The organism is Isoptericola nanjingensis (assembly GCF_050311635.1).
Taxonomy (GTDB): Bacteria; Actinomycetota; Actinomycetes; order Actinomycetales; family Cellulomonadaceae; genus Isoptericola; species Isoptericola nanjingensis.
This window is the reverse complement of sequence record NZ_JBNOZL010000010.1, coordinates 125,876-181,819: the sequence shown is the minus strand read 5'-3', so window position 1 is coordinate 181,819 and position 55,944 is coordinate 125,876. Positions and strand designations below refer to the sequence as shown.

Below are 55,944 nucleotides of genomic sequence, written 5' to 3'. Positions count from 1 at the left end.
CGGCGGCGACCGTGAGGACGGCGAGCCGCCCGAGCCCACCCGGCCGTGCGAACCGGTCGCGCTGCGTGCTGCCGGACATCGAGGTCTCCTTCGTCCCTCCGCCGTCATCCCGGATCGTTCACTATGATGCAGGTTGATAGCGGTTGATGTGTTCTGATGGTGCATATTGAAGCGGACTGGTGCCGGATCTGTCCACCCGGGCATCCTGTGGGCACCGACCCCGACGAGAGGAGCCTCATGACATCCGCGGGTCCGGCCAGGTGGGAGCTGCTCTTCGCGGACCTCGAGGCGCGGTTCGACGCCGAGCAGGCGGCCGAACGGGAGGGGGCGGTCGCCGAGCTGACCCGCGCCGAGCAGGCGTCGATCCCGTTGACCGACCGGCTGCGGGCCGCGACGGGCACCGTGCTGCGGCTCGAGCTGCTCGACGGCGAGGGGATCGAGGGCCGGCTCGCCCGCGTGGCGCACGCGTGGGTGCTCCTCGACGGGCGCGGCGCGCGCGGCAGCGTCCAGCACCTCGTCCCGGCGGCCGCGCTCGCCGCCGTCGTCGGTCTCGGCCGGCTCGCGACGCCGTCGCGGGCGCGCACCGACGGTCTCGGGCTGGGCCACGTGCTCCGGGGGCTGCAGCGCGACCGTGCCCGGGTGCTGATCCGTACGGCGGGCGGGTCGGTGACCGGACGGATCGGGCGCGTGGGCGCCGACCATCTCGACGTGGAGGAGGCGGAGCGCGCGCGGCCGGTCGTCCGGACGGTGCCGTTCGCTGCCCTGCTGCGGGTCAGCGAGGCCTGAGTCTGCCGGGGGAGCCCGGCGGAGACGTCAGAGGTCGCCCGACGCGATCCGCTCGCGGGTGCGGGCGTACTGGTGCTCGATGTACTCCTCGAGCTTGCTCGCCTCGACCCGCCACACCTTCTTGGGGCCCACCTGGATGGCGGGCAGCTCGCCCGAGCGCACGAGCGAGTAGGCCTGGGTGCTGGAGATGTTGAGCATCTCCTGCACGTCCGCGAGAGAGAGGAACCGGCTGGCCATACGGGCAATTCTGGCACAGCGGTCATCGACGATGGCGACGGTTGTCCACAGTGGTTGCCGAAAGCACGCGTGGGGTGCCTGATGATAGGTTCCGGCGCGACGCTGCGCCGAGGCCGCGTCCAGACAACCCCGGAGGACGTCCGTGAGCACCGACCCCTTGCCGGCACCCGTGGCTGCGCGCCTGCGCCGCCCCACCTGGCGCGACCCCCGGCTGGTCGTCGGCGTCGTCATCGTCGCCGCGTCCGTGGCCCTCGGCTCGTGGGCGGTCTCGTCCGCGGGGCGCACCGTGCCGGTCTACGCGGCCGACGGGACGCTCACCCCCGGCGAGACCGTGGACGTGGACCGGCTGCGCACGGTCGACGTCAGGATCGACGCGGGCGCGGAGCTGTACCTGCGGGCGGACCAGGAGCTGCCCGACGAGGTCGTCGCGCTGCGGGTGGTCGACGACGGTGAGCTCGTCGCCCGGTCGGCGCTCGGCGACGCGGCGGAGGTCGACGTGCGCTCGGTCTCCGTGCCCGTCGACCAGGCCATGTCGTCCCGCGTGCAGGCCGGGTCCGCCGTCGACCTCTGGTCGACGCCCGAGGCGCCCGCCGGAGCCGACGCGCCGGCCGCGGAGCCGGCGCCGCTCGTCGAGGGCGTCGTCGTCGAGCAGGTCGACGAGGCGGGCACCGGGCTCGTCGTCGCGGACGGCGCCACGCTGCACGTGCTCGTGCCCTCCGAGGACCTGCCCGTCGTCCTCCGGGCGCTGACGGTCCCCGGCAGCGTGACCGTCGTGCCGCAGGCCGGGGCCGGCGTCTGATGGGGAGCGTCACCGTCCTGTGCGCGGTGCGCGGCGCGGCGGAGACCGACGTCGTCCTCGCCCTGGGCGGCCCGGGCTCGGGCGCCACCGTCACGCGTCGCTGCGGCGACGTGGCGGAGCTGCTCGCGGCAGCCGCCGCCGGCGCGGGCGCCGTCGCGCTGGTCTCCGGCGACCTGCCCGGCCTCGACCGGGAGGCCGTCGGCCGGCTGCGCGCCGCGGGCGTCCGCGTGGTCGCGCTCGGTGACGACGTCGCGCCGGCGGCCAGGCTGCACGCGCTGGGCGTCGACGCCGTCGTCGAGCGGTACGACGAGGCCCTCCTGCTCGCCGCGGTCCGCGACGCGGCACCGGGCGCCGCCGCACCCGACCGCCTGGTGCTGGGCCAGGGTGGGCAGGACGTCGACGAGGCGCTCGCCGGCCAGGACGGGATCGGGCTGGAGGACGTCGTCGCGGACGACGCGACGCCCCGCCGCGGGCGCGTCGTCGCGGTCTGGGGCCCCGTGGGCGCGCCGGGGCGCACGACGACGGCGCTCGAGCTCGCGGCCGCGCTCGGCGGCCTGTCGCGCGGGCGCCGCCGCCACGGTCGCGCGCGTCGCGAGGCGGCGGCGACGGCTGCCGAGCACGCGCTGGTCGTGGACGCCGACACCTACGGCGCGTCGGTGGCTGCCCGCCTGGGCCTGCTCGACGACGCCCCGGGGCTGGCGGCCGCCGCCCGCGCCGCCGCGCACGGGTCGCTCGACCTGCCGACGCTCGCCCGGCACAGCCCGGTCGTCGGCGGCAGGCTCCGGGTGCTGACGGGGATCACGCGCGCCGCCCGGTGGCCCGAGCTGCCGGCCAGCGCCGTCGAGGTGGTCCTCGAGCGGGCGCGCGACCTCGCCGACTGGACCGTCGTCGACTGCGGCCCGCTCCTGGAGGCGGACGAGCTGCTGATGTACGACACCCACGCGCCGCAGCGCAACGGTGCGACGCTCGCGGCGCTGCAGGCGGCGGACGTCGTCGTGGTGGTCGGTGCGGCGGACCCGGTGGGCATCCAGCGCCTCGTGCGCGGGCTCGAGGACCTGCGCGAGGTGCCGGTGCCCGTCGCGGGCGAGCGGGTCGTCGTCGCGAACCGGGTGCGCGCGTCGGCGGTGGGCTCGCGCCCGGAGGCGGCGGTGCGGGACGCGCTGGCGCGCTACGCCGGGGTCGAGGACGTCCACCTTGTCCCCGACGACGCCGCCGGCCTGGACGCCGCGCTGCTGGCGGGCCGCACGCTCGCGGAGGAGGCTCCCGGGTCGCCGGTGACCGCGGCGTTCGAGGCGCTGGCCGAGCGGGTGCGGGCGACCGTCGCCGCGGCGGTGCCGGCGGAGGTGTGAGCGCGGGGCGGCAGCTCGCGGCAGACTGTGCGCATGCGCATCTACGTTCCCGCCACGCTGGACGAGCTCGAGGGCGCCGTGGTCGCCGCCGCCGGGGCGCGGTGGGACGTCCCCGCCCGCCGCGCGCACGCGGTGACGCCCGCCCTCGCCCGCGAGCTGCCCGACGAGGACGACGAGAGCCGGGAGTACGAGGCCTTCCTCGCCGCCGCGGACGACTCGCTGGCCCTCGTGGCCTCGCGTCGCGCCGTCGTGCCGCTCCGCGTCGTCGTCTCGCTCGACGTGCCGGACGCCGAGGTCATCGGGGCTGACGGCGCCGACGAGCCCAGCGCGGTCGACGTCGCCGCCCTGACCGGCATGGCCGTCGTCGCCGTCCACGTCGACGAGCCGGAGGCGGCGGACGACGTGCGCGCGGTGCTCGCCGCCGCCGACGAGGAGAACGACGCCGAGCGCACCGGCGACGTCGGCGCGACGTCCGAGGCGGCGCTGGACGCGGCGCTGCAGCGCGTCACCGACCGCGACCTGCTCTGGTACGACCCGACCGAGATCTCCCAGATCCCGCGCCCCTGATCGTCGTGAGCGGGTTCAGCCCAGGTAGACGAGCGTCTCGTCGTGGAGCCTGCCGTTGGTGGCCAGGGCGTTCCCGTGCCACGGTCCGGGGGCGCCGTCGAGCGCGGTGAAGCGGCCGCCGGCCTCGGTGACGATGGGCACGAGGGCGGCCATGTCGTAGACCTCGAGCTCGGGCTCGGCGGCGATGTCGGCGGCGCCCTCGGCGACGAGCATGTACGACCAGAAGTCGCCGTAGCCGCGGGTGCGCCACACCTGGCGGGTGAGGTCGAGGAAGCCGTTGAGCTTCCCGTGCTCCTCCCACCCGGACAGGGACGAGTACGAGAACGAGGCGTCGGCGAGCGTGCTCACGCCGGAGACGGACATCCGCGACGCGGACGCGAGGGACTTGCCGGTCCAGGCGCCCGAGCCCTTCGCCGCCCACCAGCGGCGGCCGATCGCCGGCGCCGAGACGAGGCCCATGACGACCTCCTCGCCGTCGGCCAGCGCGATGAGCGTGGCCCACACGGGGACGCCGCGCACGAAGTTCTTCGTGCCGTCGATCGGGTCGATGATCCAGCGCCGCGCGCCGCTGCCCGCCGAGCCGTACTCCTCGCCGACGATCGCGTCGCGGGTGCGCGCGCGGTGCAGCTGGGCGCGGATGAACTCCTCGGCGGAACGGTCGGCGTCCGAGACGGGCGTGTCGTCGGGCTTCTGCTCGACGTGCAGGTCCACGGCCTTGAAGCGGGACATCGTGATCGCGTCCACCTGGTCGGCGATCACGTGGGCCAGGCGCAGGTCGTCCTCGTACGTGCGCGCGGGCCCGCTGGTCGGGCTGGGAGACGGCTGGGTGTACGACACGCCTCACACCGTAGCGGTCCGCCGCTCCGGCCAGGGCCCCGGCGCGCGGGGGTGGGACAGAGAGGTCAGGCGCCCAGCAGGGCGACCAGCTCGGCGGTCGTGCCGCACTCGCCCAGCCGGGGGAAGAGCCGCCCGACGCTGTGCTCGTGGTCCTCGGCGGAGCGGTCGGCCATCGCGTCGGTGACGAGGGAGACGTGGTAGCCGTGCTCGTGGGCGGCGCGGGCCGTGGACTCGACGCCGATGCTGGTGGCGATGCCGGCCAGGACGACCTGCGTCACGCCGCGGCGGCGCAGCTGGAGGTCGAGGTCGGTGCCGTAGAAGGCGCCCCAGTTCCGCTTGGTCACGACGACGTCCGACGCCGCGGTGTGCAGCTCCGGCGCGAGGACGTCCCAGCCGTCGGGCCGGGCTGCACCGCGCGGTGCGTCGGTGCGACCGGGCACGGCGTCGGCGCCGTCGGGCGCCGCGGTGACGCGCACGAGGACGACGGGCAGGTCGCGGGCGCGGAAGGCCTCGGCGAGCTCGACGCTGCGGGCGAGGACGGCGTCCGCGGCGTGCGGCGCGGTCGGCATGGCGAGGATGCCCGCCTGCAGGTCGACGACGACGAGGGCGGTGCGGGGGTCGAGGGTGGTGAGGGTCATCAGCGGTGCTCTCCGGGTGCGGGGTCGGGTGCTCGGTCGGGTGCGGGGACAGGGGCGGGAACGGGGTGGACGCTCGTGGGACGGCGCCGCAGGGAGCGGTCGACGAGCGTGAGGACGCCGACGACGACGGCGCAGGCCGCCATCGCGAGGGCGAGGTCGTGCAGGCCCGCCGTCGTGGGGCCGTCGGCGTAGAGGGCCGCGATGGCCGCGGTGGACACCAGCGCGCCGAGGTACATGAACGTGCGCAGCAGCCCGGACGCGGCGCCGACGGTCGCGGCGTCGGCCTGGCGGGCGAGCGCCTTCTGGTGCGCGAGCCCGGCCAGCCCCTGCATGCCCCCGATGCCCACGCCGGCGAGGACGAGCAGCCACGTCGGGCTGGCGGGCTGCACGACGGCGAGGATCGCGCCGCCGACCAGCAACGAGCCCGACCCGACGAGCAGGGCCGTCCGCACGGGGGCGCGCCGCCCGGTCGCCGAGGCGACCGCGACCGCGACGACCGACGTCGGCAGCATCAGCAGCCCCGCGGTGGCCTCGCTCAGGCCACGGCCCTGCTCGAGCCACTGCACGTAGCCGAACATGAACGCGTACGTGGCGGTGGCGGTGAGGAGGGCGCGCGCGTACGTGAGCAGCAGCGGGCGGTTCCCGGCGAGCAGCCGCAGGTCGACGAACGGGCGGCGGGCGCTCAGCTCGTGCCGCGCGAACCAGGCGCCGGTCACGGCGGTCGCGGCGAGCACCCACCAGGGCGCGGCGCCGACGAGGACGAGCATCAGGCTGGTGAGCGCGACCGCGAAGAGCAGCACGCCGAGCAGGTCCAGGCGTGTCGCGAGGCTCGTGCCGTCTTCCCGGACGTCGTCCACGGCGTCCTGCACGACGAGGTCGGCGGCGGTCGTGCGCGGCAGCCGAAGGCCGCCCAGCACGAGGCACGCCGCCGCGAGCGGCACGTTGACCAGGAAGATCGCCCGCCAGCCGCCGGCGCCGACGAGCAGCCCGCCGAGCGTCGGGCCGACGATCATCGTCACCTGGTTCGTGACGGCGAGGATCGTGAGCACCGTCGCGATCCCGCGGTCCTCGCCGTAGCGGTCGGTCGCGCGCCGCACGAGCCACATCGCCGCCGGGTAGGCGGCGCAGGTGCCGATGCCGAGCAGCGCGCGGGCCAGCACGAGCACCCCGAGCGACGGGGCCAGCGCTCCGAGCATGCCGGCGATGCCGACGAGCGCGGCCCCGACCAGGTAGGGGCGCCGCGGCCCGACGAGGTCGACCACGCGACCGACCACCGGCTGGCCCACCGCCGTCACGAGGTAGAGCGCGGTGACGAGCCAGACCGTCTGCGCGGCCGGGGCGCCGAACGCGATCCCGATGGGCACGAGGGCCACCGCGATCATCGACGAGTTGATCGGGTTGAGCAGCGACCCCAGCGCGAGCGGCAGCGTGAGGCGGGTGTCGTAGCCGTCCGGCCCGCGGGGTGCGGCCGCCGGGCGGGCGGCGGGGCGGCGGTGGAGCAGGGTCACGGGCGGTCGGCCTCGCGGGCGGGTGCCGGGGCGGTGGGCGCGGCGTCGAGGAGCGTCCGGTCCAGGATCGCGAGGGCCGCCGTCACGGTGGCCAGCTCCTCGGAGGTGAGGCGGTCGCGCAGCGCGTGCGTCAGCCACTCCTGCCCGGCCTCGCGCCGGCCCTCGACGAACGCCCGCCCGTCGTCGCTGAGGGAGATCACCTGGCGGCGGCCGTCGTCGGGGTCGGGGTCCCGGCGCACGAGGCCCCGGTCGGCGACGACGCCGAGGGTGGCCCCGAGCGACTGCGGCCGGACCCGCTCGGCCGCGGCGAGGGCGCCGGGCGACGCGGGGCCGTGCTTGGCGAGCCGGGAGAGCAGCGACGTCTGTGACGGCGTGAGCTCCTGGTTGTCGCTCAGCTCGAGGAAGCGGCGGCGGAGCCGCCCGACCAGCGAGCGCAGCTCGCGCGCCGCGGCGGCGGCCGTGTCGACGGGCATGTCGGCGGGCATGTCGGCGGGCGCGGCGGGATCGGGCGCGGTAGACATCTCTTCACCGTAGAACTCGTCAGCCCAAACTGACAAGTTGTACCTGACGAACAGGGCCCGGACTCTGTGCGCGCGACCTCCGGGGGAACGGGGACGTGGATGGTCCCCGAAATCACCATCCGGCGCGAGGTCAGTCGGCGGCGTGGCGCGCGGTCAGCAGGCGCCGGAACGACGCGACGCGGGCCTCGCGCGCCGGGCGCTCGTCGTCGGACGACGCGGCGAGCCAGTCGTCGAGCGCGCAGTCGGGGGCGTCCGCGAGGTGGGTGCAGCCGCGCGGGCAGTCCTCGGCGACCTCGGCGAGGTCCTCGAACGCCTGCAGCAGGTGGTCCGTCTCGACGTGCGCCAGCCCGAACGACCGGACGCCCGGGGTGTCGACCACCCAGCCGTCGTGGTCGTCGTGCCCGACCGGCAGCCGCAGCGCGACGGCCGACGTGGACGTGTGACGGCCACGGCCGGTGACGTCGTTGACGACGCCGGTGGCGCGGTCGGCGTCGGGCACCAGGGCGTTGATGAGCGTCGACTTGCCGACGCCCGAGTGCCCCACCAGCACGGACGTCCGCCCGGCCAGCCGGGAGCGGACGTCCTCGACGCTCGCGGCGTCGTCCTGCCGCGTGACGACGACCTCGACGCCGATGGGGGTGTAGAGGTCGCGCAGGGGAGCGGGGTCCGCGAGGTCGGCCTTGGTGAGGCACAGCAGCACGTCCATGCCCGCGTCGTAGGCGGCGACGACGCAGCGGTCGATCATGCCGGTGCGCGGCTCGGGCTGGGCGAGCGCGGTGACCACGACGAGCTGGTCGGCATTCGCCACCACGATGCGCTCGTAGGGGTCGGTGTCGTCCGCGGTGCGGCGCAGCACGGACGACCGGTCCTGGATCCGCACGATGCGGGCGAGCGTGCCCTCGTCGCCCGACGTGTCGCCGACGACGTCGACGCGGTCGCCCACGACGACGCGGGTACGTGTGAGCTCGCGCGCCTTCATCGCGAGGACGGTGCGCTCGCGGTCGGTGCCGTCGTCGACCACGAGGGTGTACCGGCCGCGGTCGACGCCGGTCACCATGCCGACCTCGGCGTCCGCGTGCTCGGGGCGCTGCTTGGTGCGGGGCCGTGAGCCGCGCTTCGAGGGCCGCGCGTACTGCGCGTGCTCGTCGACGGCGCGGCGGGCCATCAGGCCTCGCCCTCGGTGACGGGGCCGGCGTCGACCCCCAGCATCCGCTCCCACATCACGTCGAAGCCGGGCAGGGTCTTGGCCGTGGTGCCGACGTTCTCCACCCGCACCCCCGGCACCCGCAGGCCGAGCACGGCGGCCGACGTCGCCATGCGGTGGTCGGCGTAGGTGCGGAACAGGCCGCCGTGCAGCGGCCGCGGCGTGATGACGAGCCCGTCGCGCGTCTCCTCGGCCTGCCCGCCGAGCCGCGTGATCTCGGTGGCCAGCGCGGCCAGCCGGTCGGTCTCGTGGCCCCGCAGGTGCGCGATGCCGCGCAGGCGGCTGGGGGAGTCGGCGAGCGCGGCGAGGACGGCGAAGGTGGGGGCGAGCTCGCCCGCGGCGTGCAGGTCCAGGTCCGCCCCGCGGACCTCGCCCGTGCCGGTGACGGTGAGGACGCCGCCGTCCAGGCGGGCCTGCGCCCCGAGGGCCGCGAACAGGTCCGGGAGCAGCGCGCCCGGCTGGGTGGTCTCCGCCGGCCAGCCCGGCACGCGCACGGTGCCGCCGCCCACCAGCGCCGCGGCCAGGAACGGCGCCGCGTTGGACAGGTCCGGCTCGACCCGCACGTCGCGCGCGGTGACCGGGCCGGGGGCGACCTGCCAGATGCCGTCGCGCGAGTCGTCCACCTCGACGCCGACGTCGCGCAGGGTGGCCACGGTCATGGCGATGTGGGGGACGCTCGGCAGCGTGGTGCCGATGTGCCGCAGCGTGAGGCCGCGCTCGAAGCGGGCGCCCGCGAGCAGCAGGGCCGAGACGAACTGCGACGATGCCGACGCGTCGACGTCCACCGCGCCGCCCGCCACCCGGCCCGTGCCGTGCACGGTGAAGGGCAGGTGCGTCGGGGTGCCGCCGTCGGGGGACGTGACGCGCACGCCCAGGCTGCCCAGGGCCGCGAGCACCGGCAGCATCGGCCGGACCCGCGCCTCGGGGTCGCCGTCGAAGCGGACCGGGCCGTCGGCCAGGGCCGCGACCGGCGGGAGGAACCGCATCACCGTGCCCGCCAGCCCGGTGTCGACGTCCACGTCGCCGCGCAGCGGCCCGGGGGTCACGTGCAGGGTGCTCGGGTCGTCGCCCTCGTCGATGCCGGCGCCCAGGGCCCGCAGCGCGCCGATCATGAGGTCGGCGTCGCGCGAGCGCAGCGCCCCGCGCAGGGTGCCGGGGCCGTCGGCGAGCGCGGCCAGCACCAGCAGGCGGTTCGTCAGCGACTTGCTGCCCGGCACCTCGACCGTCGCGTCCAGCGGAGCCGTCGCGACCGGTGCCGCCCACTCGTCGACGACGTCGGGGGCGGGCGGGGCGGCGTGCGGCGGGACGGCTGAGGTCATGGCTCCGAGGCTAGTTCACGGACCGCACGCACCGCGGGCCGTCTCGCCGGTGCCGACCAGGTCCGGGGCCGTCAGACGGCCTCGGCGACCTTCGCCCGCAGCCTCGCGGCCTCGGCCTTGGTGGCCGCCTTCGCCTTGTCGGCCTTGGCCGCGACCTTGGCCGCCTCGCCCTTCGTCGCGGCCTTGACCGTCTCGGCCTTCGCCTCCGCGAGGCGGGCGGCGTGCGTGCGCGCCTGCTGCACGCGGTAGGTGACGCCGGGCCGGCCCTCGAGGTCGACGCCCGCGATGACGGCGGCGCCGACCTTGCCGAGGTCCTTGACGAAGGCCGCGGTGCGCAGGCTGCGCTCGGCCCCCCTGCTGGTGAACGGCTGGTGGGCGACGGCGAGCGGCGCGGTGAGCGCGGCCAGCGCGAGCGCGGCGGTGCGGGGCGTGCGGCCGACGGCGAGCAGGACGCCGGCCACGGCGGTCACCGCGCCGTGCGCGCGCACCAGGAGGCCGAGCTGGCGGTCGCTGAGCGGCTCGGCGCCGACCGCGTCCGTGACGATCGTGGAGCCCTCGCGGGCGGCGTCCACGTGCTCGGCCGGGTGCAGCACGGCCTGGATCCCGTCGTAGACGAAGGGGGCGGCCAGGAGGGGTCGGGCGATACGGCGCAGCAGCATGGGCCCACTGTGGCAGAGCCGACCCGCGCTTGCGCGGCGACCGGCGGGCGCGGCGCCGGCGGGCGTCAGGCGGGCGCGCCGTCCCACCAGTCGGGGTGGGAGCGCGGCGGCCGGCGGGTGCCGAGGCCGTCGCGGCGGACCGTCCGCACGAGGCGGGCGGCGTAGGCGGTGAGGAGCAGGGCGGCGAGGACGAGGATCAGTGCGGTCATGGCAGTAATCCTTCGCGCATCGCACTTCTGCCACGAGTGGCAGAAGTGCCAGTATGCATCGACATTCCGCCATCGCCGTGGCAGCATGGTCGGCATGATCCACAAGGTCGCCGCCGTCGTCGTCCCGGGCGTCGCCCCGTTCGAGCTCGGCGTCGCGTACGAGGTGTTCGGGATCGACCGGCGCGACACGGGCGGCCCGTCGTTCGACTTCACCCTCTGCGCCCCCGAGCCCGGCCCCGTGATGACCAAGGGCGGCTTCCCCGTCGTCGTCGAGCACGGCCTCGAGGCGCTCGACGACGCCGACCTCGTCGTCGCCGTCGCGTACGGCATCGACGACGACGGCGCGGAGACGCTGCCGCAGGCCTACCTCGACGCGCTCCGGGCGGCCCACGACCGCGGCGCCTGGCTGTTCGCCATCTGCTCGGGCGCGTTCACGCTCGCGCGGGCAGGCCTGCTCGACGGCCGGCGGTGCACCACGCACTGGATGTACACGGAGCGGCTCGCGGCCGAGGTCCCCACCGCCGACGTCGACCCCGACGCGCTCTTCGTCGAGGACGGGCACGTGCTCACCAGCGCCGGGACCGCGGCGGGCATCGACGCCGCGCTGCACCTCGTGCGGACGCAGGTCGGCGCCGACGCCGCGCGCGCCGTCGCGCGGCGCATGGTGGTGCCGCCGCAGCGCGAGGGGGGTCAGGCCCAGTTCGTCGTCGACCCGCTGCCGCGCGAGGGCGTGTCGCTCGCCGGCCTGCTCGCCTGGATGCGAGAGCACCTGGCCGAGGAGCACACCGTGTCCAGGCTGGCGCGCCGGGCCGCGCTGTCCGAGCGCACCTTCGCGCGCCGCTTCCGTCAGGAGACCGGCACGACGCCGGCCGCCTGGCTCGCGCGCCAGCGGGTCGCACGGGCGCAGGAGCTGCTCGAGTCGACCGAGGCGCCCGTGGACGAGATCGCGCGCGTGGTCGGCTTCGGCAGCGCGCCCGTGCTGCGGCACCACTTCGCCCGCCAGCTCGGCACCAGCCCGGTCTCCTACCGCCGGCGGTTCGCCGCGCCGGTGGCCTCCTGAGGCCGGCGGCCGGAGCCGCTCCCACGGGAATGTCGAGGCCCCTTCAGCGGTTGCACACCGCGTGAGCACCCGCACCCCGACGACGGCGACCGCCGTCCCCGCACCCGGACGCGAGTCCGTGCGGTTGTTCGCCGTCCCGGCAGACGCCCTGACGGCGGGCGCGGACGACGCGGTGGTCGGCCGCACGACAGACCTGCACACCCCGTGGATCGGAGGACCCCGCCCAGTGGCTGGACTAGGCTCGACGGTGATGACCCAGGACCTTGGCCCGGCGAGCGGCGACGCGCCGCGCGGGAGCACCCCGGACGGCGAGGAGATCCCCGAGGACACGGAGCGTGCCCCCGAGGGAGAGACCACCGCGGCCCGGGCCGAGCGCTTCGAGCGTGACGCCCTGCAGTACCTGGACCAGCTCTACTCCGCCGCGCTGCGCATGACGCGCAACCCCGCGGACGCCGAGGACCTGGTGCAGGAGACGTTCGCGAAGGCGTTCGCCGCCTTCCACCAGTACAAGCCGGGCACCAACCTCAAGGCCTGGCTGTACCGCATCCTCACGAACACGTTCATCAACAGCTACCGCAAGAAGCAGCGCGAGCCGCAGCAGTCCCAGGCGGAGGACGTCGAGGACTGGCAGATCGCCCGCGCCGCGTCGCACACGTCGCAGGGGCTGCGGTCGGCCGAGGCCGAGGCGCTCGACCGGCTCCCCGACTCCGACGTCAAGCGCGCGCTGCAGGAGCTGCCCGAGGACCGGCGCATGGTCGTCTACTACGCCGACGTCGAGGGCTTCCCCTACAAGGAGATCGCCGAGATCATGGGTACGCCGATCGGGACGGTGATGTCCCGGCTGCACCGCGGACGCCGGCAGCTGCGCGAGCTGCTCGCCGACTACGCCGCTCAGCGTGGCCTGGTCCCGGCTCGTGGAGGAGCGTCATGACCGACCCCGTCACCCCCATCCCGCACGACCGGGCCGAGGGGGAGAACGAGTGCGAGCACGCCCTCGTGCACCTGAACGAGTTCCTCGACTCGGAGATGACGCCCGAGGACGAGCAGCGGATGCGCGCGCACGTCGCGCACTGCTCGCCGTGCCTCGCCGAGCTGAGCGTCGAGGAGCTCGTCAAGCAGCTGGTCCGCCGCTCCTGCTCGGAGCGCGCGCCGGAGACCCTCCGGGTGCGCATCCACGCGCAGCTGACCGTGATGTCCACGGCCGAGTAGCCCTCACGCCGAGGTAGTACGAAATTCGCCGAGGTAGTTCCGGTAGGAGTCGTGGCCACAGGCCACGCGCCCACCGGAACTACCTCGGCGAATTTCGTACTACCTCGGCGCGTCAGGCGTTGGGACGCTTGCCGTGGTTGGCGGCGTTGCCCTTGCGGCTACGGCGCTTGCGACCGCGCTTGCTCATGGTGGTCTCCTCACGAAGGATGGACGAGGGGTCGGTTCCCATGGTCCCACACCGGAGGCCCCGGGTCGGAATCCGGGGCATCCCCGATCCGGACGTCCCCGGGCTCTGCCAGGGTGGTACCCGTCCTCAGCACAGCCCGAGCAGCACAGGGAGCCTCATGAGCACGGAGTCGTGGGCGGTCGCCGCCCCGCAGACCATCGACGTCGAGCAGGCCACGGGGGTGACGCTCCGCCTGCAGGACGGGCGCGCCGACGTCGTCGCCGACCCGGCCGCGACGGGCGTGCGGATCGAGCTGCTCGAGGTGAGCGCCAAGCCGCTCCAGGTCGTGCGCGACGGGGACCGGCTGCGCGTGGGCTACGAGAGCTCCGTGCTCGACTCCGTCATGGCGAAGCTGCGCAACCCGCGCCAGAGCGAGCGTGCCGTGGTGCGCGTCGTCGTCCCGGCCGACGGGGCGGTCGACGTCGGCACCCTCGGCGCGGACGTCGAGGTCGCCGGAGGTCGCAAGGTCGCGGTGAAGACCGTGACCGGCGCCGTGCGCGCGACCGGCACGACCGGGCCGATGTCGCTCAAGACCGTCTCGGGCGCGCTGTCGGCCGAGGGGCACACCGGCGACGTGACGGCGAACAGCGCGGCCGGGTCGATCGCCTTGACGGGCGCGCTCGCGCGGGTCTCCCTGACCACCGTGTCGGGGGCCGCGACGGTCACCGCGACCCAGGCGAGCCCGCTGATCACGGCCAAGACGGTCTCGGGCGCGATCGACCTGCGCCTCCCGGCGGGCAGCCCGGTGAACCTCAAGGTGCGCGGCGCGTCCGGCCAGGTCGTCCTCGACGGCTCGGTGCTGCCGAGCGCCGGCGCGACGCTCGTCGTCGACCACGGCGAGCAGCCCGCCGACGGCCGCAGCGCCGCGTACCTGTCCGCGACGGTGACGTCCGCGCACGTCACCGTCGACCGTCGCTGACCGGCGCCCGCCCGGGGCGCCGGGGAGGAGGAGCACCATGACGGACGCGTCCGTACCCCACGTCGCCCTGCTGACCGACGCCTTCGGGCGGATCGCCGAGACCGCGCACCGCGTACTGCGCGGCGCCACGGCCGACCGCCTGACGTACCGCCCCGACGCGGAGGCGAACACCGTCGCGTGGCTCGTGTGGCACCTGGCGCGGGTGCAGGACGACCACGTCGCGGACGTCGCCGGCACCGAGCAGCGGTGGGCGGCGGGCGGCTGGGCCGAGAGGTTCGGGCTGCCGTTCGACGTCGCGGACACCGGCCACGGCCACACGCCGGAGCAGGTCGCGACCGTCCGGGCCGACGCGGCCCTGCTGCGGGGCTACCTCGACGACGTGCACGCCGCGACGACCGCCTACCTGGCGACGGTGACCGCCTCGGACCTGGACCGCGTGGTGGACACGAGGTGGGACCCGCCCGTCACGCTCGGGGTGCGGCTCGTGAGCGTCGTCGGCGACGACCTGCAGCACGTCGGCCAGGCCGCGTACGTGCGCGGCCTGGCCGAACGGGCGGGCGTCTGAGCGGTCGTCACTCGTCGGCGGGCAGCCCCAGCCACGCGTGCCAGCCGGTGTGCAGCACGAGCCACGCCATGAGGCCGTAGCCCGCCTGCCCGGGGTAGGTGGAGCCGTTCGTCGCGAGGTCGGCCAGCCACTGCTCGTGCTGCGCCAGGGGCGTGTACGTGTCGACGTACGGCACGCGGCGCCGGTTGGCGACGTCCGAGAACGCGGCCGAGAGGTCCGCGATGCGGCCGCCGTCCTCCGGCCGCCCCGGCGGGGGCCCGACGACGAACGCCGGGATCCGGCTCGTCTCCGCCACGTCGAGGATGTTCGCCAGGTTGAGCCGTGACCGCGCCACCGAGAGCGACGAGTCGACGTCGTGCCGGCCGAGGGCGACGACGAGGCGGTTCTCGCACGTGTCCTCCGGGCCGAAGCGCGACTCCGTCTCCGCCTGCCAGCGGGCGCCGAGCGCCGAGCTGGTCTCCCCGGGCACGGCGAGCGTGAACGCCATCGCCGGCTGCCCGAACCTGGTCCGGGCCATGACGCGCCCCGTCCACCCCAGGGCGCGGGCGTCCCCGACGCCCACGCTGAGCTCGTCGCCCACGACGCAGATGCGCACCTCGGTCTGGGTCACTGAGCCTTCACCGTCCAAGTCCTGTCTCGCAGTTGCGCGGCCATTGTCGCCGCACGCCCGTCCGCGACGCAGGATCCCACGCCGCACGGCTCCCCGAGTTGTCAGGGCCACAGCGGGGGTATGCGGCGCGCCGGGTCTGACAGGTCAGAGCAGGGTGGCGCCCCAGCGCACGACGTGCTCGTCGCCAGGGGCGAGGCGGACGAGGCGCTCGCCGGTGTTGAACGCGTCGGCCACGCAGCTCATCGGCTCGGCGGCGAGGCCGAACCGCTCGTAGCCGTCGATGTGGTCGGCCGAGCAGACCTGCCAGCAGTCCATGGAGCCGTCCATCCAGATCGCGGCGGTGCTGCCGTCGGGGCGGCCGAGCCGGGCCCAGGACAGCCCGGCGTCGTCGCGGGTAGCACCCGTCCACGCGTCGTCGAGGTCCAGGCCGGCGAGCGGCCGCGTGGTGCGCAGGTCGTACGGGCCGGCGACGGGCTCGACGCCGGTCGGCAGCAGGCGGTCGTCGACGGTGACGTGCGTCGTGGCGTCCAGGCTGACGGTGCACTCGTCGAGCGCGACGCCGCCGGTGGACAGCCACGGGTGGAAGCCGACGCCGTACGGCGCGGTCCCGGTGCCGACGTTGCGCGCGCCGACCACGACCTCCAGGCCGGCGTCGGACACCGTGTACCGGGTGCGGAGCACGAGCTGGAACGGCCAGCCCTTCTGCGCGGGGAGGGCGAGCTCGAGCGTCACCGCGTCGTCCGCCACCTCGACGGGCGTCCAGCGGTACCAGCACACGAGGCCGTGCAGCGCCGTCCCGCGGTCGGGCTCGCTCACGGCCACCTGGTGCCGGACGCCGTCGGTCGTGTAGGCGCCGTCGCGCAGACGGTTCGGCCACGGGGCGAGGACGGCGGCGTTGAAGACGGGGGCCGCCTCGTCCTCGGCGAACGGCACGAACACGTCGCGGCCGGCGACGGTGTACTCGCGCACCATCGCCCCGACCTCGGTGACGGTGGCCCGGTGCTCGCCGGAGGAGATGCGGAACTGCCGGCCCGACGGGGCGGGGACGGCGGGGGAGTCAGCGGTGTTCACGCTCACACCGTAGTCGGCACGCCGGATCGGTGCGGGCGACGTAGCGTAGGAGAGCCAGATATCTGACGAGACGTCCCCTCGCGCGCGAGGGGTCCGCGCCACGGGTCCGGGGTGCCCGGGGTGCCACCGAACGGGGGAACGATGGAGAAGCAGGTGCTCGGCCGCACCGGTCGGCTGGTGTCGGTCGTCGGCCTGGGAACCTGGCAGCTGGGTGCGGACTGGGGGACGGTCGACGACGACCAGGCCCGGTCCGTGCTGGATGCCGCGTTCGAGTCCGGCGTGACGTTCTTCGACACCGCGGACGTCTACGGGGACGGCCGCAGCGAGCAGGCCCTGGGAGCGTTCCTCGCCGACCACCGTGACGACGCCATCACCGTGGCCACCAAGATGGGCCGGCGGATGGACCAGGTGCCGGAGAACTACGTCCTGTCGAACTTCCGCGAGTGGACCGACCGGTCGCGCCGGAACCTCGGCGTCGAGACCCTCGACCTCGTGCAGCTGCACTGCCCGCCGACCTCCGTCTACTCCGACGACGAGGTGTACGACGCGCTGGACACGCTCGTGGCCGACGGCGTCACCGCCGCCTACGGCGTCTCCGTGGAGACCGTCGAGGAGGCCCTCACCGCCATCGCGCGCCCCGGTGTCGCCACCGTGCAGATCATCCTCAACGCGTTCCGGCTCAAGCCCCTGGAGCGGGTGCTGCCCGCGGCCTCCGCGGCCGGCGTCGGCATCATCGCGCGCGTGCCGCTGGCGTCGGGGCTCCTGTCGGGCCGGTACACCCACGAGACCACGTTCTCGGAGGACGACCACCGCACGTTCAACCGCGAGGGCAAGGCCTTCGACGTCGGCGAGACCTTCTCCGGCGTGCCGTTCGACGTCGGCGTCGACGCGGCCGCCCGCTTCACGGAGCTCGCCGGCTCGGCCCTGAACCAGGACCTCACGCCCGCGCAGGCGGCCATCGCCTGGGTCTGGCAGCAGCCCGGCGTCTCCACGGTCATCCCGGGGGCACGCAGCCCCGAGCAGGCGCGGCTCAACGCCGCCGCCGGTGACACGGGCGTCCTCGGGCCCCTCTTCACGTCCGGCGTGCGGGAGATCTACGACGAGGCGATCAAGGAGCACGTGCACGACCGCTGGTGACCGCGAGATAGAGAGGCTCCTCGCCGAGATAGAGAGGGGGCGGACCGCACGTGGTGCGGTCCGCCCCCTCTCTATCTCGGCGAGGAGCCTCTCTATCTCGCGGGGAGGTCAGCGGTCGAAGGCCTGGGCGACCAGGATCTCCTGCTGCTCCTTGTGCCGCTTGGCCGTGCCGGCGGCGGTCGACGCGGACGCGGGGCGGGACGCGACGCGCACGCGCGGCATGTCATCCGGGAGCGCCAGGTGCAGGAAGGACCAGGCGCCCTGGTTCTCCGGCTCGTCCTGGACCCACACGACGTCGGCGTCCGGGTACTGCGCCAGCTGCGCGCGGACCTGCTCCTCCGGGAACGGGTAGAGCTGCTCCAGGCGGACGATGGCGGTCCGGGTGTCCTGGCGCTTGGTGCGCTCGGCGAGCAGGTCGTAGTACACGCGGCCGGTGCACAGCAGCACGCGGTCGACCTGCGCTGCGTCCACGGTCGTGTCCGGCAGCACCGGCTCGAACGTGCCGGTGGTGAAGTCCTCGACGCTGGAGGCCGCCGCCTTGAGGCGCAGCAGCTGCTTCGGCGTGAAGACGACCAACGGCCGGCGCGGCCGGGCGTACGCCTGCTGGCGCAGCAGGTGGAAGTACGACGCCGGGGTGGACGGCTGCGCCACCGTCATGTTGTTCTCGGCCGCGAGCTGCAGGAAGCGCTCGATGCGGGCGGACGAGTGGTCCGGCCCCTGGCCCTCGTAGCCGTGCGGCAGCAGCATGACCAGCGACGAGTGCTGGCCCCACTTCTGCTCGGCCGACGAGATGAACTCGTCGATGATCGTCTGGGCGCCGTTGACGAAGTCGCCGAACTGCGCCTCCCAGAGCACGAGGGCGTCCGGGCGCTCGACCGAGTAGCCGTACTCGAAGCCGAGTGCGGCGTACTCGCTGAGCGAGGAGTCGTACACCCAGAACTTCGCCTGGTCGCCCGACAGGTACAGCAGCGGGGTCCACTCGGCACCGGTGTTGCGGTCGTGCAGCACGGCGTGGCGCTGGACGAAGGTGCCGCGGCGCGAGTCCTGCCCGGCGAGGCGCACGGGGGTGCCCTCCATGAGCAGCGACCCGAAGGCGACGAGCTCGCCGAAGCCCCAGTCGATGCCGCCCTCCTTCGCCATGAGCTGCCGCTTCTGCAGCATCTGGGCGAGCTTCGGGTGCACCGTGAAGCCCTCGGGGGCGGACACCTGGACGGCGCCCACGCGCTCGAGCACGGCGTGCGGGACGGCCGTCTGCCAGCCCACCATGTCGCCGGCGCCCTCGCGCTGGGCCTCCGGGCGCTCGAGTCCGAGGATCTCGTCCTCGCCGTCGGGCGTGCTGGCCTTGCCGGCCGACTTGGTCTCGGTGAAGACCCGCTCGAGCTGCGCCTGGTAGTCCTGCAGCGCCTGCTCGGCCTCCTCGACCGTGATGTCGCCGCGGGCCACGAGGTTCTTCGTGTACAGCTTGCGCACCGACTGCTTGGCCTCGATGAGGTTGTACATCAGCGGCTGCGTCATCGACGGGTCGTCGCCCTCGTTGTGGCCGCGGCGGCGGTAGCAGACCATGTCGATGATGACGTCGCGGTCGAACTGCTCGCGGTACGCGAAGGCCAGCTCGGCCACGCGGACGCAGGCCTCGGGGTCGTCGCCGTTCACGTGGAAGACGGGGATCTGGTAGCCCTTGGCGACGTCGGTCGCGTACGTCGTGGAGCGCGACGACGACGGCCCGGTGGTGAAGCCCACCTGGTTGTTGATGATCACGTGGATCGTGCCGCCGGTGCGGTACCCGCGCAGCTGCGCGAGGTTGAGCACCTCGGGCACCACGCCCTGGCCCGCGAAGGCCGCGTCGCCGTGCAGCAGGATCGGCAGCACGGAGAAGCCGTCGCCGCCCAGGTCGATGCGGTCCTGCTTGGCCCGCACGATGCCCTCGAGCACCGGGTCGACCGCCTCGAGGTGGGACGGGTTCGCCGCCAGGTACACCTTGGTCGTGGCGCCCGACTCGGCGGTGAAGACGCCCTCGGTGCCGAGGTGGTACTTCACGTCGCCGGAGCCCTGCACGCTCTTCGGGTCGAGCTGGCCCTCGAACTCCTTGAAGATCTGGCCGTAGCTCTTGCCCGCGATGTTCGCCAGCACGTTGAGGCGGCCGCGGTGCGCCATGCCGATGCCGACCTCGTCGAGCCCGCCCTCGGCGGCCCGCGACAGGATCGCGTCGAGCAGCGGGATGACCGACTCGCCGCCCTCGAGCGAGAACCGCTTCTGCCCGACGAACTTGGTCTGCAGGAAGGTCTCGAACGCCTCGGCGGAGTTCAGGCGGCGCAGGATGCGCAGCTGGTCCTCGCGGGGGGTGCGGGCGTAGCCCGACTCGAGCCGCTCCTGGAGCCACTTGCGCTGGGCCGGGTCGGCGATGTGCATGTACTCGACGCCGATGGTGCGGCAGTACGAGTCGCGCAGCAGGCCGAGGATGTCCCGCAGCGTGTCCTTGGCCTTGCCGCCGAAGCCGCCCGTCGGGAACTGGCGGTCCAGGTCCCACAGCGTCATGCCGTGGCTCTGGATGTCCAGGTCCGGGTGCTTGCGCTGGCGGTAGGCGAGCGGGTCGGTCTCGGCCATGAGGTGGCCGCGCGAGCGGTAGGAGTGGACGAGCTCCGCGATCCGGGCCGGCTTCGCGGCCTCGACGTCGGCGTCCACGGTGTTGTCGCGCACCCAGCGCACGGGCTCGTACGGCACGCGCAGGGCCGCGAACACGCGGTCGTAGAAGCCGTCCAGGCCGAGCAGCTTGTTCGCGAGCACCTTGAGGAACTCGCCGGACTGCGCGCCCTGGATGATGCGGTGGTCGTAGGTCGACGTGATCGTCATGACCTTCGAGATGCCCATGCGGGCGAGCTGCTCCACGGACGCGCCCGCGAACTCCGCGGGGTAGTCCATGGCGCCGACGCCGATGATCGTGCCCTGCCCGGCCATGAGGCGCGGCACGGAGTGCACGGTGCCGATGCCGCCCGGGTTGGTCAGCGAGATCGTGGTGCCGGCGAAGTCGTCCATGCCGAGCTTGCCGCCGCGCGCCTTGCGCACGAGGTCCTCGTACGCGGCCCAGAAGCCGGCGAAGTCGAGCTCCTCGGCCTTCTTGACGCTGGGCACGAGCAGCTGGCGCGAGCCGTCCGGCTTGGCGAGGTCGATCGCGAGGCCGAAGCCGACGTGGGCCGGCTGCACGACGTGCGGCTTGCCGTCGATGCTCTCGTAGTGCGCGTTCATCACCGGCATGTCGGACAGCGCCTCGACGAGCGCGAACCCGATGAGGTGCGTGAACGAGATCTTGCCGCCGCGGCCGCGCGCGAGGTGGTTGTTGATGACGATGCGGTTGTCCACCATGAGCTTGGCGGGCACGGCGCGCACCGACGTCGCGGTCGGGACCTCGATCGAGGCCTCCATGTTGGTGACGACGCGCGCGGCGGGGCCGCGCAGCTTCTGCACGTCGTCGGTGGCCTCGTCCTCGGTGGCCTTCGGCGAGGACTTCGCGACCTCGGCGTAGGGCGCGGTCGAGGGCAGGGCCTCGGCGACCGGGCGGACGGCGCTCACCTCGGGGTCGGCCGGGACGGGGGCCGGCTTCGAGGCCTTCCGCTCGGCCTTCGCGGTCTCGGCGGCGGCGGTGCCCGACCGGCCGGCCGGGGCCGCGGGTGCCGGGGCTGCCTGCGCCGGTGCCTGGGGCTCAGCCGGCGCCGCGGGCTGCGCGGGTGCAGCCGGCGCGGCGTCCGCCGTGGCGCCGTTGGTCTCACCCGGCTCGTAGTCGGCGAAGAAGTCCCACCACGCGGGGTCCACCGCGTTCTTGTCCTTCAGGTACTGCTCGTAGAGCTCGTCGACAAGCCATTCGTTGGCTCCGAACGCGCTCGCCACGCTGATCGACTCTGACCCGTCCTTCGGGGACACCACGCGCGGATCGCCCACTTTCACACAGTTGCAACTCGTTCGACCGGAAATGCGCCCGACAGCGCCGGTGCGCAGGTCCAGCCTACGTCCTTCGCGGCGTCCGACCGGGGAGGTCGAGCGGCGTCAGACGGCCGTTCCCGGGCTCACGGCGCGCATCGTGACCGTCCGGTAATGGGGTGGGCAACGACTCCTCGGGTCGACACGATGACTCCGTGTTCCGGCGTCATGTCCGGACCACGCGGGCCGTCCTGTGACGGACGAGTGTGACCAACCTCACGCCGGCGCCGCGGGGCGGGCCGGGGCGCGGGATCACTCGGAGGGCTCGGTCGTGACGCCGGCGGCGGGCCGGGCCTGCGCGGGAAGCGTCACGCGCATCGTCGCGCCGCGGTCGGTGTCGGCGACCTCGACGTGCCCTCCGTGCAGGTCGACCGCCCAGCGGACGATGGCGAGGCCGATGCCCGTGCCGCCGCTCGCCATGCCGGACGGCGGCGCGGCGTGCGGGCGACCGGCGGCCGCGCCGCTCGCGAACCGCTCGAAGATCCGGCCACGGTCCTCGGGCGCGATGCCGGGGCCCTCGTCGCTCACCTCGAGCACGACGTCGTCGTCCACGGGGTAGGCGTCGAGCCGCACCGTCCCGGCGTGCGGCGAGTGCCGGATCGCGTTCTGCAGCAGGTTGGTGACCACCTGGCGCAGCCGCTCGACGTCGGCCTCCAGCGCGAGGTCCGGCGGGGTGACGTCGACGACGTAGCTGAGGCCCTTCGCCGCGTCGACCATCGACATCGCCTGCGCGGACTCCTCGAGGAAGTCGCCCACGGAGAACTCGCTGAGCACCAGCGCGGAGGCGCCTGCCTCCACCCGCGACAGGTCGAGCAGGTACGTGACCAGCCGGGTGAGCCGCTCCGTCTGCTCCAGGGACAGCTCGAGGGCCGACGGCGTCGGCTCGGTGACGCCGTCGACCATGTTCTCGAGCTGGGCCTGCAGCGCCGCCACCGGGGTGCGCAGCTCGTGCGACACGTTGGCGATGAGCTCGCGCCGCACCCGGTCGGAGGCGTCGAGGTCGGCGGCCATGACGTTGAAGGCCTCGGCGAGCTGGCCCACCTCGTCGCGGCTCGTGGCGCGCACGCGGATGGAGTAGTCGCCCGCCGCCATCGCCTGCACGGCCGCCGTCATGTCCCGCAGCGGCGACGTCATGCCGCGCGCCAGGAGCTGCACGATCACCAGGGACAGGAAGATCGCCAGGGGCAGCGTGCGGGTGGGGCCGAGCTCGTTCTGCAGGCCGATCCACGTGATGAGGACGGCGAACGTCACCGTCGCCACGACGAGCACGCCGAGCTTGGTCTTGAGCGACCGCAGCGGGTCCAGCGGGCGGACGTCGGGCAGCCGGTGGTGCTCCTTGCGCCGCGGCGCGGCCGGCCCGGTGTCGTCGCCGGCGGCGGGGTCCATCAGGCCTCCGGCGGCTCGAACGCGTACCCGACGCCGTGCACGGTGCGGATGAGGTCCGGCCCGAGCTTGCGGCGCAGCGCCTTGATGTGGGAGTCGACGGTGCGGGTGCCGCTGGCGTCCGCCCAGTCCCACACCTCCGCGAGCAGGCGCTCGCGCGTCTGGACCGTCTTGGGCGAGCTCGCGAGCATGACCAGCAGCTCGAACTCGGTCGGCGTGAGGTGCACCTCGTCGCCCGCGCGGTGGACGCGGCGCTGGGCGCGGTCGATCGTGACGTCGCCCATGACCATCGGCGGGTCGGCGGGGGTCGTCACCGCGGCCTGCTGCGCGCGCTCCACGCGCCGCAGCAGCGCCTTGACGCGCGCCACCAGCTCGCGCATCGAGAACGGCTTGGTCATGTAGTCGTCGGCGCCGACGCCGAGGCCGACGAGCATGTCGGTCTCGTCGTCGCGCGCCGTGAGCATGAGGATGGGGATCGGGTTCTCCGCCTGGATGCGGCGGGTGACCTCGAGCCCGTCGATGCCGGGCAGCATGACGTCCAGCACGATGGCGTCCGGGCTCAGGCGGGAGGCGGCGTCGACGCCGGCGAGGCCGTCGCGCGCGACCTCGACCCGCCAGCCCTCGGCGGACAGGCGCTGGGCGATGGCGGCCGCGATCGCGGGCTCGTCCTCGACGACGAGCACGGTGGCGTTCTGCTGGCCCGAGGCGCCCGGGCTGCTCGGAGGGGTCGCGGTGGTCATGGTGCCATCTTGCACCGGCTCCCTGGGGGAGCGCTGAGTACACGCTGTCCAGGGCCCTCCCGCGCGGACGCCGACTCGCCCGCGGGCTCCGTCCCGATACCATCGGAGCACGATGGACGAGAGCCGATATCGCGCGGGGTCGCCCGCGCCGTCCCGCCTGGCCACCCCGCCGCCCCGCCGCCCGGCCGCGCCGCGCCGCACGACCGGGAGCCGCCCGTGCTAGGCGACGTCCTCATGATCGTGCTGGGCGTGGTGCTCACCGCGGGCACCGCGGTGTTCGTCGCCAGCGAGTTCTCCCTCGTCACCCTCGACCCGGCCGTCCTCGGGGCCGACGACGAGGAGGGCGACAGTCCCTCGCCCGGCCACGACACCGCGCGCCCGTCGGACCGACGGGACCGTGCCGTCCGCGCCGGGCTCAAGCACCTGTCCACGGAGCTCAGCTCCGCCCAGGTCGGCATCACCATCACCACGATCCTGCTGGGCTACACCGCCCAGCCGGCGCTGCTGTCCCTGTTCTCCGAGGCGTTCGCCGCCACGGCGATGGGGCAGGGCGTCGCCGGGGTGCTCGCGGTCGTGCTGGCCCTCGTGGTCGTCAACGCGTTCTCGATGCTGTTCGGCGAGCTGATCCCGAAGAACTTCGCGCTGTCCGCCCCGCACGCGACGGCGCGGCTGGTCGTCCCCGTGCAGCGCGTGTTCACCATGCTGTTCCGGCCGCTCATCGCCGTGCTCAACGGCTCGGCCAACGCGCTGCTGCGCAGGGTCGGGGTCGAGCCTCGCGAGGAGCTGTCCGGCGCGCGGTCGTCCTCGGAGCTGCTGTCGCTCGTCCGACGTTCGGCGCAGGAGGGCACGCTCGACCAGTCGGTCGCGACCCTGCTCACCAACTCCCTCGAGCTCGACGAGCTGTCGGCGCGCGACGTCATGACCGACCGCATGCGGATGGCCGTCGTCGAGCGCGACACGACGGCCGCCGAGGTCGTGGCCCTCGCCCGGCGCACCGGCCACTCCCGGTTCCCGGTGATCGGCGTGGACCGCGACGACGTCGTCGGCCTCGTGCACCTGCGCCGCGCCGTCGGCGTGCCGCACGACCGCCGCGCCGAGGTGCCGGCCGCCGCGCTCATGGTCGACGCGCCACGCGTCCCGGAGACGGTCCGGCTCGGGCCGCTCCTCGTCGAGCTCCGGGGTCTCGGGCTGCAGATGGCCGTGGTCGTCGACGAGTACGGCGGCACCTCGGGCATCGTCACGCTCGAGGACGTCGTCGAGGAGCTCGTCGGCGACGTCGCCGACGAGCACGACCCGCGCCGCGCCGGGGTGGTGCGCGGCGCCGACGGGTCGTGGGTCGTGCCCGGGGTGCTGCGCCCCGACGAGCTGGAGGAGCGCACCGGCCTGGTGGTGCCCGAGGGGCCGGCCTACGAGACGCTCGGCGGCCTGGTCATGGCGGTGCTGGGGAGGGTGCCCGAGGTGGGCGACGAGGTCGAGACCGACGGCGTGCTGCTGCGCGTCGAGGCGATGGACGCGCGGCGCGTCGAGCGGCTGCGCGTGCTCGCCGTCGACCCGGCCGGGACCCGGCACGGGGAGATGGGCCGATGAGCACCGGGACCGCCCTGCTGATCGGCGTGCTGCTGCTCGCCGGCAACGCGTTCTTCGTCGGCGCCGAGTTCGCCGTCATCTCCGCGCGCCGCAGCGCCATCGAGCCGCGGGCCGAGGCCGGCGACCGACGCGCCCGCACCGCCCTGTGGGCGATGGAGCACGTCTCCCTCATGCTCGCGTGCGCGCAGCTCGGGGTCACCGTGTGCTCCACCGGCCTGGGCATCGTCGCGGAGCCCGCCCTCGCCCACCTGCTCGAGGTGCCCTTCGAGGCCCTGGGGGTCCCCGAGGCGCTGCTGCACCCCGTCTCGCTCGTCCTGGCGCTCGCGATCGTCGTGTACCTGCACGTGGTGCTCGGCGAGATGGTGCCCAAGAACCTCGCCGTCGCCGGCCCGGAGACGGCCGCCCTCTGGTTCGCGCCGCCGCTGGTGCTGCTCGGCCGGGCCGTGCGCCCCGTGATCGCGGCGCTCAACTGGGTCGCGAACCATGCCGTGCGGCTCGCGGGGGTCGAGCCGAAGGACGAGGTCGCCTCCGCGTTCACGGCGCAGGAGGTGCAGTCGATCGTCGAGCACTCGCAGGCCGAGGGCGTGCTCCGCGACGAGCAGGGCCTCCTGGCCGGGGCCATCGAGTTCTCCTCGCGCACCGCGGGCGACGTCATGGTGGCCGTGGACGAGCTGGTCACCGTCGACCCGCGCACCACGCCCGACGACGTCGAGCACCTCGTCGCGCGCACCGGCTTCAGCCGGTTCCCCGTGCGGGGCGACGACGACGCCCTGCGCGGCTACCTGCACCTCAAGGACGTCCTGTACGCGTCGAACGGCGACCGGTTCGACCCGGTGCCGGCGTGGCGCGTGCGCGCGCTCGCGTCCGTGCGGCCGGCCGACGAGGTGGAGGACGCGCTGCGCGCCATGCAGCGCTCCGGGGCGCACCTGGCCCGCGTCGAGGGACCCGACGGCGTCCTCGGCGTCGTGTTCCTCGAGGACATCCTCGAGGAGCTCGTGGGCGAGGTGCGCGACGCGATGCAGCGCCGACCGTGAGCAGGGTGGACACCCTCCCACGCCGCCTGGCCCTGGCCGCGGCCTGACCGCCTGTGGACGGGGACTTGGCGGGGGCGCCCGACCCCGTTATGGTTCCGTGACGGATCGCCTCGTCGGTCGCGTGCAGGGCACGCGACGCCGGGCGGTCCGTGTTCTGGTCCGAGGAGCACGGGCGACCATGGCGGCCGCCCGGAGCACGAGCGCGGAGGTGCCGTGGAGGCGACGTCGCAGGGTGACGCAGCCGCGCCGCGCTCCCGTCGCGAGATGCGGGAGGCCGAGCTCGCCCGGGCCGGCAAGAAGCCCCGCAAGCGCCCCGCTGCCGCCCGCGGCGACCGCTCCGGCGGCCGGCATGCCGCCCCCGCGGGGCACGCCTGGGTCACCCGACTGACGGTGCTCGGCTCGCTCGCCGCCGCCACCATCGCCGCACCCCTCGTCACCGACGGCCAGGCGCACGGCGGTACCCCGTTCGACCTCGACACCCAGCCCACCGGCCCCTCCACGCTGGCGCTCCTCGAGCATGGCGTCGAGACCCCCCGCACCTCCCAGGGCATCGCCGCCGCACCCCGTGACGTGCGCGTCGAGGCGTCCGCCGCCAGTCGTACCGCCGAGCGCAGCCCTCTGCCGGGCTGCGACTCCGGGGCCTCCATCGACGGCGGCAACGGCAGCCTCGCCGACCACTCGCTCTGCGACATCTGGCAGCCGGGCGAGAAGCTGCGCGCCGACGCCGCCGTCGCCCTCAGCGCCCTCAACGAGGCGTTCCGCGTCCGCTTCGGCCGCGACCTGTGCCTCGTCGACAGCTACCGCTCCATCTCCTCCCAGTACGCCGTCAAGGCCAGCCGCGGCTACCTCGCCGCCACCCCCGGCACGTCCATGCACGGGTGGGGGCTCGCAATCGACCTGTGCGGCGACGAGTACCGCTCCAGCGAGGTCTACGGGTGGCTGTGGGAGAACGGGCCGGCGTACGGGTGGGAGAACCCGCCGTGGGCGCAGCGGGGTGGCATGGGGAACTACGAGCCCTGGCACTTCGAGTACAAGCCCGGTGTGGTGGAGATCACGCCCTGGCACTGAGCCCTCTGTGGTGCTCCCTTGCTCACGGCCGCGGGAGGTGCAGGATCCTTCGCGCGGTCGCGTTCGCGCGCCCCAGGGGGCGCTCCACTTCGGGAGGGATACGACCGCGCGAAGGATCCTGCACCTCCCGCTCTCCTGAACGCTCGCCCTGCGCGACGACGGCGTCCACCGTCCCGCCGCTCCGGCGTCGGCTCTCACGGACCCCCGCCCGTGCGTGCGAAGGGTGGGCGCACGGGCGGCGCAGGGCTCTGTGGGCTGTCAGGTGGTGATCGTGGTGTTGCCGCCGAAGTCGTCGCGGAAGCGGGGGCCCTGGGTGGCGAGCTCCTGGGCGTAGGCGGCGGACCACCCGCGGAAGGGGTCGACGGCGAGGGACTCGTTGGAGAAGCGGCGGTCGTCGGTGAGCTCGGTGACGCAGAAGTCGGGGATCTGGAGGTCCGTGACCGGGCCCGAGCGCTCGCACTCGGCGACGATGAGCGGGGCGTTGGCGCCGCCGAAGACGTCGATCGACCAGCCGTCGGCGCCCAGCCAGGCCGCGTAGCGCGTCTTGATGACCTGGGCGCCGCCGCGGCGCACCAGCTCCGCGCCGACGTCCGGCTCGAGCGGGCGCTCCGCCTCGTACCGGGTGCCGCCCACCGACGGGCCCTTGACCGTGACCGCGGCGAAGTCGACGCGCGAGCGGTAGAGCTCGAGGACGTCCCGCGCGTCGCTGTCGGGGCCCAGCCGTGCCTCGACGCCCGTGGCCTGCACCCGCACGCGCAGCGCGTAGCCGCCGTCGGACAGGAAGTAGGACTGGACGATCAGAGCGGGGGCGTCGCGCAGCGCGTCCGGCAGCTCGCGGACGAAGAACCGGCGCTCGAACTCGAAGTCGGAGTAGTCGGCGGACATGACTGCGAGCCTAGTGCGCCGCGGCGACGGTCCGGTCCCGCGGCCCGGTGGTGTCGTTCAGGTGCGCCGCGCGCGCAGCACGCCCGTGCGCATCGGCAGGGTGAACTCGCCCTGCGCCGTCTCCGGCCGGTCCGCGAGATAGGCGCGGATCCGCCCGGTCGTGGCCGCGCGCTCCGCCTCCGGCATGACGAGCATCCCGGCGCGGGTCGCGAGCGTCGCGACGAGCGAGTCGGCGGTGCGGCGCTGCCCGTGCGGGAACTCGGCCCGCTCCGCCCGGGCCGACCACGCCTCCCCGGCGGGCGGGAGCAGGCCGGCGGTCGCGCGGCGCCAGGCGGTCGGTGTGTCCCGTGGCCCCACGGCCGCGCTCCCGCTCACGTCGGCGAGCCCGGCGACCCAGGCGACGTCGTCGTCCAGGAGGTTCCAGAGCCCGGCCAGGACGCCGCCGGGGGCGAGCACGCGGGCGATCTCGGGCCCCGCGACCGCCGGGTCGAACCAGTGCAGGGCGTTGCCCGCGAGCACGGCGTCGACGGAGCCGTCGGGCAGCGGGATCGACTCGGCGCTGCCCGCCAGGGCGCGGACGGCCGGCAGGCCCCGCCGCAGCTCGGCCAGCATCGCCGGGTCCGGCTCGACGGCGACGACCTCCGCGCCCGGGGCGACGGCCGGGTCGAGCAGGGTGGCGGTGAGCTTGCCCGTCCCCGCGCCGAGGTCGAGCACCCGCGGGCCCGGCGCCGCCCGCAGCGTCCAGCGCACCGCGGCCGCCGCGTAGTCCGGGCGGTGCTCGGCGTACGCGACGGCCGCCGCACCGAAGGACGACGCGGGGCGTGCGGCGTCCCGGTCGGCGCTCACCGGTCCGCGGGGCCGGGCACCTCGCGGCGCTCGGGACCGACGTAGGCCGAGAGGGGGCGGATGAGGGCGTTGGCGGCCTGCTGCTCCATGATGTGCGCCGTCCAGCCCGTGACGCGGGCGGCGACGAACAACGGCGTGAACGTGGCCGTCTCGAAGCCCATGAGGTGGTAGGCCGGGCCCGACGGGTAGTCGAGGTTCGGGTAGATGCCCTTGCGGCGCACGAACTCGGACTCCAGCGCGTCGTAGAGGGCGGCCAGGTCAGGGCGGTCGTAGTGCTCGACCAGGGTGTCGAGGGCGGCCTTCATGGTCGGCACGCGCGAGTCGCCGTGCTTGTAGACCCGGTGCCCGAAGCCCATGATCTTGCGCTTGGCGTCGAGCGCCTCGTCGAGCCAGGACGCCGCACGCTCGGCGGTGCCGATCTCGGCGAGCGTCTCCATGACCGCCTCGTTGGCGCCGCCGTGCAGCGGCCCCTTGAGCGCCGCGATCGCGCCCACGACGGCCGAGTGCAGGTCGCTGAGCGTGGACGTGATGACGCGCGCCGTGAACGTGGAGGCGTTGAACGAGTGCTCGGCGTACAGGATCATCGAACGGTTGAACGCGTCGGCCACGACGGGGTCCGGCTCGACCTCGAAGGTCATCCAGAGGAAGTTCGCGGAGAAGTCCAGGTCGTCGCGCGGGGCGACCGGCTCCAGTCCCTGGCGGCGGCGCTGCCCGTACGCGACGACGGCCGGCAGGGCCGCGAACAGCCGCACGCTGCGCTCGAGGTTGACGTCCGGGTCGGCGGCCGCCTCCAGGGCCGTGAGGCCCGCAGCCTCGCGCGCGCCGACGACGCTCACCGCCGTGCGCACCTCGTCCATCGGGTGCGCGGTGAGGGGCAGCAGGTCGATGGCGGCGCGCACGTCGTCGGCGAGCGGGCGGTGCTCGCGCTCGGTCGCGCGCAGCGCGTCCAGCTCGTCGGGCGTGGGCAGCTCGCCGTGCCACAGCAGCCACGCGACCGCCTCGAACGGACGGGTCGCCGCCAGGTCCTGGACCGGGTAGCCGCGGTACAGCAGGGAGTTGGTCTCGGGGTCCACCTTGGAGACGGCCGTCACGTCGGCGACCACCCCCGCCAGCCCGCGTCGGACCTCGGGCTCGGACCCGGTGTGCTCTGTCATCGATGCTCCTTCGCTGCGATGTGCTGCGGTGCGTGCTGCGGCGGCGCTCAGCCGTGCAGGTTGTCGTCCAGGCTGAAGTCGAAGACGCCGGTGTCGAACGCCGAGTAGGCGCCGTAGTCGAGCAGCTCGTAGAGCCGGGCGCGGGTCTGCATGTGCTCGACCTGCCCCGTCAGCGAGCCCTCGGCGCGCAGGGCGTCCAGGCCGCGCTCGGCGGCGCCCATCGCGAGGCGCAGCAGCGAGACCGGGTAGATGACGAGGGCGACGCCCGCGTCGGCGAGCTGCGTCGTCGTGAACAGCTCGGACTTGCCGAACTCGGTCATGTTGGCCAGCACGGGGACGTCGACGGCGCTCGCGACGGCCTCGAACTCGGCCAGGTCGCGCATCGCCTCGGGGAAGATCGCGTCCGCGCCCGCGTCGACGAGCGCCTTCGCGCGGGCGACGGCGGTCGCGAGCCCCGCCACGGCGCGCACGTCGGTGCGGGCCATGACGAGCAGGTTCTCGTCGCGCCGCGCGGCGACGGCGGCGCGCACCCGTTGCAGGGCCGTCGGCTCGTCCACGACCTGCTTGCCGTCGAGGTGCCCGCAGCGCTTGGGGTTCACCTGGTCCTCGACGTGCAGCCCCGCGACGCCCGCGTCCTCCAGCGTCTGCACGGTCCTGGCCATGTTCATCGCCTCGCCGAAGCCGGTGTCGGCGTCCACGAGCGTCGGCAGGTCGGTCATGCGCGCGATCTGCCCCGCGCGGGTCGCGACCTCGGTGAGGGTGGTCAGCCCGACGTCGGGCAGCCCCAGGTCGGCGGCGACCACTGCGCCCGAGACGTACACGCCGTCGAACCCCTTGTCCTGGATCAGCCGCGCGGCGAGCGGGTTGAACGCGCCGGGCAGCTGCAGGAGCTCGCCGGAGCGCAGCCGCTCGCGGAACGCGGCGCGCTTGGCGGCGGGGGTGGTGGTCGTGTAGAGCACGGTCGCCCTCCGGGTCTCAGAACGGGTCTCAGAAGATGCCGCGCGCGACCGGGTGGGTCGCGAGCGGGTCGGCGAGCGGCGTGACGGTGAGACCGGACAGCTCGTCGGCGGACAGCTCCGGCAGCCGCTGCGCGAGGTCGAGGAACCGCTCGGTCTCCTCGTCGGCGAGCACCCCGGCGGCCAGCGTGCGGAACTTCGCCACGTACTGCTCGCGGGCGAACGGGCGCGCGCCCAGCGGGTGCGCGTCCGCGACGGCGATCTCCTCGACGACGCGCGAGCCGTCCGTGAGCTCGATCTCCACGCGACCGCCGAAGGACTTCTCGTCCGGGTCGCTCGAGTGGTACCGGCGGGTCCACTCGGCGTCCTCGGCCGTGGTGACCTTGCGCCACAGGTCCACGGTGTCCGGGCGGGCGGCGCGCTCGGGGGCGTAGCTGCCGACGTGGTCCCAGGCGCCGTCCTGCAGCGCGACCGTGAAGATGTACGGGATCGAGTGGTCGAGCGTCTCGCGGCTGGCCGTGGGGTCGTACTTCTGCGGGTCGCCGGAGCCGGAGCCGATCACGTAGTGCGTGTGGTGGCTCGTGTGCAGCACGACGGCGACGACGTTCGCCGGGTCGCGCAGCTCGGGCCGCTCGGTGCCGAGGCGGCGCGCGAGGTCGATCCACGCCTGCGCCTGGTACTCGGCCGAGTGCTCCTTGGTGTACGTGTCGAGGATGGCGCGCCGCGCCTCGCCGGCGGCCGGGAGCGGCACCGTGTAGCGGGCGTCGGGCCCGTCGAGCAGCCAGGCGATCACGCCGTCCTCGCCCTCGTAGATCGGGCTGGGGGAGGTCTGCCCGCGCATCGCGCGGTCCGCGGCCTCCACGGCCATCTTGCCCGCGAACGCGGGGGCGTGGGCCTTCCACGTGGAGATCTCGCCCTTGCGCGACTGCCGCGTCGCCGTCGTCGTGTGCAGGGCCTGGCCGACCGCCTGGTAGATGGTCTCCGCGGGCAGGCCGAGCAGCGTGCCGATGCCCGCCGCGGCCGACGGGCCGAGGTGGGCGACGTGGTCGATCTTGTGCGCGTGCAGGCTGATGCCCTTGACGAGGTCCACCTGGATCTCGTACCCCGTGACGATCCCGCGCAGCAGCTCCGCACCGCTGCGGCCCAGGTGCTGCGCGACGGCGAGCAGGGGCGGGATGTTGTCGCCAGGGTGCGAGTACTCGGCCGCGAGGAACGTGTCGTGGTAGTCCAGCTCCCGCACGGCGACGCCGTTCGCCCAGGCCGCCCACTCGGGGCTGGTCCGCCCGGGGGAGCCGAAGACCGTCGAGCCCGCGCCGCCGCGGGAGACCGGGTGCGCCTCCGCCTGCGCGCGGGCCGCGAGGATCGGGCCGCGGCCCAGCGACGCCGTCGCCACCGCGGCGTTGTCGATCACACGGTTGATCACCATGTCGGTGACCTCCGGGGCGGGCTCGAGCTGCTCGGCCGCGACCTCCGCGATCTTCCACGCGAGCTGCCCCTCGCGGGGCAGCGGCTCGTCGGAGCGGTAGACGCGGACCTCGTGGTCGATCATGCGGGGAGTCCTCCCTGTGCAGGCCTCGGCAGACATCGTGTGCGGGCGTCGTCGCCGCCCGTGTCCGGGCCGCTCCGAGAACGTAACGCCCGGTGAGCGCCGGGTCCAGCGAGCGGTGGCGGGCGGCCGTCGCCCGGACGGCGGTGCGAGGGCGCTTCTCGAGCCCTGTGGCGGGCTTCACGAATACCGTGTCAAGGAATGGTGTCGCCGCAGGTGAGGGCGTCGCGCCGAGGGCACTTCCGGGCCCTTGGTTGCCCAGCCGAACTTGATTCTCGGTCAAGGATCGGTAACGTGGCCGCCCATGTTCGGGCTCGGCGTCCGCCCTCGTGGCGGGCGCCGGCTCCCTGTCACGGGCCGGGCCGCTGCGTTCACACCGCGTGCGCGCCGCGCCGGCCACGGAAGGAAACATGACCGCCGTACTCCCTCAGGAACCGACCGGCACCACTCCCGAGAACGCTCCGGCCACCCGGGCCGCGCGTCGCAGGCTCCGCGTCTCCGACGTCACCGTCGTGGACAACTCCATGCTCAAGAAGACGATCGGCGGCACCGCCGTCGGTAACCTCATGGAGTGGTACGACGTGGGCGTCTACGGCTACCTGGCCGTGACGATGGGTGCCGTGTTCCTGCCGCAGGCGTCGTCCGGCGTGCAGATCCTCTTCTCCCTCGGCGTGTTCGCCGCCACGTACGTGGCGCGCCCGCTGGGCGGCATCGTCTGCGGCCGCATCGGCGACAAGGTCGGCCGCCAGAAGGTGCTGGCCTTCACGCTCGTGATGATGGCGGCCTCGACGTTCCTCATCGGGCTGCTGCCGACCTACGGCGTCCTCGGCGTCGCGGCGCCGCTGCTGCTCGTGCTCCTCAAGGTGGTGCAGGGCTTCTCCACCGGCGGTGAGTACGCCGGCGTCACGACCTTCGTCGCCGAGCACGCCCCCGACCGCCGTCGCGGCTGGGCCGCGTCGTTCCTCGACTTCGGCAGCTACCTCGGCTTCGCGCTCGGCGCGGTCGTCGTGACGGTGCTGCAGGTGACGCTGGGCGAGCAGGCCATGCTCGACGGCGGGTGGCGGATCCCGTTCCTGGTCGCCGGCCCGATCGGCGCGTTCGCCGTGTGGTTCCGCCTGAAGATCGAGGAGTCCCCGGCGTTCCAGGCGCAGCAGGTCGCGGCCGAGGCCGCCAAGACGCACGGCGTCGAGACGCCCGCGCCCGCCGACGTCACGCTGCGCTCGCAGTGGCGCCCGCTCGCGGTCGCCATGGTGCTCGTGGCCGTCGCCAACACCGCCGGCTACGCCCTGACGAGCTACATGCCGACCTACCTCACGGACACCCTCGGCTACGAGGCGACGGCGGGCACCCTGCTGACCGTGCCCGTGCTGGTGCTGCTCGCCGTGATGATCCTCGTGGCCGGCCCGATCAGCGACCGCGTCGGCCGCCGTCCGCTGCTGTGGTTCGGCGCGGGCTCGCTCGCGGTGCTCGCGGCCCCGGCCTTCCTGCTCCTGGCGATGGGCCACGTGTGGTCCACGATCCTGGGCCTCGTGCTCATGGCGGTCCCGGTGGCGTGCATGGTCGGCGTGCAGGCGGCGACGCTGCCCGCGATGTTCCCCACCTCCGTGCGCTACCGCTCGATGGGCCTGGCCTACAACGTCTCGCTCGCGATCTTCGGCGGCACGACCCCGCTGATCGTGGAGTCGCTGACGCAGGCCACCGGCTCGAGCATGGCCCCGGCCTACTACCTGATGGGCTTCGCGCTCGTGGGTGCGGTCGCCGTCGGCTTCGTCAAGGAGAGCGCCGGCAAGCCGCTGCCGGGCTCGATGCCGTCGGTCGACACCGACGCCGAGGCCAAGGCGCTCGTGAAGACGCAGGAGAAGAACCCGGACCTCGACCTCGACACCATGCCGCTGGGCGGCCTCGCCGGGGCGCGCTGAGCCGCCGGGCCGACTCTGACGTAGCGATCGGTCGCCGTCCCGTCGCGGGACGGCGACCGATCGCGACGTCGGGGTCGAGGGAGAACGAAGAACGAAGAACGGCCCTGGTCGATGACCAGGGCCGTTCTCTCGTGGTGCGCCTGAAGGGATTCGAACCCCCGACCTTCTGCTCCGGAGGCAGACGCTCTATCCACTGAGCTACAGGCGCGGGCGCCGGACGGAAAACCGCTCGGCACGGTGCACGAGACTACCAGCACCTGAGCGCCGGACGGCACACGGCGGACGATCCCACCACGACGGCGAGCACCTGGCGGCCCGCCGCCTTTGTAGAATCGCCCGGTGACCCCCGACGAGCTCTCCGGAGCACTCAGCGCTGCCCTCGCCTCGGCCGTGGCCGACGGCACCCTCGCCCTGCCCGCCGACGCCGTCCCGGCCTCGGTGCACGTGGAGCGACCCCGGCAGCGCGAGCACGGGGACTGGGCCACCAACGTGGCGCTGCAGCTCGCGAAGAAGGCGGGCACCACGCCGCGCGCGCTCGCGGAGGACCTGGCGGCCCGCCTCGCGGCGACGCCGGGGATCAAGGCGGCCGACGTCGCCGGCCCGGGATTCCTCAACATCACGCTCGAGGCGGGCGCCGCGGGCGAGCTCGCCCGCACGATCGTCACCGCCGGAGACGCGTACGGCCGCACCGACGCCCTCGCGGGCCAGGTGCACAACCTCGAGTTCATCTCCGCCAACCCGACGGGCCCGCTGCACATCGGCCACACCCGCTGGGCGGCGCTCGGCGACGCGCTCGCGCGGATCATGCGAGCGGCCGGCGCCGACGTGACGGCCGAGTACTACATCAACGACGCGGGCGCGCAGATGGACAAGTTCGCCGCGTCGATCCTCGCCCGCGCGAAGGGCGAGGACGTGCCCGAGGGCGGGTACCCCGGCGAGTACGTCGCCGAGCGCGCCGCCGAGGTGCTCGAGCAGGAGCCCGACCTCCTGTCGCTCCCGGCGGACGAGGCCCTCACGACCGCGCGCGAGCTCGGCTACCAGGCCCAGCTCGAGGCGATCCGCCGCACCCTCGACGCGTTCGGCGTGCACTTCGACGTCTGGTTCTCCGAGCGCACGCTGCACGACTCGGGCGCCGTGGAGCAGGCGGTCGCCCGCCTGCGCGAGCAGGGGCACGTCTTCGACGTCGACGGCGCGGTGTGGCTGCGCACCACGGACTTCGCGGACGACAAGGACCGCGTGATGATCCGCGCGAACGGCGAGCCCACCTACTTCGCCGCCGACGCCGCGTACTACCTGTCGAAGAAGGACCGCGGGTTCCCGGGCAAGATCTACCTGCTCGGCGCCGACCACCACGGGTACATCAACCGGCTCAAGGCCATCGCCGCCTGCGCGGGCGACGACCCGGAGGCGAACATCGAGGTGCTCATCGGCCAGCTCGTCAACATCGGCGGCGAGCGGATGGGCAAGCGCCGCGGCAACGCCCTGTACATGGACGACCTCATCGAGTGGCTGGGCTCCGACCCGCTGCGGTACTCGCTCGCGCGCTACCCCGCGGACTCGCCGCTGTCGCTGTCGGGCGAGGAGATGCTCAAGCAGAGCAACGACAACCCCGTCTACTACGTGCAGTACGCGCACTCGCGCACCTGCGCCGTCGACCGGAACGCGGCCGACCGCGACGTCGCGCGTGTCGCGGCCGACGGCTCCGACGCCTTCGACCCCGCCCTGCTCACGCACGAGACCGAGGCGGCGCTGGTCGGCGCGCTCACCGAGTTCCCGCGGATCGTCACGCAGGCGGCCGAGCTGCGCGAGCCGCACCGCGTCGCGCGCTACCTCGAGTCCCTCGCCGCGGACTACCACAAGTGGTACCAGGAGTGCCGCGTGACGCCGTACCCGGACGAGGAGGTCACCGACACGCACCGCACGCGCCTGTGGCTGAACGACGCGGTGCGCCAGGTGCTGGCGAACGGCCTCGACCTGCTCGGCGTCTCCGCCCCGGAGCGGATGTGACCGGGGCCGGGAACCAGGCCACGACGGGCGTGCTCGGGGTCCCCTGGTCGACGGGCGTGCGCCGCCGCGACGACGGCGTCGTCGAGGTGGGCGGGGTCGGCGTGGACGCGCTGGCGGCCCAGCAGGGCACCCCCGCCTACGTCCTCGACGAGGCCGACTTCCGGGCCCGCGCCCGCGGCTACCGCACGGCGTTCGCGACGGCGTTCGCCGAGGTGGGCACCGGCGTCGACGTCTACTACGCGGGCAAGGCGCTGCTCACCGTCGCCGTGGCCCGCTGGGCGCGCGAGGAGGGCCTGCGCGTCGACACGGCGTCCGGCGGCGAGCTCGCCGTCGCGCTGCGCGCCGGTGTCCCCGGCGCCGAGATCGGCCTGCACGGCAACAACAAGTCGGACGCCGAGATCCTCGCGGCACTCGACGCGGGCGTCGGCCGCATCATCGTCGACTCGCTCGTCGAGATCGACAGGGTGGCGGCGCTCGCCGGCTCCCGCGGGCTCGTGGCTCCCGTCATGGTGCGCGTCACGACCGGCGTGCACGCGGGCGGGCACGAGTACATCTCCACCGCGCACGAGGACCAGAAGTTCGGCCTCTCGGTGAACCCGGGTCCGGACGGGGGAGACGGGCCCGCGATGCGCGCGCTGCTCGCGGCCGTCGAGCGCCCGGAGCTGCACCTGCTGGGCATCCACTCGCACATCGGCTCGCAGATCCTCGACCCGGCGGGCTTCGAGGCGGCGGCGCGCGTCGTGCTGCGGCTGCGCGCCGAGCTCGCGGAGCGCACGGGCGTGCTGGTCGGCGAGGTGGACCTCGGCGGCGGGTACGGCATCGCGTACCTGCCGGGGGAGGTGCCGCTCGACCCGGACCGCATCGCGAAGGACGTGGCGAGCGCGGTGGCGGCCGTCTGCGCCGAGCTGGGCACTCCGCTGCCCCGGATCTCGATCGAGCCGGGCCGCGCCATCGTCGGCCCCGCGGGGCTGACGCTCTACACGGTCGGCACGGTGAAGCCGGTCGCGCTCGACGACGGCCGTGTCCGCACCTACGTCTCGGTCGACGGCGGCATGAGCGACAACATCCGCCCGGCGCTGTACGAGGCGCAGTACCACGCGGAGCTCGTGGGCCGGACCTCGGCGGCGGAGCCCGTGCTCGCGCGCGTCGTCGGCAAGCACTGCGAGAGCGGTGACATCGTCGTGCACGAGACCTGGCTGCCCGGCGACGTGCGCGACGGCGACCTGCTCGCCGTCGCCGCGACCGGCGCGTACGGGCGCTCGATGGCGTCGAACTACAACCTGCTGACCCGCCCGCCCGTGGTCGCCGTCTCAGGCGGCGCGTCGCGCGTCCTGGTGCGGCGCGAGACGGTCGACGACCTGCTCGCGCTCGACCTGGGCTGACGGCCGTGGACGGCGGCCCGGCGGCCGACGCGCCGCGGCTATCCTGACCCCGTCCCGGCATCCCGTTCCGAAGGTTCTCCCGTGCCTGCAGCCCCCTCGTCCGGGCCCCTGACTGGGGCCGTCCCCGCGGCCCGTCCCCGCCAGGCGGCCGACCCGACCCCCACGGTGCTGCGCGTCGCGCTGCTCGGCTGCGGGGTCGTCGGCTCCCAGGTCGCGCAGACGCTGATCCAGCACGCCGACGACCTCGCCGCCCGGGCCGGGGCACGCCTCGAGCTGGTGGGCATCGCCGTGCGCGACGCGAGCCGTCCGCGCGGCGGCGTCGGGACGGTCGTCCCCGCCGACCTGCTCACCGAGGACGCCGAGGCGCTCGTCGACCGGGCCGACCTCGTCATCGAGCTCATGGGCGGCATCGAGCCGGCGCGCGGGCTCATCCACCGCGCGATCGCCGGCGGCGCGAGCGTCGTCACGGCGAACAAGGCGCTCCTCGCCGCGCACGGCCCGGAGCTCTTCGAGGCCGCCGACGCCGCGGGCGTCGACCTGTCGTTCGAGGCCGCCGTGGCCGGCGCGATCCCGATCGTCCGCCCCGTGCGCGAGTCGCTCGCCGGCGACCAGGTGCGCCGCGTGCTCGGCATCGTCAACGGCACCACCAACTACGTGCTCGACCAGATGACGACGCACGGGCTGGACCTCGAGGAGGCCCTCAAGGAGGCGCAGACCCTCGGGTACGCGGAGGCCGACCCCACGGCGGACGTCGAGGGGCACGACGCCGCGGCGAAGGCCGCGATCCTCGCGTCGCTCGCGTTCCACACCCGGGTCTCGCTGGCGCAGGTCGCCTGCGAGGGCATCACCCGCGTGACCGCCGCCGACGTCGCCGCCGCGCAGCAGACCGGGCACGTCGTGAAGCTGCTGGCGATCGCGGAGCAGACCGCCGAGGGCGTGTCCGTGCGGGTGCACCCCGCGCTCGTGCCGGCCACGCACCCGCTCGCCGCGGTGCGGGGCGCGTTCAACGCGGTCTTCGTCGAGGCCGACGACGCCGGGCCGCTCATGTTCTACGGGCAGGGCGCGGGCGGCCGCCCGACGTCGTCCGCCGTGCTCGGCGACCTCGTGTCGGCCGCGCGCGACCGGATGGTCGGCGGGCGCGGGCCGCGCGAGTCCGCGTACGCGTCGCTGCCGGTGCTGCCGCACGACGCCGCCGTCACGCGCTACCAGGTCCGCCTCGTCGTGGCGGACCGCCCCGGCGTCCTGGCGCAGGTGGCGCAGGTGCTCGCCGACCACGGCGTGTCGATCGACACCGTCCGCCAGGCGCCCGACGAGCCGTACGCCGTCGACGTCGCCGAGGGCACCGCCGCGCTGCTGCTCACCACGCACTCCGCCCGCGAGGCGTCGCTCGCCGCGACGGTCGCGGCCGTGCGCGGCCTCGAGCCGGTGCGCGAGATCACGTCCGTCCTGCGAGTCGAGGGAGCCTGACATGTCGACGCCCCAGCCTGCCCACCAGTGGCGCGGTGTCATCACCGAGTACGCCGACCGGCTGCCCGCCCACGTGGCGGAGCGGATCGTGACGCTCGGCGAGGGCGGCACCCCGCTCGTGGCCGCCCCCGCGCTGTCGGACCGCACCGGCGCCGACGTCTACGTCAAGGTCGAGGGCATGAACCCGACCGGGTCGTTCAAGGACCGCGGCATGACGACGGCGATCTCCGCGGCCGCGGGCCGCGGCGCGAAGGCCGTCGTGTGCGCCTCGACCGGCAACACGTCCGCCTCGGCGGCCGCGTACGCGACCCGCGCCGGCATGACCTGCGCCGTGCTCGTGCCGGACGGCAAGATCGCGATGGGCAAGCTCAGCCAGGCGATCGCGCACGGCGCCCGCCTGCTGCAGGTGGACGGCAACTTCGACGACTGCCTGATCGCGGCGCGCAAGCTCGCCGAGGTGTACCCGGTCGAGCTGGTGAACTCCGTCAACCCGGACCGCATCGAGGGTCAGAAGACGGCGGCGTTCGAGGTCGTCGACGCCCTGGGCGACGCCCCGGACATCCACTGCCTCCCGGTCGGCAACGCGGGCAACATCACCGCGTACTGGAAGGGCTACCGCGAGTACGCGGGCCTGGACGACGGCGCCGCGCACGGCGCGGTCGCGACCCGCACGCCGCAGATGTGGGGCTTCCAGGCCGCCGGCGCCGCGCCGATCGTCCTGGGGCACCCCGTCGACCAGCCGGAGACGATCGCCACCGCGATCCGCATCGGCAACCCCGCGTCGTGGGAGCAGGCGGAGGCCGCCCGCGACACGTCCGGCGGCGTGATCGAGTCGGTCACCGACGAGCAGATCCTCGCCGCGCACCGCGTCCTGTCCGCCGAGGTCGGCGTGTTCGTCGAGCCGGCGTCCGCGTCCGGCGTCGCGGGCCTGCTCGCCCGCGCCGAGCGCGGCCTGGTCCCCGCCGGGGCCCGGGTCGTCGTGACGGTCACCGGCCACGGGCTCAAGGACCCGCAGTGGGCTCTGCGCACGCCGGACGGCGGCGAGGTGACCCCGACACGCGTGAGCGCCGACGTCGTCTCCATCGCCGACGCGCTCGGCCTCGGCTGAGCCCCTCCCGCCCGACACCGTTCCGACCGAGCCCCGAGAGGGAGACGCGCATGCAGCTCGGCGCCGACCACGTGCTGGTCCGTGTTCCCGCGACCAGCGCCAACCTGGGCCCGGGGTTCGACGCGATGGGCCTGGCCCTCGCGCTGTACGACGACCTGGAGGTCGAGCTCCTCGCGAGCGACGACGTCGTCATCGAGGTCGAGGGGCAGGGGGCGGGGGAGGTGCCGCTCGGCGACGACCACCTCGTCGTGCGCGCCCTGCGGCACACGCTCGAGCTCGCCGGGGCGCCCCGGACCGGCCTGCGGCTGCGGTGCGTCAACCGGATCCCGCACGCGCGGGGGCTGGGCTCGTCGTCGGCGGCCGTCGTGTCGGGCATCGTCGCGGCGCGTGCGCTCCTCGCCGACCCCCACGTCCTGGACGCGGCCGCGGTGCTGCGGATCGCGACGGAGTTCGAGGGCCACCCGGACAACGCGGCTCCCGCGATCCGGGGTGGCGCGACGCTGGCGTGGCGGTCGGGCGACGGCCCCCGCGCCGTGGACCTGGACGTCGACGACCGCATCGAGGCCACCGTCCTGGTGCCCGACGCCCGCCTGGCCACGAGCCGCGCCCGGGGCGTGCTCCCGGCGGAGGTGCCGCACGGCGACGCGGCGTTCACCGCCGGGCGCGCGGGGCTGCTCGTCGAGGCGCTGGCGCGGCGCCCGGAGCTGCTGCTCGACGCCACCGAGGACCGGCTGCACCAGGACTACCGCGCGAGCGTGATGGCGGGCTCGGCCGAGCTGCTGCGGGCCCTGCGCGCTGAGGGGCTGGCGGCCACGATCTCCGGCGCCGGTCCCACGGTCCTCGTGCTCACCGCGGGCGACGGCACGGGCCGGCTCGACGCCGTGCTGGCCGACCTCGTCGACGACGTGGCGGGCTGGCGCGCGCTGCGGCCGGGGGTGGACCACGACGGCGCGGTGGCGCGCCGCGTGGCGGCCGGCGCGTCGGCCTGGGGCCGGGTGTGAGGTGATATGATGCGGTGAGCCTTCGGGATCGACCGCGAGGGCACCCCCTCTCCACCGCACGGCGCGCCAGCGTGCCCGGTCAGAGCCAGGTGCCTCGGTGGTCGCGATGCGGTGCAGGACCGCCGCGCCAGTCCCGCGAGAGGGTGAAACACCAACCCCGCCAGCCGACGTCGTCGTACCACTGATGCGAGGTTCCACGCGTCTCGGCGCTCCCCGCGCCGGACGGCAACCACCCCGGCCCCGAGATCTGCGGGCCGCATACGAGGGGGAAGGGTCCTTCGTGACGAACACCACCGACAGCCGGAACGGCGCCGCCGCATCCGGGAACCTGAGCTCGATGCGTCTGGCCGAGCTCCAGGCGCTGGCCTCCGGCATGGGCGTCAAGGGCACGTCCCGGATGCGCAAGAGCGACCTGCAGGACGCGATCCGGGCCGCCCGCGGCCAGGGCGCGCGCACCGCCGGTGCCCCGGTCGCCGCGGCGATCGCCGTGGCGCCGACGGTCCGCAGCGACGCCCCGGCCCAGTCGCCGGCCGAGCAGAGCTCCGGGCAGGCCTCGAGCGGCGCCCGCTCCCCGCGCGCCGACGGGGCCGAGGCCCCGCGCCGCTCGCGCCGGGCCACCCGCTCGGCCGGCTCGGCCGAGGGCGACGCGGCGCCGCAGCAGCGCGCGGCGGAGGCGCCCGCCGAGCAGCAGCCCTCCCGGGACGAGCAGCGCGGCAGCGAGCAGCGCGGCCAGCAGAACGACGCCGACCGCGAGGCGCGCCTCGCCCAGCTCGCGGAGGCCGTCGCGGCCCCGCGCGAGCGCGGCGGCCGCCGGTCCGGCAACGGGCAGAACGGCAACGGCCAGAACGCCGGCCAGGGACAGGGACAGGGCGAGGGTGACGGCCAGCGCTCGGGTCAGGGGCGCGGCAACGACGGCTCCGGCCAGCAGCAGCGCTCGGGCGCCCAGGGCGGCCAGCGCGACGAGCGCCCGCGGCGGGACGACGACGACGAGCGCGGTTCGCGCCGTCGCCGGGGTCGCGACCGCGGCCGGGACCGCAAGCGCAACCGCGGCGGGCGTGCGGGCGGCCCGGACGTCGCCGGCCTGGACGACGTCGAGGTGCGCGAGGACGACGTGCTGCTGCCCGTCGCCGGCGTGCTCGACATCCTCGACAACTACGCCTTCGTGCGCACGAGCGGCTACCTGCCCGGGGCGGGCGACGTCTACGTCTCCCTCAACCAGGTGAAGAAGTCCGGCATGCGCCGCGGCGACGCGATCGTCGGTGCCATCCGCCAGCCCCGCGAGGGCGAGGAGCCGCCGGCGGGCAAGAACGTCCGCAGCAAGTTCAACGCGCTCGTGCGGCTGGACTCCGTCAACGGCATGACGCCGGAGGAGGCGCGCCAGCGTCCCGAGTTCACCAAGCTGACGCCGCTGTACCCGCAGGAGCGGCTGCGGCTGGAGAACCCGGAGGCCACCCGCCTCACGCCGCGCGTGATCGACATCGTCGCCCCGATCGGCAAGGGCCAGCGCGGCCTCATCGTCGCGCCGCCCAAGGCCGGCAAGACGATCATCATGCAGCAGATCGCCAACGCGATCACCGCGAACAACCCCGAGGTCCACCTCATGGTGGTGCTCGTGGACGAGCGGCCCGAAGAGGTCACCGACATGGAGCGGACGGTCAAGGGCGAGGTCATCGCCTCGACGTTCGACCGCCCCGCGTCGGACCACACGATCGTCGCGGAGCTCGCCATCGAGCGGGCCAAGCGCCTGGTCGAGCTGGGCCAGGACGTCGTCGTGCTGCTCGACTCGCTCACCCGCCTGTCGCGCGCCTACAACCTCGCGGCGCCGGCGTCGGGCCGCATCCTGTCCGGTGGTGTCGACGCCGCGGCGCTCTACCCGCCGAAGAAGTTCTTCGGCGCGGCGCGCAACATCGAGAACGGCGGCTCGCTGACCATCCTCGCCTCGGCGCTCGTGGAGACGGGCTCGAAGATGGACGAGGTGATCTTCGAGGAGTTCAAGGGCACGGGCAACATGGAGCTGCGCCTCTCCCGCAACCTCGCGGACAAGCGGATCTTCCCGGCGGTGGACGTCAACGCGTCCGGCACCCGGCGCGAGGAGATCCTCATGTCGAAGGACGAGCTGGGCATCGTCTACAAGCTGCGCCGCGTCATGGGGGCGCTCGACCAGCAGCAGGCGATCGAGCTGCTGCTCGGCCAGCTCAAGAAGACCAAGACCAACGTCGAGTTCCTGCTGCACGTGCAGAAGACGACGCCGGCCGGGCTCTCGGACGAGAACCCGGGCGAGACGATCTGATCGTCCCGGTACGCCGGGCCCGCGGGGCCCGGCGCACCGGGGATGTCCGGGGCGCGTCCGCGTTCTGGCACAATGGTTCGTCGGCCATCCGGTTCACGGCCCGCTGTCCTGCGGGGCGACCCGGTGGCATCACACCAAGGAGCATCATGAAGTCCGGAATCCACCCCGAGTACGTCGTCACCGAGGTGACCTGCACCTGCGGCAACACGTTCACGACCCACAGCACCGCGACCTCCGGCAAGATCAGCGTCGAGGTCTGCAGCGCCTGCCACCCGTTCTACACGGGCAAGCAGAAGATCCTCGACACCGGTGGCCGCGTCGCCCGCTTCCAGGCGCGCTACGGCAAGAAGAAGTAGCTGCCTGACCCCTGTCGGGGTCCCTGCGAACGCGCGGAGCGAAGCGAGCACGTTCGTGGGGTGGCTAGCGCCGGTGGTCCGCCCGACAACCTCTCCAGGGGCAGTCGGACGACGGACCACCGGCGCTTCTGCTTTGCCGAGGGAATGTCGCCACCCGCCGAGGCAGTGCGTGTCCCGGTGAGGTGGTCCGCGCCGGGCCCGACGCCGCCTCGCGCCCGGACCGGGAGTACCCATGACCGACTCGTTCGCCGCCGCGCGGCCGCTGCTCGACGAGCACGCCGAGATCGAGCGCGCGCTGGCCGACCCGGCCGTGCACGCGGACGCGGGGCGCGCCCGCTCTCTCGGCCGCCGCTACGCCGAGCTGAACCAGGTCGCCGCGGCGTACCGCGCGTGGGAGCAGGCCCGCGACGACGCGGAGGCGGCCGCCGAGCTCGCCGCGGAGGACGAGGCCTTCGCGGCCGAGCTGCCGGCCCTGCGCGCCGCGGCGGACGACGCGTCCGAGCGGCTGCGGCGTGTGCTGGTGCCGCGGGACCCCGACGACGCGCGCGACGTCATCCTCGAGATCAAGGCGGGGGAGGGCGGCGACGAGTCGGCCCTCTTCGCCGGCGACCTCCTGCGCATGTACCTGCGCTACGCCGAGCGCCGCGGCTGGGCCACCCAGGTGCTCGACGCCACCGAGACCGAGCTGGGCGGCTACAAGGACGTCCAGGTCGCGGTCAAGGCGCGGAGCGTCTCCGACCCCGCCGAGGGCGTGTGGGCGAGCCTGAAGTACGAGGGCGGCGTGCATCGCGTGCAGCGCGTGCCGGTCACGGAGTCGCAGGGACGCATCCACACGTCGGCGGCCGGCGTGCTGGTGCTGCCCGAGGTGGACGATCCGGGCGAGGTGGAGATCGACCCGAACGACCTGCGCATCGACGTCTACCGGTCGTCGGGCCCGGGCGGCCAGTCCGTGAACACGACGGACTCGGCCGTCCGCATCACGCACGTCCCCACGGGGATCGTCGTGTCGATGCAGAACGAGAAGTCGCAGCTGCAGAACAAGGAGCAGGCGATGCGCGTGCTGCGCGCCCGGCTGCTCGCGGCGCAGCAGGAGGCGGCCGCCGCGGCCGCCGCCGACGTCCGGCGCTCCCAGGTGCGCACCGTGGACCGCAGCGAGCGGATCCGCACCTACAACTTCCCGGAGAACCGCATCGCGGACCACCGCACCGGGTACAAGGCGTACAACCTCGACCACGTGCTCGCGGGGGACCTCGACCCGGTGGTGCGCTCGGCGGTCGAGGCCGACGAGGCGGCGCGGCTCGCGGCCGCGGGCAGCGCCGGTGACTGACGCGACGCCCGCGGTTCCCGCCGTGCCCGCGACCGTCGGCGGGGCCGTGCGCTGGGCGACGTCGCGGCTCGGAGCAGCCGGCGTGCCCAGCCCGCGCGTCGACGCGGAGACCCTGCTCGCGCACGCCCTCGGCGTCGACCGGTCGGAGGCGCGGCGCCTCGCCGTGCTGGACCGCGTGATGCCGGACGGCGCGGCCGACCGGTTCGCCGCCGACGTCGAGCGCCGCGCGGACCGGGAGCCGCTGCAGCACCTCACCGGCGTGGCCGCCTTCCGGCACCTGGAGCTCGCCGTCGGGCCGGGCGTCTTCGTCCCGCGGCCCGAGACCGAGGAGGTCGCGCAGGTCGCGATCGACGAGGCGGTGCGCGTGGTGGCCCGCGAGGGCACGGCGGTCGTGGTCGACCTGTGCACCGGGTCGGGAGCCATCGCGCTGGCCGTCGCGACCGAGGTGCCGGGCGCCCGCGTGCACGCCGTCGAGCTCGACGCCGCGGCCCACGGGTGGGCCGCCCGGAACGTCGCCGCGGCGACGGGGGACGGGGCGGACGCCGTCGTCCGCCTGCTGCGCGGCGACGCGCGCACCGCGCTGCGCGAGCTGGACGGCGCCGTCGACGTCGTCGTCTCCAACCCGCCGTACGTGCCGCCGGGCGCCGTGCCGCGCGACCCCGAGGTGGCCGACCACGACCCGGCCGTGGCGCTCTACGGCCTGGGCGACGACGGGCTGGAGGTGCCCCGCGGAGTGACCGCCGCCGCGGCGCGGCTGGTGCGGCCCGGCGGTCTGTACGTCATGGAGCACGCGGAGGTGCAGGCTGCCGCGGCGCGCGCGATGGTGGCGGGCACGACCGGGTTCGGCCCCGCGAGCACGCGCGAGGACCTCACCGGCCGGCCGCGGATGGTGGTGGCGCGCCGCTGCGGCGGAACGCGCGAGCACCGGGCCACCGACCCGGACGGCCGGCCGGGGGCCGGCCGAACCGTGACAGACTGAGCCCGTGAGCAGCGTGCACGACGTCACCGACCCGAACACCTGGGGCCCTGCGATCGACGAGGCGGTGAACACGGTCTCGCGCGGCGGCCTGCTGGTGCTGCCGACCGACACCGTCTACGGGATCGGCGCCGACGCCTTCGACGCGGAGGCCGTCGCGGCCCTGCTCGCGGCCAAGGGCCGCGGGCGCCAGATGCCCCCGCCCGTCCTCATCCCGGACGTCCGCACCCTCGACGGGCTCGCCACCGAGGTCCCCGACGACGCGCGCAAGCTGGCCGAGGCGTTCTGGCCGGGCGGGCTCACGATCATCCTGCAGGCGCAGCCCTCGCTGCAGTGGGACCTGGGGGAGACGCACGGCACCGTCGCGCTCCGCATGCCCGACCACCCGGCCGCGCTGGCGCTGCTGCGGCGCACGGGCCCGCTCGCGGTGTCGAGCGCCAACGCCACCGGCAACCCGGCGGCCCTCGAGGTCGCCGACGCGCAGGCGCAGCTCGGGGACGCGGTGACCGTCTACCTCGACGGCGGGGACGCGCCCGGCGGGGTCGCCTCGACCATCGTCGACGCCACCGGAGAGCAGCTGCGCGTGGTGCGCCAGGGCGCGATCACGCTCGAGGCGCTGAACGACGTCGCGCCCGTGCGGGGCGTCGACGAGCCCGTCGAGGAGCCCGCCACCGAGACCACTGCCGAGACCGCTGACGCGTCGACCGAGCCTGCCGACGAGAGCACGCCCGCCCGGACCGAGGAGCAGAGCTCCGCCCCCGCGGAGGAGTCCGCCGGGTGAGGGCCTATCTGCTCCTGCTGCTCGTCTCGGCGGCGGTCACCTACCTCGCCACGCCGGGCGCGCGGTGGGTCGCGCGCCGCACGAACGCGATCACCGCGGTGCGGGCGCGCGACGTGCACGTGCAGCCGACGCCCCGGCTGGGCGGCCTCGCGATGCTCCTCGGGATCGTCGTCGCGGTGGTGCTGGCCTCGCAGATGCCGTTCCTCGCGGGCGTCTTCGAGACCGGCCCGCAGGCGTGGGGCATCGTGGGCGGCGCCGTCATCGTCTGCCTGCTCGGCTGGGCCGACGACGTGTGGGACCTGGACTGGATGACCAAGCTCGCCGGGCAGGTGCTCGCGGCGGGGTTCATGGCCCTCCAACAGGTCCAGCTCACGTCGCTGCCCACCCCGGACTGGCTGTTCATCACCTCGTCGAGGATCTCGCTGTTCCTGACGATCCTGGTGGTCGTCGTGGCGATGAACGCGGTGAACTTCGTCGACGGCCTGGACGGGCTGGCCGCGGGCCTGATCGCGATCGGCGGCTCCGCCTTCCTGCTGTACACCTACGGGCTGACCCAGCAGGCGACGCCGGAGAACTACGCCAACCTCGCGACGCTCATGATGGCCGTGCTGGTCGGCGCGTGTCTCGGGTTCCTGCCGCACAACTTCTTCCCGTCGCACATCTTCATGGGCGACTCGGGCTCGATGGTGCTCGGCCTGGTCTTCGCCGGCTCGGCCATCACGATCACGGGGAACGTCGACCCGGTCTCGATGGGGGCGACGCTCTCCGGCGCGCAGCGCGTGCCCCTGTTCATCCCGCTGCTGCTGCCGGTCGCGGTGGTGCTGCTGCCGCTCCTCGACATGGTGATGGCCGTGATCCGTCGCCTCGCGGCGGGCAAGTCGCCGTTCCATCCCGACCGCATGCACCTGCACCACCGGATGCTGGCGCTCGGCCACTCCCACCGGCGCGCGGTGCTGATCCTCTACGTGTGGGCCGCCGTCTTCTCCTTCGGCGTCGCCGCCCTCGTGCTCTGGGACTGGAAGGCCGTTCTTGCCGGCCTCGGCGTCGCCGTGGTGGTGGCGCTGCTCCTCACCCTCGGCCCGCTGCGCACCCGCGGCCGTTTCCTGGACGACGACGTCGCCACCGGCAGCCACCCGGCGGTCGTGGCGGCGCACCCGGCGCCCGCGCCGCACCGTTCCCCGACCCCGCCGCCGGCCGGCCCGGCCGCGCCCACCCTGACGACGCACGAAGGACGCCCCCGATGACGACGCCCGACGCTCCCGGCCCGACGCCCGACCCTGCCGCCGCGGACGAGCACGCCACCGACGCCGAGCGGCGGGTGCTGCGGACCGCGCTGCGGGACACGATGCTGCTGGTCGGCGCCCTGGTGGTGCTGGGCGGCGGCATCGGCCTGCTGGTCGCCGGCCTGCCCGGGTTGTGGGGCGCCCTGGTGGGCGCCGCGATCGCGGCCTTCTTCTGCGCCACGACGATCTGGTCGATGATGCGCACCGTCGGGTCGAGCCCCGCGCGCATGGCCGCGTTCGTCATGGGCGCCTGGGTGGCCAAGATCGTCGTGCTCATCGTGGTGCTGGCGCTGCTCCAGGGCGCCACGTTCTACGCGCCGTGGGTGCTGATCGCCGTGCTCGCCGTCGGGGCGATCGGGTCCGCGCTGCTCGACTACCGCGCGGTGAACAGCGGCCGCGTGCCCTACGTGCAGCCCTGATCGCGCCGTCCGACCGAGCCTTTGACCAGGGTGCTTGCGCCGGGCGACCATTCGTCGCCGGGGGCAACATCGTGCGCTTCTTCACAAGCCGCGAGATCTGGCCGGAAAAACTGCTCCGCGATGTCGGAGCACCTGTGAACATCCGGTAGGCTGTCCGCGAATCCATGACGGCCAGGTCCGATGGCGTGCCCTCCCAGGAGTGGAGCGCCCGGACCGTACGACCTCCGGGAGAACCCCCTGTCTACGCCAGCGATCCCCCTGCTGCTTGCCGCCGAAGGTGACGGCGAGTTCCACGCGCCGACGATCGCGGACTTCTTCCCGCCGGCCATCTTCTTCGAGGGCACTCCCTTCGAGTTCAACCGGATCATGCTGGTCCGCGTCATCATGGCCACCGTCCTGCTGGTGGTGTTCTGCCTCGCAGCCCGGCGCGCCCGCCTGGTGCCCGGCCGGTTCCAGAACGCGGTCGAGATGATCCTCGACTTCGTGCGCAACTCGATCGCCATCGAGGTGCTGGGCCAGGAGAACGGCCGCAAGTACTTCAAGCTGCTCGCGACGATCTTCTGCACGGTCCTCGTGATGAACATCGCCGCGGTGATCCCGTTCCTCAACATCGCGGGCACCTCCGTGATCGGCCTGCCGATCGTGCTCGCCGCGTGGACGTACGTCATGTATCTCTCCGCGGGGGTCAAGGCGCACGGTCTGGGTGGCTACCTCAAGAACTCTCTCTTCCCGCCGGGTGTGCCGAAGCCGCTCTACGTGCTGCTCGTGCCGATCGAGGCGCTGCAGGTCTTCGTCCTGCGCCCCGCGACGCTCGTCATCCGGCTCCTGGCCAACATGGTCGCCGGGCACCTCATGCTCGCGATCTGCTTCGCGGCCACGTCGTTCTTCCTCTTCGACTCGGCCGGCGCGATGAAGCTGTTCGGCGCGGGCACGTTCGTGGCCGGCGCGGCGTTCTTCTTCTTCGAGGTCTTCGTGGCCGCCCTGCAGGCGTACGTCTTCGCGATCCTCACCGCCGTGTACCTCAACATGTCCGTCGAGGCGGAGCACTGACCGTCTCGCGGTTCCCGGCCTAGCCGGACCCGTCCTACCAACTGCACCCAGAAAGCGACGCCGGGCCACCGTGGTCCGGCGCCCAACGGAAGGAAACCCAGTGGACGTCACCACCCTCGCCGAGGTCACCGGAAACATCGGCACCGTCGGTTACGGCCTCGCGGCGGTCGGCCCGGGCATCGGCCTCGGCATCCTCATCGGCAAGACGATCGAGGGCATGGCTCGCCAGCCCGAGGTCTCCGGCCAGCTCCGTACCACGATGTTCATCGGTATCGCCTTCGTCGAGGTGCTCGCGCTCCTCGGCCTGGTGGCCGGCTTCATCGTTCCGTGATGATGACCTCTTCCCTGAACACCTCCACGCCGGCGGTCCTCGCCGCCGAGGGGACCGAGCAGAACATCCTGCTGCCGCACACGTACGACATCGTGTGGTCGCTGATCATCGTGATCATCGTCGGGTTCGTGTTCTACCGGTACGTCCTGCCCAAGTTCCAGGCCGTGCTGGACGAGCGCACCGCGAAGATCGAGGGCGGCATCGCCAAGGCGGAGAAGGCCCAGGAAGAGGCCGCGGAGGCGCTGAAGGAGTACCACCAGCAGCTCGCCGAGGCCCGTGCCGACGCCGCGAAGACCCGCGAGGAGGCGCGCGCCGAGGGCACCGCCATCGTCGCGGAGCTCCGCACCAAGGCGCACGAGGAGGCCTCGCGCATCGTCGAGACCGCCCACCGCCAGATCGAGGCGGAGCGCCAGACGGCGGCCGTCTCGCTGCGCGCCGAGGTCGGCGAGCTGGCCACCGAGCTGGCGTCCAAGATCGTCGGCGAGTCGCTGCAGGACTCCGCGCGCCAGTCGCGCGTGGTCGACCGCTTCCTCGACGAGCTCGAGGCCGCGGGCGACGAGTCGCGCACGGCGGCGCCGGTCGGCAACTCGGTCGGCAAGGAGGGCTGATGCGGGGCACCAGCGGAGCATCCCTCGCGGCGGCGCAGGAGCGGTTCGAGCCGGTCCTGCGGTCCGCCGGGTCCGACGCGAAGGCGCTCGGCGAGCAGCTGTTCGCCGTCGTCGCCGCCCTGGACTCCTCCGGGCCGCTGCGCCGGTCGCTCGCCGACCCGTCGCGCGACCCGGAGGACCGTGCGGCCCTGGCCGGCCGCGTGCTGGCCGGGGGCTTCGACGAGCGCGTCGTGGACCTCGTCACGGGGCTGGCGCGGTCGCGCTGGTCCGGCGACCGGGACCTCGCGGACGCCGTCGAGCGTCTCGGGCTCGACGCCGTGCTGGCGTCCGCCGAGGCGCGGGGCACCCTCGAGACGGTCGAGGACGAGCTGTTCCGGCTGACCCGGGCGCTCGTCGGGCAGCGTGAGGCGCGCCAGGTGCTCTCGGACTCCACGACGGAACCCGGGCGCCGCGCGCAGCTCGTCGACTCCCTGCTCACGGGCAAGGTGGACGACGTGACGCTCGTGCTCGCCCGCCGCGCCACGACCGCCCTGCGCGGCCGCCGCTTCGTGGCGACGCTGCTGTGGTACGGGGAGATCGCCGCCGAGCGTCGTCGCCGGCTCGTGGCCACGGTCACGAGCGGCAGCGTGCTCAGCCAGCCCCAGCAGGACCGGCTCGCCGGGCTGCTCGAGCGTGCCTACGGGCGCGCCGTGCAGCTCAACGTCACGGTCGACGCCGCCGTCATCGGCGGCCTGCGCATCCAGGTCGGCGCCGACGTCGTCGACTCCACCGTGCTGTCCCGCCTGGCCGACGCCCGTCGCCGGCTGGCCGGCTGAACCCCTAGGCCCAGCGCCGGCCCCGGTCGGCTACGCAGAACGTGAGGCCGCGCGATACGCGGCCACGACAGGAGAGAGCAATGGCTGAGCTGACGATCCGGCCGGAGGAGATCCGCGCCGCTCTGGACAGCTTCGTGAAGTCGTACGAGCCCGAGGGCGCGGTCAGCGAGGAGGTCGGCCGCGTCACCGTCGCCGCCGACGGCATCGCCTACGTCGAGGGTCTCCCCGGCGCGATGGCGAACGAGCTGCTGCGGTTCGAGGACGGCACGCTCGGCCTCGCCCTGAACCTGGACGTCCGGGAGATCGGCGTCGTCGTCCTCGGCGAGTTCACGGGCATCGAGGAGGGGCAGGAGGTCCGCCGCACCGGCGAGGTCCTGTCCGTCCCCGTGGGCGAGGGCTACCTCGGCCGCGTCGTCGACCCGCTGGGCAACCCGATCGACGGCCTGGGCGACATCGAGAGCGAGGGCCGCCGCGCCCTCGAGCTCCAGGCGCCCGGCGTCATGCAGCGCAAGTCGGTGCACGAGCCGCTGCAGACCGGCATGAAGGCGATCGACTCGATGATCCCGATCGGTCGCGGTCAGCGTCAGCTGATCATCGGCGACCGGCAGACCGGCAAGACCGCGATCGCGATCGACACGATCATCAACCAGAAGGCCAACTGGGAGTCGGGCGACCCGAGCAAGCAGGTCCGCTGCATCTACGTCGCCGTCGGCCAGAAGGGCTCGACGATCGCCTCCGTGCGCGGCGCCCTCGAGGAGGCCGGTGCGCTCGAGTACACGACGATCGTCGCCGCCCCGGCGTCCGACCCGGCGGGCTTCAAGTACATCGCCCCCTACACCGGCTCGGCCATCGGCCAGCACTGGATGTACCAGGGCAAGCACGTGCTGGTCATCTTCGACGACCTGTCGAAGCAGGCCGAGGCCTACCGCGCCGTGTCGCTGCTGCTGCGCCGCCCGCCGGGCCGCGAGGCGTACCCCGGCGACGTCTTCTACCTGCACTCCCGTCTGCTCGAGCGCTGCGCCAAGCTCTCGGACGACCTGGGCGCGGGCTCGATGACCGGCCTGCCGATCATCGAGACCAAGGCGAACGACGTCTCGGCGTACATCCCGACCAACGTCATCTCCATCACCGACGGCCAGATCTTCCTGCAGTCGGACCTCTTCAACGCCGACCAGCGCCCGGCGGTCGACGTCGGCATCTCCGTCTCCCGAGTCGGTGGTGACGCGCAGATCAAGGCGATGAAGAAGGTCTCCGGCACGCTGAAGCTCGAGCTGGCGCAGTTCCGCTCGCTCGAGGCCTTCGCGATGTTCGCGTCCGACCTCGACGCGGCGTCGCGCGGCCAGCTGGCCCGCGGTGCGGTGCTCATGGAGCTGCTCAAGCAGCCCCAGTACACGCCGTACCCGGTCGAGGACCAGGTCGCGTCCGTGTGGGCCGGCACCAAGGGCAAGCTCGACGACGTCCCCGTCGAGGACGTCAAGCGGTTCGAGTCCGAGATGCTCGACCACCTGCGTCGCCACACCTCGGTGCTCTCCACGATCGCCGAGACCGGCAAGCTGGAGCAGGACACCGAGGACGCGCTGGCCGCGGCCGTCGAGGACGTGCGCAACGGCTTCCTCAAGGCCGACGGCACCCCGCTCGTCGGTGGCGACGACGAGGGCGACTCCGCGGACGTCGAGCAGGAGCAGCTCGTCGTGCAGAAGAAGGCCTGAGCATGGCCGGTGGAGCCCAGCGCATCTACAAGCAGCGGATCAAGTCGACGCAGTCGCTGAAGAAGATGTTCCGCGCGCAGGAGCTGATCGCGGCCTCCCGCATCGGCAAGGCGCGGGCGCGCACCGCCGCGGCGTCGCCGTACGAGCGTGCCATCACCCGCGCGGTGTCGGCCGTGGCGACGCACACGTCGACCAAGCACCCCCTGACGAGCGAGCGGCACGACACGGACCGCGTCGCGGTCCTCGTGATCGCGTCCGACCGCGGCATGGCCGGCGCCTACTCGGCGTCGATCATCCGGGAGGCGGAGCGCCTGATCGCCCAGCTGCAGGGCGAGGGCAAGCAGGTCGAGCTCTACGCGACCGGCCGGCGCGCCGTCTCGTACTACGGCTACCGCGGGCGCCAGCTCGCGGGGCAGTGGTCGTACGGCTCGGACAGCCCGGACTCGGACGTCGCCGGCGAGATCGCCGAGACCCTGCTCGGGGCGTTCCTCGCCCCGGCGGACGAGGGCGGCGTCGGTGAGCTGCACGTCGTGTACACGCAGTTCGTCAACATGGTCACGCAGCGGCCGCGCGTCGTGCGGATGCTCCCGCTCGAGGTCGTCGAGGGCGTCGCCGCACCCGGCGAGCACGAGACGTTCCCGCTGTACGACTTCGAGCCGTCGCCGGAGAGCGTCCTCGACGCCCTCCTGCCGCGCTACGTCCGCAGCCGCATCTTCAGCTTCATGCTCGACGCCGCGGCGTCGGAGCTGGCCGCGCGCCAGCGGGCGATGCACACGGCGACGGACAACGCCGAGGACCTGATCCGCACCTACACGCGCCTGGCGAACCAGGCCCGCCAGGCGGACATCACCCAGGAGATCAGCGAGATCGTCTCGGGTGCCGACGCCCTCGCGGCGTCATGACGCCGGCCATGGCAGCAGCCCAGCCGGCTCTGACGACCGTACTGACATCCGCAACGTTCCTTTCGAAGCGAGGCAAGCAATGACCGCCACCACCGTGGAAGCCCCGGTCGAGCACCAGAGCGGACCCGGCGTGGGCCGTGTCGCGCGCGTGATCGGCCCCGTCGTCGACATCGAGTTCCCCGAGGACGCGATCCCCGACATCTACAACGCCCTGACGGTCGACATCGACCTGTCGTCGCAGGGCGAGGGGGAGAAGTCCTTCGCCCTCATGCTCGAGGTCGCCCAGCACCTCGGCGACGGCCTGGTCCGCGCCATCGCGCTGAAGCCGACCGACGGCCTCGTGCGCGGCTCCGCCGTCACCGACACGGGCGCGCCCATCAGCGTGCCGGTCGGCGACATCACCAAGGGCAAGGTCTTCAACGTGACCGGCGACGTCCTCAACCTCGCCGAGGGTGAGAAGCTCGAGGTCACCGAGCGCTGGCCGATCCACCGCAAGCCCCCGGCCTTCGACCAGCTCGAGTCGAAGACCGAGATGTTCGAGACCGGCATCAAGTCGATCGACCTTCTCACCCCGTACGTGCAGGGTGGCAAGATCGGCCTCTTCGGTGGTGCGGGCGTCGGCAAGACGGTCCTCATCCAGGAGATGATCCAGCGCGTCGCGCAGGACCACGGCGGTGTGTCCGTGTTCGCAGGCGTCGGTGAGCGCACCCGTGAGGGCAACGACCTCATCGCCGAGATGGAGGAGGCCGGCGTCTTCGACAAGACGGCCCTGGTCTTCGGCCAGATGGACGAGCCGCCGGGCACGCGTCTGCGCGTCGCCCTGTCCGCGCTGACGATGGCGGAGTACTTCCGCGACGTGCGCAAGCAGGACGTGCTGCTCTTCATCGACAACATCTTCCGGTTCACGCAGGCCGGCTCCGAGGTGTCGACCCTGCTGGGCCGCATGCCGTCCGCGGTGGGCTACCAGCCCAACCTGGCCGACGAGATGGGCCTCCTGCAGGAGCGCATCACCTCGACGCGCGGTCACTCGATCACCTCGCTGCAGGCGATCTACGTGCCGGCGGACGACTACACCGACCCGGCGCCGGCGACCACGTTCGCCCACCTGGACGCGACGACCGAGCTCTCCCGCGAGATCGCGTCGAAGGGTCTGTACCCGGCGATCGACCCGCTGACCTCGACGTCCCGCATCCTCGACCCGCGCTACGTGGGCCAGGAGCACTACGACGTCGCCACCCAGGTCAAGTCGATCCTGCAGCGCAACAAGGAGCTGCAGGACATCATCGCGATCCTCGGTGTGGACGAGCTCTCGGAGGAGGACAAGACGGTCGTCGCGCGTGCGCGCCGCATCCAGCAGTTCCTCTCCCAGAACACCTACATGGCGAAGAAGTTCACCGGCGTGGAGGGTTCCACCGTGCCGCTGAGCGAGACCATCGAGGCGTTCAAGAAGATCGCCGAGGGCGAGTTCGACCACATCGCCGAGCAGGCGTTCTACAACATCGGCGGCCTCGAGATGCTCGAGGAGAACTGGGCCCGGATCCAGAAGGAGTACGGGGCCTGACGGTCTCGTCCCGCCGCGTCGCCGCGCCGGGAGGCACCGCCTCCCGGCGCG

54 protein-coding genes and 1 tRNA gene (1 of these 55 running past the window's edge) are annotated in these 55,944 nt (G+C 74.0%); 33 read left to right on the top strand and 22 right to left on the bottom strand.

All coding sequences use genetic code 11. From position 1 onward, the window contains the following. Positions 1-79: the beginning of a LysM peptidoglycan-binding domain-containing protein gene (locus ACQP6G_RS20365; protein WP_429767077.1), read on the bottom strand. 731 nt of this gene lie to the left of the window's left edge; the window shows 79 of its 810 coding nt (coding positions 1-79); its start codon is at positions 77-79; its stop codon lies beyond the left edge, outside the window. Positions 80-237: 158 nt separating this feature from the next. On the opposite strand from ACQP6G_RS20365, the gene ACQP6G_RS20360 reads away from it, so the two are divergent. Next, positions 238-786: a hypothetical protein gene (locus ACQP6G_RS20360; protein ID WP_429767075.1), complete on the top strand. Its 549-nt coding sequence runs from the start codon at positions 238-240 to the stop codon at positions 784-786. Positions 787-813: 27 nt separating this feature from the next. On the opposite strand, the gene ACQP6G_RS20355 is transcribed toward ACQP6G_RS20360, so the two are convergent. Next, positions 814-1,023 (bottom strand): helix-turn-helix domain-containing protein, encoded by a 210-nt coding sequence (locus tag ACQP6G_RS20355; protein WP_429735024.1) that lies wholly within the window; start codon positions 1,021-1,023, stop codon positions 814-816. 142 nt (positions 1,024-1,165) lie between these two features. Between ACQP6G_RS20355 and ACQP6G_RS20350 the strand changes: the two genes are divergently transcribed. From ACQP6G_RS20350 to ACQP6G_RS20340, 3 genes are read left to right on the top strand one after another with little or no spacing between them, the layout of a single operon-like run. After that, complete coding sequence (locus tag ACQP6G_RS20350; protein ID WP_429767073.1) at positions 1,166-1,822, top strand: hypothetical protein; 657 nt, start codon at positions 1,166-1,168, stop codon at positions 1,820-1,822. Beyond that, a complete protein-coding gene (locus ACQP6G_RS20345) occupies positions 1,822-3,171 on the top strand; it encodes a CpaE/TadZ family protein (RefSeq protein WP_429767072.1) in 1,350 nt (449 codons plus the stop codon). Before ACQP6G_RS20350 ends, ACQP6G_RS20345 begins: the two co-directional genes overlap by 1 nt. Before the next feature lie 33 nt (positions 3,172-3,204). After that, complete coding sequence (locus ACQP6G_RS20340) at positions 3,205-3,738, top strand: DUF6912 family protein (RefSeq protein WP_429767070.1); 534 nt, start codon at positions 3,205-3,207, stop codon at positions 3,736-3,738. A gap of 15 nt (positions 3,739-3,753) precedes the next feature. On the opposite strand, the gene hisN is transcribed toward ACQP6G_RS20340, so the two are convergent. The 8 genes from hisN to ACQP6G_RS20300 form a co-directional block, all read right to left on the bottom strand. Then, a complete protein-coding gene (hisN, locus tag ACQP6G_RS20335) occupies positions 3,754-4,575 on the bottom strand; it encodes a histidinol-phosphatase (RefSeq protein WP_429767069.1) in 822 nt (273 codons plus the stop codon). Between the two features lie 65 nt (positions 4,576-4,640). After that, a complete protein-coding gene (locus ACQP6G_RS20330) occupies positions 4,641-5,213 on the bottom strand; it encodes a hydrolase (protein ID WP_429767067.1) in 573 nt (190 codons plus the stop codon). Beyond that, positions 5,213-6,721 carry an MFS transporter gene (locus tag ACQP6G_RS20325; protein ID WP_429767066.1) on the bottom strand — a complete coding sequence of 503 codons (1,509 nt, stop codon included), beginning with the start codon at positions 6,719-6,721 and terminating at the stop codon, positions 5,213-5,215. Before ACQP6G_RS20325 ends, ACQP6G_RS20330 begins: the two co-directional genes overlap by 1 nt. Beyond that, complete coding sequence (locus ACQP6G_RS20320; RefSeq protein ID WP_429767065.1) at positions 6,718-7,242, bottom strand: MarR family winged helix-turn-helix transcriptional regulator; 525 nt, start codon at positions 7,240-7,242, stop codon at positions 6,718-6,720. Before ACQP6G_RS20320 ends, ACQP6G_RS20325 begins: the two co-directional genes overlap by 4 nt. Before the next feature lie 130 nt (positions 7,243-7,372). Then, the gene (rsgA, locus tag ACQP6G_RS20315; protein WP_429767064.1) at positions 7,373-8,407 is read right to left on the bottom strand and encodes a ribosome small subunit-dependent GTPase A; all 1,035 of its coding nucleotides are present in this window, start codon (positions 8,405-8,407) and stop codon (positions 7,373-7,375) included. Beyond that, positions 8,407-9,765, bottom strand: coding sequence for a 3-phosphoshikimate 1-carboxyvinyltransferase (aroA, locus tag ACQP6G_RS20310; RefSeq protein WP_429767062.1), 1,359 nt, complete (start codon positions 9,763-9,765; stop codon positions 8,407-8,409). The genes rsgA and aroA overlap by 1 nt, the downstream gene beginning before the upstream one ends. A 71-nt stretch (positions 9,766-9,836) precedes the next feature. Beyond that, on the bottom strand, positions 9,837-10,424 hold the full coding sequence (locus ACQP6G_RS20305) for a DoxX family membrane protein (RefSeq protein ID WP_429767060.1): 588 nt from the start codon (positions 10,422-10,424) through the stop codon (positions 9,837-9,839). 65 nt (positions 10,425-10,489) lie between these two features. After that, a complete protein-coding gene (locus ACQP6G_RS20300; protein WP_429767058.1) occupies positions 10,490-10,633 on the bottom strand; it encodes a hypothetical protein in 144 nt (47 codons plus the stop codon). A 94-nt stretch (positions 10,634-10,727) separates the two neighbouring features. Between ACQP6G_RS20300 and ACQP6G_RS20295 the strand changes: the two genes are divergently transcribed. From ACQP6G_RS20295 to rsrA, 3 genes are all read left to right on the top strand, one after another. Continuing rightward, complete coding sequence (locus ACQP6G_RS20295; RefSeq protein WP_429767056.1) at positions 10,728-11,693, top strand: helix-turn-helix domain-containing protein; 966 nt, start codon at positions 10,728-10,730, stop codon at positions 11,691-11,693. A gap of 250 nt (positions 11,694-11,943) precedes the next feature. Continuing rightward, complete coding sequence (locus ACQP6G_RS20290; RefSeq protein ID WP_429767054.1) at positions 11,944-12,624, top strand: sigma-70 family RNA polymerase sigma factor; 681 nt, start codon at positions 11,944-11,946, stop codon at positions 12,622-12,624. Continuing rightward, the gene (gene rsrA / locus ACQP6G_RS20285) at positions 12,621-12,902 is read left to right on the top strand and encodes a mycothiol system anti-sigma-R factor (protein ID WP_429767053.1); all 282 of its coding nucleotides are present in this window, start codon (positions 12,621-12,623) and stop codon (positions 12,900-12,902) included. Before ACQP6G_RS20290 ends, rsrA begins: the two co-directional genes overlap by 4 nt. A 112-nt stretch (positions 12,903-13,014) precedes the next feature. Here the strand turns inward: rsrA and ACQP6G_RS20280 are convergent, their stop codons facing one another. Further along, complete coding sequence (locus ACQP6G_RS20280; protein ID WP_099052597.1) at positions 13,015-13,089, bottom strand: 50S ribosomal protein bL37; 75 nt, start codon at positions 13,087-13,089, stop codon at positions 13,015-13,017. 157 nt (positions 13,090-13,246) lie between these two features. Here ACQP6G_RS20280 and ACQP6G_RS20275 point away from each other — a divergent pair, with 157 nt between their 5' ends. After that, complete coding sequence (locus ACQP6G_RS20275; protein WP_429767052.1) at positions 13,247-14,047, top strand: DUF4097 family beta strand repeat-containing protein; 801 nt, start codon at positions 13,247-13,249, stop codon at positions 14,045-14,047. Between the two features lie 37 nt (positions 14,048-14,084). Then, the gene (locus tag ACQP6G_RS20270; protein ID WP_429767050.1) at positions 14,085-14,612 is read left to right on the top strand and encodes a mycothiol transferase; all 528 of its coding nucleotides are present in this window, start codon (positions 14,085-14,087) and stop codon (positions 14,610-14,612) included. Between the two features lie 7 nt (positions 14,613-14,619). Here ACQP6G_RS20270 and ACQP6G_RS20265 read toward each other — a convergent pair whose 3' ends face one another. Together ACQP6G_RS20265 and ACQP6G_RS20260 are read right to left on the bottom strand one after the other, a co-directional pair. Beyond that, on the bottom strand, positions 14,620-15,222 hold the full coding sequence (locus ACQP6G_RS20265) for a GDSL-type esterase/lipase family protein (protein ID WP_429767049.1): 603 nt from the start codon (positions 15,220-15,222) through the stop codon (positions 14,620-14,622). Positions 15,223-15,366: 144 nt separating this feature from the next. Then, the gene (locus ACQP6G_RS20260; RefSeq protein ID WP_429767048.1) at positions 15,367-16,293 is read right to left on the bottom strand and encodes an aldose 1-epimerase family protein; all 927 of its coding nucleotides are present in this window, start codon (positions 16,291-16,293) and stop codon (positions 15,367-15,369) included. Positions 16,294-16,434: 141 nt separating this feature from the next. Between ACQP6G_RS20260 and ACQP6G_RS20255 the strand changes: the two genes are divergently transcribed. Further along, entirely contained in the window at positions 16,435-17,430 is a 996-nt protein-coding gene (locus tag ACQP6G_RS20255; protein WP_429767046.1) for an aldo/keto reductase, read from the top strand. Between the two features lie 108 nt (positions 17,431-17,538). Here ACQP6G_RS20255 and ACQP6G_RS20250 read toward each other — a convergent pair whose 3' ends face one another. The 3 genes from ACQP6G_RS20250 to ACQP6G_RS20240 all read right to left on the bottom strand — a co-directional run bounded on the left by ACQP6G_RS20250 (position 17,539) and on the right by ACQP6G_RS20240 (position 23,525). Beyond that, positions 17,539-21,312: a multifunctional oxoglutarate decarboxylase/oxoglutarate dehydrogenase thiamine pyrophosphate-binding subunit/dihydrolipoyllysine-residue succinyltransferase subunit gene (locus ACQP6G_RS20250; protein ID WP_429767045.1), complete on the bottom strand. Its 3,774-nt coding sequence runs from the start codon at positions 21,310-21,312 to the stop codon at positions 17,539-17,541. Between the two features lie 342 nt (positions 21,313-21,654). After that, entirely contained in the window at positions 21,655-22,788 is a 1,134-nt protein-coding gene (locus tag ACQP6G_RS20245) for a sensor histidine kinase (protein ID WP_429767044.1), read from the bottom strand. After that, positions 22,788-23,525 carry a response regulator transcription factor gene (locus ACQP6G_RS20240; RefSeq protein WP_429767042.1) on the bottom strand — a complete coding sequence of 246 codons (738 nt, stop codon included), beginning with the start codon at positions 23,523-23,525 and terminating at the stop codon, positions 22,788-22,790. The genes ACQP6G_RS20245 and ACQP6G_RS20240 overlap by 1 nt, the downstream gene beginning before the upstream one ends. A 216-nt stretch (positions 23,526-23,741) precedes the next feature. Here ACQP6G_RS20240 and ACQP6G_RS20235 point away from each other — a divergent pair, with 216 nt between their 5' ends. The 3 genes from ACQP6G_RS20235 to ACQP6G_RS20225 all read left to right on the top strand — a co-directional run bounded on the left by ACQP6G_RS20235 (position 23,742) and on the right by ACQP6G_RS20225 (position 27,214). Beyond that, on the top strand, positions 23,742-25,112 hold the full coding sequence (locus ACQP6G_RS20235) for a hemolysin family protein (protein ID WP_429767040.1): 1,371 nt from the start codon (positions 23,742-23,744) through the stop codon (positions 25,110-25,112). Then, positions 25,109-26,146: a hemolysin family protein gene (locus ACQP6G_RS20230; protein ID WP_429767039.1), complete on the top strand. Its 1,038-nt coding sequence runs from the start codon at positions 25,109-25,111 to the stop codon at positions 26,144-26,146. The genes ACQP6G_RS20235 and ACQP6G_RS20230 overlap by 4 nt, the downstream gene beginning before the upstream one ends. A 213-nt stretch (positions 26,147-26,359) precedes the next feature. Further along, a complete protein-coding gene (locus ACQP6G_RS20225; RefSeq protein ID WP_429767038.1) occupies positions 26,360-27,214 on the top strand; it encodes a M15 family metallopeptidase in 855 nt (284 codons plus the stop codon). Between the two features lie 258 nt (positions 27,215-27,472). Here ACQP6G_RS20225 and ACQP6G_RS20220 read toward each other — a convergent pair whose 3' ends face one another. The 5 genes from ACQP6G_RS20220 to ACQP6G_RS20200 are packed head-to-tail and all read right to left on the bottom strand — an operon-like array spanning position 27,473 to position 32,604. Then, a complete protein-coding gene (locus tag ACQP6G_RS20220) occupies positions 27,473-28,099 on the bottom strand; it encodes a CYTH domain-containing protein (protein ID WP_429767037.1) in 627 nt (208 codons plus the stop codon). Between the two features lie 57 nt (positions 28,100-28,156). Next, on the bottom strand, positions 28,157-28,945 hold the full coding sequence (locus ACQP6G_RS20215; protein WP_429767035.1) for a class I SAM-dependent methyltransferase: 789 nt from the start codon (positions 28,943-28,945) through the stop codon (positions 28,157-28,159). After that, on the bottom strand, positions 28,942-30,099 hold the full coding sequence (locus tag ACQP6G_RS20210; RefSeq protein ID WP_429767033.1) for a bifunctional 2-methylcitrate synthase/citrate synthase: 1,158 nt from the start codon (positions 30,097-30,099) through the stop codon (positions 28,942-28,944). Before ACQP6G_RS20210 ends, ACQP6G_RS20215 begins: the two co-directional genes overlap by 4 nt. 47 nt (positions 30,100-30,146) lie before the next feature. Next, positions 30,147-31,058: a methylisocitrate lyase gene (gene prpB / locus ACQP6G_RS20205; RefSeq protein WP_429767032.1), complete on the bottom strand. Its 912-nt coding sequence runs from the start codon at positions 31,056-31,058 to the stop codon at positions 30,147-30,149. Positions 31,059-31,086: 28 nt separating this feature from the next. Next, positions 31,087-32,604, bottom strand: coding sequence for an MmgE/PrpD family protein (locus ACQP6G_RS20200; protein WP_429767031.1), 1,518 nt, complete (start codon positions 32,602-32,604; stop codon positions 31,087-31,089). A 407-nt stretch (positions 32,605-33,011) separates the two neighbouring features. On the opposite strand from ACQP6G_RS20200, the gene ACQP6G_RS20195 reads away from it, so the two are divergent. After that, entirely contained in the window at positions 33,012-34,520 is a 1,509-nt protein-coding gene (locus tag ACQP6G_RS20195) for an MFS transporter (protein ID WP_429767029.1), read from the top strand. Between the two features lie 132 nt (positions 34,521-34,652). Here ACQP6G_RS20195 and ACQP6G_RS20190 read toward each other — a convergent pair. Beyond that, positions 34,653-34,728, bottom strand: a tRNA-Arg gene (locus ACQP6G_RS20190). 131 nt (positions 34,729-34,859) lie between these two features. On the opposite strand from ACQP6G_RS20190, the gene argS reads away from it, so the two are divergent. From argS to atpD, 19 genes are all read left to right on the top strand, one after another. Then, positions 34,860-36,527, top strand: coding sequence for an arginine--tRNA ligase (gene argS / locus ACQP6G_RS20185; RefSeq protein WP_429767028.1), 1,668 nt, complete (start codon positions 34,860-34,862; stop codon positions 36,525-36,527). Next, the gene (gene lysA, locus ACQP6G_RS20180; RefSeq protein WP_429767026.1) at positions 36,524-37,909 is read left to right on the top strand and encodes a diaminopimelate decarboxylase; all 1,386 of its coding nucleotides are present in this window, start codon (positions 36,524-36,526) and stop codon (positions 37,907-37,909) included. Before argS ends, lysA begins: the two co-directional genes overlap by 4 nt. Positions 37,910-38,017: 108 nt before the next feature. Further along, positions 38,018-39,376, top strand: coding sequence for a homoserine dehydrogenase (locus ACQP6G_RS20175; RefSeq protein ID WP_429767130.1), 1,359 nt, complete (start codon positions 38,018-38,020; stop codon positions 39,374-39,376). A gap of 1 nt (position 39,377) precedes the next feature. Further along, entirely contained in the window at positions 39,378-40,484 is a 1,107-nt protein-coding gene (gene thrC / locus ACQP6G_RS20170) for a threonine synthase (protein ID WP_429767024.1), read from the top strand. 50 nt (positions 40,485-40,534) lie between these two features. After that, complete coding sequence (gene thrB, locus ACQP6G_RS20165; RefSeq protein ID WP_429767023.1) at positions 40,535-41,485, top strand: homoserine kinase; 951 nt, start codon at positions 40,535-40,537, stop codon at positions 41,483-41,485. A 280-nt stretch (positions 41,486-41,765) separates the two neighbouring features. Next, positions 41,766-43,775, top strand: coding sequence for a transcription termination factor Rho (rho, locus tag ACQP6G_RS20160; RefSeq protein WP_429767021.1), 2,010 nt, complete (start codon positions 41,766-41,768; stop codon positions 43,773-43,775). A 146-nt stretch (positions 43,776-43,921) separates the two neighbouring features. Further along, positions 43,922-44,131: a 50S ribosomal protein L31 gene (gene rpmE / locus ACQP6G_RS20155; protein WP_429767019.1), complete on the top strand. Its 210-nt coding sequence runs from the start codon at positions 43,922-43,924 to the stop codon at positions 44,129-44,131. Between the two features lie 232 nt (positions 44,132-44,363). Further along, positions 44,364-45,458 (top strand): peptide chain release factor 1, encoded by a 1,095-nt coding sequence (prfA, locus tag ACQP6G_RS20150; protein ID WP_429767018.1) that lies wholly within the window; start codon positions 44,364-44,366, stop codon positions 45,456-45,458. Positions 45,459-45,480: 22 nt separating this feature from the next. Continuing rightward, entirely contained in the window at positions 45,481-46,437 is a 957-nt protein-coding gene (prmC, locus tag ACQP6G_RS20145; protein ID WP_429767016.1) for a peptide chain release factor N(5)-glutamine methyltransferase, read from the top strand. A gap of 13 nt (positions 46,438-46,450) precedes the next feature. Then, the gene (locus ACQP6G_RS20140) at positions 46,451-47,215 is read left to right on the top strand and encodes an L-threonylcarbamoyladenylate synthase (protein WP_429767128.1); all 765 of its coding nucleotides are present in this window, start codon (positions 46,451-46,453) and stop codon (positions 47,213-47,215) included. After that, a complete protein-coding gene (locus ACQP6G_RS20135) occupies positions 47,212-48,459 on the top strand; it encodes a glycosyltransferase family 4 protein (protein WP_429767014.1) in 1,248 nt (415 codons plus the stop codon). The genes ACQP6G_RS20140 and ACQP6G_RS20135 overlap by 4 nt, the downstream gene beginning before the upstream one ends. Continuing rightward, positions 48,456-48,917, top strand: coding sequence for a Cg1360 family ATP-synthase-associated protein (locus ACQP6G_RS20130; RefSeq protein WP_429767013.1), 462 nt, complete (start codon positions 48,456-48,458; stop codon positions 48,915-48,917). The genes ACQP6G_RS20135 and ACQP6G_RS20130 overlap by 4 nt, the downstream gene beginning before the upstream one ends. A 366-nt stretch (positions 48,918-49,283) precedes the next feature. Beyond that, positions 49,284-49,967, top strand: a complete 684-nt coding sequence (gene atpB, locus ACQP6G_RS20125) for a F0F1 ATP synthase subunit A (protein WP_429767011.1) — start codon at positions 49,284-49,286, stop codon at positions 49,965-49,967. A 100-nt stretch (positions 49,968-50,067) separates the two neighbouring features. After that, positions 50,068-50,298, top strand: a complete 231-nt coding sequence (locus tag ACQP6G_RS20120) for an ATP synthase F0 subunit C (protein WP_079569652.1) — start codon at positions 50,068-50,070, stop codon at positions 50,296-50,298. Between the two features lie 2 nt (positions 50,299-50,300). Beyond that, a complete protein-coding gene (locus ACQP6G_RS20115) occupies positions 50,301-50,906 on the top strand; it encodes a F0F1 ATP synthase subunit B (protein WP_429767010.1) in 606 nt (201 codons plus the stop codon). Next, a complete protein-coding gene (locus ACQP6G_RS20110; RefSeq protein ID WP_429767009.1) occupies positions 50,906-51,721 on the top strand; it encodes a F0F1 ATP synthase subunit delta in 816 nt (271 codons plus the stop codon). Before ACQP6G_RS20115 ends, ACQP6G_RS20110 begins: the two co-directional genes overlap by 1 nt. 80 nt (positions 51,722-51,801) lie before the next feature. Continuing rightward, positions 51,802-53,430 (top strand): F0F1 ATP synthase subunit alpha, encoded by a 1,629-nt coding sequence (atpA, locus tag ACQP6G_RS20105; RefSeq protein WP_429767007.1) that lies wholly within the window; start codon positions 51,802-51,804, stop codon positions 53,428-53,430. A 2-nt stretch (positions 53,431-53,432) separates the two neighbouring features. Then, on the top strand, positions 53,433-54,332 hold the full coding sequence (locus ACQP6G_RS20100) for a F0F1 ATP synthase subunit gamma (protein ID WP_429767005.1): 900 nt from the start codon (positions 53,433-53,435) through the stop codon (positions 54,330-54,332). 79 nt (positions 54,333-54,411) lie between these two features. Continuing rightward, a complete protein-coding gene (gene atpD, locus ACQP6G_RS20095; protein ID WP_429767003.1) occupies positions 54,412-55,893 on the top strand; it encodes a F0F1 ATP synthase subunit beta in 1,482 nt (493 codons plus the stop codon). Positions 55,894-55,944 lie beyond the last annotated feature (51 nt).

Coding starts and splice junctions, on each gene's coding strand:
- ACQP6G_RS20360 (WP_429767075.1), top strand. CDS start 238: ATGACATCCGCGGGTCCGGCCAGGTGGGAGCTGCTCTTCGCGGACCTC.
- ACQP6G_RS20355 (WP_429735024.1), bottom strand. CDS start 1,023: ATGGCCAGCCGGTTCCTCTCTCTCGCGGACGTGCAGGAGATGCTCAAC.
- ACQP6G_RS20345 (WP_429767072.1), top strand. CDS start 1,822: ATGGGGAGCGTCACCGTCCTGTGCGCGGTGCGCGGCGCGGCGGAGACC.
- ACQP6G_RS20340 (WP_429767070.1), top strand. CDS start 3,205: ATGCGCATCTACGTTCCCGCCACGCTGGACGAGCTCGAGGGCGCCGTG.
- ACQP6G_RS20330 (WP_429767067.1), bottom strand. CDS start 5,213: ATGACCCTCACCACCCTCGACCCCCGCACCGCCCTCGTCGTCGTCGAC.
- ACQP6G_RS20320 (WP_429767065.1), bottom strand. CDS start 7,242: ATGTCTACCGCGCCCGATCCCGCCGCGCCCGCCGACATGCCCGCCGAC.
- rsgA (WP_429767064.1), bottom strand. CDS start 8,407: ATGGCCCGCCGCGCCGTCGACGAGCACGCGCAGTACGCGCGGCCCTCG.
- aroA (WP_429767062.1), bottom strand. CDS start 9,765: ATGACCTCAGCCGTCCCGCCGCACGCCGCCCCGCCCGCCCCCGACGTC.
- ACQP6G_RS20305 (WP_429767060.1), bottom strand. CDS start 10,424: ATGCTGCTGCGCCGTATCGCCCGACCCCTCCTGGCCGCCCCCTTCGTC.
- ACQP6G_RS20300 (WP_429767058.1), bottom strand. CDS start 10,633: ATGACCGCACTGATCCTCGTCCTCGCCGCCCTGCTCCTCACCGCCTAC.
- ACQP6G_RS20295 (WP_429767056.1), top strand. CDS start 10,728: ATGATCCACAAGGTCGCCGCCGTCGTCGTCCCGGGCGTCGCCCCGTTC.
- ACQP6G_RS20290 (WP_429767054.1), top strand. CDS start 11,944: ATGACCCAGGACCTTGGCCCGGCGAGCGGCGACGCGCCGCGCGGGAGC.
- rsrA (WP_429767053.1), top strand. CDS start 12,621: ATGACCGACCCCGTCACCCCCATCCCGCACGACCGGGCCGAGGGGGAG.
- ACQP6G_RS20275 (WP_429767052.1), top strand. CDS start 13,247: ATGAGCACGGAGTCGTGGGCGGTCGCCGCCCCGCAGACCATCGACGTC.
- ACQP6G_RS20270 (WP_429767050.1), top strand. CDS start 14,085: ATGACGGACGCGTCCGTACCCCACGTCGCCCTGCTGACCGACGCCTTC.
- ACQP6G_RS20255 (WP_429767046.1), top strand. CDS start 16,435: ATGGAGAAGCAGGTGCTCGGCCGCACCGGTCGGCTGGTGTCGGTCGTC.
- ACQP6G_RS20245 (WP_429767044.1), bottom strand. CDS start 22,788: ATGGACCCCGCCGCCGGCGACGACACCGGGCCGGCCGCGCCGCGGCGC.
- ACQP6G_RS20240 (WP_429767042.1), bottom strand. CDS start 23,525: ATGACCACCGCGACCCCTCCGAGCAGCCCGGGCGCCTCGGGCCAGCAG.
- ACQP6G_RS20230 (WP_429767039.1), top strand. CDS start 25,109: ATGAGCACCGGGACCGCCCTGCTGATCGGCGTGCTGCTGCTCGCCGGC.
- ACQP6G_RS20220 (WP_429767037.1), bottom strand. CDS start 28,099: ATGTCCGCCGACTACTCCGACTTCGAGTTCGAGCGCCGGTTCTTCGTC.
- ACQP6G_RS20210 (WP_429767033.1), bottom strand. CDS start 30,099: ATGACAGAGCACACCGGGTCCGAGCCCGAGGTCCGACGCGGGCTGGCG.
- ACQP6G_RS20200 (WP_429767031.1), bottom strand. CDS start 32,604: ATGATCGACCACGAGGTCCGCGTCTACCGCTCCGACGAGCCGCTGCCC.
- ACQP6G_RS20195 (WP_429767029.1), top strand. CDS start 33,012: ATGACCGCCGTACTCCCTCAGGAACCGACCGGCACCACTCCCGAGAAC.
- thrC (WP_429767024.1), top strand. CDS start 39,378: ATGTCGACGCCCCAGCCTGCCCACCAGTGGCGCGGTGTCATCACCGAG.
- thrB (WP_429767023.1), top strand. CDS start 40,535: ATGCAGCTCGGCGCCGACCACGTGCTGGTCCGTGTTCCCGCGACCAGC.
- rpmE (WP_429767019.1), top strand. CDS start 43,922: ATGAAGTCCGGAATCCACCCCGAGTACGTCGTCACCGAGGTGACCTGC.
- prfA (WP_429767018.1), top strand. CDS start 44,364: ATGACCGACTCGTTCGCCGCCGCGCGGCCGCTGCTCGACGAGCACGCC.
- ACQP6G_RS20130 (WP_429767013.1), top strand. CDS start 48,456: ATGACGACGCCCGACGCTCCCGGCCCGACGCCCGACCCTGCCGCCGCG.
- atpB (WP_429767011.1), top strand. CDS start 49,284: ATGCTGGTCCGCGTCATCATGGCCACCGTCCTGCTGGTGGTGTTCTGC.
- ACQP6G_RS20115 (WP_429767010.1), top strand. CDS start 50,301: ATGACCTCTTCCCTGAACACCTCCACGCCGGCGGTCCTCGCCGCCGAG.
- ACQP6G_RS20110 (WP_429767009.1), top strand. CDS start 50,906: ATGCGGGGCACCAGCGGAGCATCCCTCGCGGCGGCGCAGGAGCGGTTC.
- atpA (WP_429767007.1), top strand. CDS start 51,802: ATGGCTGAGCTGACGATCCGGCCGGAGGAGATCCGCGCCGCTCTGGAC.
- ACQP6G_RS20100 (WP_429767005.1), top strand. CDS start 53,433: ATGGCCGGTGGAGCCCAGCGCATCTACAAGCAGCGGATCAAGTCGACG.
- atpD (WP_429767003.1), top strand. CDS start 54,412: ATGACCGCCACCACCGTGGAAGCCCCGGTCGAGCACCAGAGCGGACCC.